Raw genomic sequence first — 53,296 nt, 5'->3', positions numbered from 1 at the left:
CGCTCTTCCGATCTACAAAACGCAAACCCACTAAGCCCTCACGCAGCGCTCAAACCCGACGTGTTGACGATAAAACCAAGCGTGGTGCAATCAAGGCTTTAAGGGGAAATATTACCGAGTAAATGGATAAAGTTAATTGTCTAAATCACTTGCCTATCGTTGAAACTTTCCATTCTGTGCAAGGAGAAGGTGCATGGATGGGAACGAATGCTTTCTTTATTCGCTTAGCGGGTTGTGATGTCGGCTGTCCTTGGTGTGACACCAAAATCTCTTGGAATTTGAAAAGACATCCTGAAATAGCGATCGCTGATCTGGTAGATGAAGCTGTAAATGCTAAACCTGCAATGGTTGTAATTACTGGCGGTGAGCCATTGATGCATGATTTGAATGATTTGACGCGCGAGCTAAAAGCTCAAGGGCTGCAAATCCATCTAGAGACATCGGGTTCACATCCCTTTAGTGGTATTTTTGACTGGGTAACCTTTTCACCCAAGCAATTTAAGCATCCCCATGCCAGTATTTATGAACATGTCAGCGAACTCAAGGTTGTGGTCAAAGATGCATCGGATTTATTATGGGCTGAACAGAATGCGGCAAGAGTTCCTTCGCATATGGTGAAATATTTACAGGCTGAGTGGGAAACTGCTAGCAGTAAGGATTTAGTATTGCAATATGTATTGAGTCATCCAGATTGGCGTGTGAGTATCCAAACTCATAAGTTGTTGGGAGTTAGGTAAACAAAATGGTAGATATAGGGACTTCCCCAAAAAAGGCAATAATTTTATTGTCTGGTGGATTAGATTCGTCAACGGTGGCAGCTCAGGCGATCGCCGATGGCTATAAAGCGATCGCTTTATCCTTTCGCTATGGTCAACGCCATGAACGTGAGTTATTAGCCGCGCGGCAAGTTGCGGCTGCTTTGAATATTCGCGAGCATTTTGTCGTCGATGTAAATTTAGCGCAGTGGGGTGGCTCGGCTCTAACTGATGATAATATTGCTGTGCCAACGGAAGGTGTGCAATTAGGTGAAATTCCGATTACCTATGTGCCTGGGCGGAATACGGTATTTATTGCGATTGCCTTGTCACTCGCTGAATCAAAGGGAGCCGAAGCTATCTATTTGGGAATTAATGCGGTGGACTATTCAGGTTATCCCGACTGTCGTCCTGACTATTTGGAAGCCTTTCAAAATTTAGCTGCGCTCTCGTCGAAAGTGGGTATAGAAGGAAATGCACCGAAATTAATTGCTCCTTTAGTCATGGATTCTAAAACTGATATTGTCCGACGCGCTAGACTTTTAGGTGTGCCAATTGAGCTTACATGGTCATGCTATCAAGGTGGTGAAGTGCCTTGTGGTGTTTGTGATTCATGTCGGATTCGAGATAAAGCTATACTTGAAGCCAATGGAATCATCGCCACGTAAAGCTAAACTAGCACAAAAATTAACTGAGTTTCGACAGCGATCGCAGCTAAAAGAAGCTCAAAAATTGTTGATTAAGCTAGATATTCCATTAGATCTGTGTCAAATATTTTTACCAAATACTGCCGAATCTCATCATCTTGAACAGTGGCTCAGGCAATCATTCCCTTGGCAATCTGGACAGATTGATTGGGATAGAATGTCTGCAAGTACATGTGTGAAGTGGCATGAACCATCTGCTCCTATGTTCCATGAGCTTTGCCAAACCCAGCAACTTCTTAATTCTATTGTTAATGTTGTCTGGTTCTCTGCTGCTCAACCAATTCTAGCAATGCCGTTGGATGTGGTTAAACTTTCGCTAGAAGCAATAGTGGCTGAGGATTGGGATACATGGATTTTTGATCCATGTGCGGGTTGGTGTGTGGAGTTCTATCACGAAGGTACTATGTGCTATGGCAGAATCTAAAAAAAGTGAGATGCATTGCAGTGCAATGCATCTCACTTTTTTTAGCAAAATTAACAAGCTAACATTGCAAAATATTTACATCATTTATGCTATATTAAGAAACGCACGGCAGCTTGGCTCAGGTGGTTAGAGCGACGGTCTCATAATCCGTAGGTCCCGGGTTCAAATCCCGGAGCTGCTATAAAATAAAGTACAGGCGGCGCTAAGCGCCGCCTGTACTTTTATGGGGTTCATGATAGTATGTAAACAATTTACTCCCTAAGGCAAAGGACAAGATTATGGGATTACTCGATCGCATTGGTATGGTGGTCAAGTCCAATGTAAATGCAATGGTTACGGCGGCTGAAGATCCAGAAAAAATTCTGGAGCAATCAATCATTGATATGCAAGAGGATTTGGTGCAATTGCGCCAAGCCGTCGCGCAATCGATGGCTGCTCTCAAGCGCCAAGAGCAACAATATAATCAAAGTGCTTCTCAAGCACAAGAGTGGGAAAAACGGGCGATGCTAGCTCTCCAGAAAGGAGATGAAAACCTAGCAAGGGAAGCACTTAGTCGGAAGAAAACCCATGGTGATTCCGCAGCAACCTTGAAAGCTGGTTTAGATCAGCAGTCAGGGCAGGTAGATCTGCTGAAGAAGAATCTGATTGCGATCGAAGGCAAGATCTCTGAGGCGAAAACCAAGAAAGAGATGCTCAAGGCGCGTATGCAATCGGCTAAGGCTCAAGAGAACCTTAACAATATGCTCGGTAAGGTTAATACTAACTCTGCTGCTGCAACGTTTGAGCGTATGGAAGAGCGTGTATTAATGGCTGAAGCTAAGGCAAGTGCTAGCTCTGAGCTTGGCATGGACAATCTGGAATCTCAGTTTGCTCAGTTAGAGGCTGGTAGTGGGGTTGACGATGAACTAGCCGCACTCAAAGCAAAAATGATGACAGGTAGCCCTGCACCTCAAGGTGCTTTGCCCCCATCGGATGCTGCTAAGCCAACAGTTGGTGCGGCGATCGATGCTGAGCTAGAAGCTCTACGTCGCCAAATGGGTTAATTGACCTTCTAGGCAAAATCCATCAGAAAAAGGGGAACGTAAAAAGTTGCCCCTTTTTTGTTTTTAAAACCCTGACTGGGTTCAGTTTTTAATTCACAAAAGTGTGATGACAATTTTGTGAATTAGTATATAGCTATAGCCATCAATGTTAAGACAAAGCCAAAACCCAAAAGAGAGTTGCGGCGCTTCGCGCCGCAACTCTCTTTTGGGTCTTATGTCCTGACTTGGCTGGCTATAGCTATAAAAGCAATTTATCGATCAATCGAACCACAATAATTTTTATAAAAGTAATGCTTTGCAACACTTTTATAAAAATTATTGGTTCAGGTTTGAGTGTAAAGCACATTATCTAAGGGTTTGCTGCGATAAAAACTTGAGGACGCGAATAAATCGTGACATTTACGATAGGTAAACTACTGAGACTTTAGACTGTTCATAATACTTTAGTAATCAAGAGTTGAGGATGAGCAACACTTCTCGCTGCCCATCTTAATACCTAAATTCTAATAACTACCCATAACACAAGGATTATGACAATTGAGATAATTAAGGCAGATCTGAGTAATCATGATCATGCAGAAGCAGTAATCCAATTGATGAGTGAATATGCTCTTGATGCAATGGGAGGTGGTCAAGATCTGTCAAAATTTGTTAAACAAAATCTAGTTGCAGAATTATCTAAACGAAGTTCTGCTCATGTAGTTCTTGCTTTTGTTAATCATATTCCTGCGGGATTAGCTATTTGTTTGGAAGGGTTCTCTACTTTCGCTTGTAAGCCTCTGCTCAATATTCATGATCTGATTGTTTCTTTTCCTTACCGAGGTCAAGGTTTGTCGAAACTTATCCTACAGATGGCAGAGACAATCGCTTGGGATTTAGGCTGTTGTAAACTAACCCTAGAAGTCTTAGATGGTAACCATGCAGCTAAAGCAGCATATAAATCCTTCGGTTTTAGTGGCTATGAGTTAAACCCACAAATGGGTCATGCATTATTTTGGGAGAAGAAGTTATCGATAGCAATATGTCCCTAACTCGTTGGCATATTTTAGAAGCAGTTGAACCACCGACTTGGTTAATCAAAAAAGTTGGTAAGTTTGCAGCAGCGTTACTTTTACAGAGAGGAATAGTTGAGCCTGAGCAAATAGCTACATTCTTAGATACAGAAGCCTATCAACCGACGAGTGCTTTTGAGTTTCCTGAAATGCAGCAGGCGATCGCGCGCATTCAACAAGCCTATGAACAAGGAGAAACAATCGCGATTTGGGGAGATTTTGATGCCGATGGCATTACGGCAACATCAGTGTTGTGGGAAGGATTAGGACAATTTTTTACTCAAGGCGATCGCTTAGTTTTTTATATCCCCGATCGCCTCAAGGAGTCCCATGGTATATCGATTCGTGGTTTAGAAGAGTTGCGATCGCAATGCCATTCTGAAGGAAAATCACTAAGCTTAATTATTACTTGTGATACAGGTAGTACTTGTTTGGCTGCACTAACCCATGCTCAGGATTTAGGAATTGATGTGATCGTTACTGATCATCACACTTTGCCCGATGCGCGTCCACCTGTCACAGCCATTATCAATCCGCGTTATTTACCAAACCAGCATCCATTATTTAACTTGTCGGGTGTGGCGGTCGCCTATAAGTTAATGGAAGCACTTTATGAAACCTTGCCAGAAGTACCTCAGCAGCCTCTAGAGGATTTATTAGATTTAGTGGCGATCGGGCTAGTTGCAGATTTGGTTCAGCTTACGGGAGACTGTCGCTATCTTGCTCAAAAGGGCATCGAAGTATTGCGGCAAAAAAAACGCCTTGGTGTGCGAATGCTCTTGGAGCAATGTAAACGAGTCGGCGATCGCCCGATCGATATTAGCTTTGGGATTGCGCCGCGCATTAATGCTGTTAGTCGCATCTGGGGCGATGTGCGGAAATGTGTGGAATTGTTGACCACCCGTGATGAGAAGATTTGCAAGTCTCTGATCGATCAAACGGAACTGGCGAATACACAGCGCAAAGCTTTACAGAAAAAGGTGTTCAAACAGGTTCAAGAAAAAATTAAACAACTCGATTTATCAACAACGGGAATTATTATCCTTGCTGATCCGCAATGGTCAGTGGGAGTTTTGGGCTTGGTGGCTGGTCAAGTAGTCGCCGAATATGCTCGCCCGACGATTCTCTGTACGATTGAGGATGGAATTGTGAAGGGTAGTGCGCGATCAATTGAGGGAATTAATCTTTATGATCTTCTCAAAGATCAAGAACATTTGTTACTAAGCTTTGGTGGACATCCTCTAGCAGGTGGTTTGAGCTTCCGCTTGGAGAATTTACAGATACTAGCCGAGTCAATTGATCGGAAGTTTTGGAGCCAATATGGACAATTGCAAAGTAAGACGATCAAGATTGATTTAGAAGTAGCGATCGCGGATCTTACAAAGGACTTATTTAATGAGTTCAAGCAACTAGAACCCTTCGGCATGGGGAATCCTTATCCTAAGTTATTAGTCCGCGATTGTCTTTTCTCAGACATATCAAATGCGAATATTCGTACGGCTAAGGGACAGAAAGTTGAATATATTAAAACCGAATTTACCCTCAGCGATCGCCAAGGCAATCAAATTCATGGCGATTGGTGGGGGCATTACAGCTATGAGTTGCCTGATACAGCTTGTGATGTCGTCATCGAACTAGTCGATAATGCCTTTCGCCGCCGCTATGATGTGCGTCTGCTGGATTTTCATGCTCAGAGTGCGCCCCTCCATGCTGAGTTGCCAGCCCTTGCGACATCAATCAAAAATCCTCATGTCAATCTCAAGATCATTGATTGGTATGGACGTGATCCAATTCAACTGGATCAGCAACTTGAGCAACCTTTATCGGCAACTATCTGCGATCGCTGTCCGCAAAGTTGGCAAGATTTGAACACAATCATCGATCAAGCTAATCAAGCTAATCAGGCTCTTGCTTTAGTTTATCCAAATCCTGAGCAAATAAATGGGGCGATCGCATGGCAAACTCTCGTAGGAATAGCTAAATATCTGAGCCGAACAGGCAAGGAAATCAAGCGATCGCAGTTAATTGCCAAATTGGGAATTGCAGATCAAGATGTGTTGCAAATTGGATTTGATGAGCTTCAACAATATGGCTATGCTGTGCAAGCGATCGCTGATCGATCTGATGCTCTTGATTTAACTATCCGCATCAGTGCGATGCCATCAGCCGATGATGGAGCTACACCAGCAAAGCAATTTATCCAAGCTGCGAATGAGTTAGCCTTTCAGCAACAGTTTTTCGATCACCAGTTAAAAAAGATCGCAACATACAGCGCAAAGCACCGTATTCCCTACAATCCATTACCGATCGCAAAAAATGCTGACCAGTAATTAGGATGATTGAAATTAGATGATTTAATCAGAGAAACTTGCGCTCGGCGTAAAGCTTCTGTAACCGTGATATCGCCTTTTTGGAACTCGCGATAAAAGGCTGCCATCAGAGCTTGTGTACCAGAATCGTCAACTTTCCAGAGCGAGGCGATCGCCTGTTTTGCTCCTGCTTTCTGAACTTGATAACCAAAACCTAAGATTTCTACACCATCACCAAGTTTACCTATGCCTGTCTGACAGGCACTCAGCACGATCAAATCGATATTCGGAATCTGCCAGTTGGTGATTTCATTAAGACGGATTTTGTCGCCATTACCGAAAATGATGAAGGAGTTTTCTGGTACACCAATGTTAAATTCCGCGTGGGTGGCAAGATGGAGAATATTATGATTTTGGAAATTTGACTCAATCGCTTGGCGACTAAAGTTTTCTTCGGCTAACGTGACTGAGTTTTGAAAAGAATTGGCGATCGCTTGGATTTCTGTGAGCGTTGCTGGCAAAGCATTTTGTCCAAATTTTTTCTCTCCTGCTTTACCACCAAAGGCTCCTGCGAGGATGTTGAGTGTATTTTTGGGTTGTGGTGAAAAGTCGAAAAGGGTGTAGGCGATCAGATTACTAATGCGATATTTCTCAGCTAACCATTGTTTACCGTCATAGAGTGCGGTAAGGGGAACATAGCGCAAGATACCATCAGGTGCATAGAGAATTTTTGTGGCTTTAGCTTGGGTGAGTTCGGCTTCGATGGGTTTAATCAGCAATTTGTAGAGTTGAGCCGCAGGCTCTTTGTAGTCTTCGGAGCCAGTATCAAGAAGGGTAGCTCTAAAATCAGTCACTAGGGTTTCTATTTCTTTTGGCGAGATTTTGACGGTGCGGCTGATGGGGAGGGTGTTGGGTGAGAAGAGGATAATTTCGAGTCTGTCACCTAAAATTAAGGGATAAAGTAGAGCCGTTCCTTGAGGAATTTTTTGGAGATAGTCGGGTACTTTGTTGATTTCAGATTTAGGAAGTTGTTGGATCTGCTTAGCAAGTTGGTTGTTAATTTCAGGACTATTCTCAAAGCTAACCGCTAATAGCTTATCGCTAATTACTTTCTCTGGTTCTAAAAGTCTGACACCTTGCGCCGATCTGTCACTGCCCTTGATATTTTTGAGATAGTCTTCGAGTTCTTGAAATTTGAGCAAATCGATGACCTGTAGAGCCTCCATAACTCGCCCTTGTTTGAGGAGTAGATCGGCAAGGCGCTTGTAACCATCAGCAACAGTTTCTAAATAGGATTGCTGTACTGTTTTTGGGAGTCCACGAATATCTTGGCGAATAGATTCACTGACATTGATCGATTGTTTATAAAAAATAATTGCCAGTTCGGGTTGTTGTTGGGTAGTAAATAAATAGCCCAAGTTTTTGAGTGTAGCGGTTTCACCGTGGCGATCGCCTATTTGTTGGACGGTGGCTAGAGCTTGATAGTAATAATCAAATGCTTTGGGATACTGCCTTGAAATTGTGTAGGCGCTGCCCAGATTTGTCAGAGCGCTACCTAGTCCATCAAGATCGCCGATTTCCTGATAAATACTTAACGATTGCTGGTAAAACTCAATAGCTTTTAAATATTGTTTTTGGTAGTGATGAGCAACTCCCAAATTATTCAGCCACGCTCCTTCACTTTGGCGATCACCTATTTGTTTGGCATTTGCGAGGGACTGCTGATAAAACTGAATTGCTTTGGGATATTGTTGGAGATAGTAATAAGTGTTACCTAAATTTCCTAGCAATTTCCCTTCACCGTTGCGATCACTCATTTGCTGAGCGATTGCAAGGGACTGCTGATAAAATTCAAGCGCTTTTTGGTATAGCCCTAGAGAATTGTGGACATTGCCCAGATTATTGAGCCAAATTGCGGTGCTATGCCGATTATTCGTTTGCTGAGCGATCGCTAAGGACTGTTGATAAAATTCAAGCGCTTTTTGGGACTTTCCAAAATAATAGTAAGCATTCCCCAAATTCCCCAGAGTAATTCCTTCCCCTTGGAGATCGCCCAGCTTTTGATCAATGACAAGGGATTGATGGAATAATTCAATTGCTTTTTGATACTGTCCCAAAGAGTTATAAGTACTTCCCAAGTTCCCAAGCGCACTTCCTATACTTTTTTGATCGCGAAGTTGCTTAGCAATGACTAAAGATTGTTGATAAAAATTAATAGCTTCTTGGTACTTCCCAAGGGAATTATAAACATTGCCCAGACTCAAAAACATCGTTCCTTCCCCCTCGCGATCGCCCAGTTGCTTGGCAATAGCTAAGGATTGCTGGAAAAGTTCGATGGCTTTTTGGGGCTGACCGATGGAGTCGTAGATATTGCCTAAATTACCAAGTACAAGCCCTTCACCTTGGCGATTACCCATTTGTTTAGCAATTGCTAAAGACTGTTGATAAAACTCAATTGCTTTTTGATGCTGTCCGAGAGAATTATGGATATTCCCTAAACCATTAAGAGAACTTCTTTGGATGTCACGAATCACAATACAGCTTTTATCTTTTGGTGATTTCGCACAGACACTTTCGCTGGTTTGCTCAGTGATCGCTAGAGATTGCTGATAAAACTCAATCGCTTTTTGCTTCTGTCCTAGTGCGTTATACACATTGCCTAAACTATTTAATACATTGCTTTGCAATTGGAGATCGGCAATTTGGATAGTGATGTCCAAGGCTTGCTGGTAATATGCGATCGCTTTTGAGGAATCTCTTAAGCTGCGATAGATTTGTCCCAAGTTAGTGAGAGTTTTTGCTTCATTGCTGCGATCTTTGAGACTACGATAAATTTGTAAAGCTTGCTCCAAAGATTTTAATGCTTCTGAATATTGTTTTGCCTGAGATTGTTGTCGGGCTTGTTCTCGCAATCGATCTGCTTCTGCTTTTGAGGTTGTGGCTTTGGGATTTTGAGTGATAGTGACTGAGCTTTCTGCTTGCGATAATACGCGATCACCGTTACTTGTGGGGATGGCGATGCAAGCTAAACAGGTTGTTAAAATAATTCTTGGTAGGATTTTTCTTGATGTGATTCTATTCATTTTCATGGTAGAAATTTGCCTCCTCAATCTAAGAAACCATTTAAGAATTGTCTAGACCACCACCCAGATCCCCTTTTTAAGAGGATTGAGGGGGATCTCTTTAGAGCTTTTGACCGCAAGAAGTAATTTTTAAATGCTTTCTAAAAATTTACACTTAATCTCTATGACCCATTACCGATCGCAAAGAATGCTGACCAGTAATTAGGATGATTGAAATTAGAAGACTTAATCATAGAAACTTGCGCTCGGCGCAAAGCTTCTGTAACCGTAATATTACCTTTTTGGAACTCGCGATAAAAGGCTGCCATCAGAGCTTGTGTACCAGCATCATCGACTTTCCAGAGAGAAGCGATCGCCTGTTTTGCACCTGCCTTTTGAACTTGATAGCCAAAGCCCAGAATCTCTATCCCATTGTCTAACTTACCTGTCCCAGTCTGGCAAGCACTGAGGACGATTAACTCGACATTGGGAATTTGCCAATCGGTAATTTCACTCAAACCAATTTTATCGCCATTGCCAAAAATAATGAATGAATTTTCTGGCGTACCAATATTAAATTCGGCATGGGTGGCAAGGTGCAGAATATTGTAATTTTTGAGTCGAGATTCGATCGCTTGGCGGCTAAATTGTTCTTCGGTAAGTGTGGTTGAATTTTGGAAAGAATTGGCGATCGCTTGGACTTCTTTGAGGGTAGCTGGCAATCCAGATTGCCCAAATTTGCGCTCATCGCCTTTGCCGCCAAATGCTCCAGCTAGAATACTGGGTGGAAGTTGGGGCTTAGCTACAAAGTCACTGAGACTGTAGGAGATGAGATTGCTAATACGATACTTCTCCACTAGCCATTGTTTGCCATCATAGAGCGCGGCAAGGGGAACATAACGTAATTGTCCATCGGGAGCATAGAGAATAGTTTGCGTGTTGGCTTGGATGAGTTCCTTCTCGATTGGTTTAATTAACAAGTTATATAGTTCTGTCGCAGGTTCTAGCACATCCTCAGAACCTGCATCTAACAATCCCGCTTTAAAATCAATGATTAATTCTTCGAGTTTAGCTTTGGATATTTTGCTAGTACGACTAATCGGTAGTTTGTTAGGAGAAAAGAGAATTAATTCTAGGCGATCGCTCAGAATTAAAGGATAGATTAATACAACTCCTTGGGGCAGCTTTTGCAAATAATCAGGAACTTTGTTGATTTCTGACTTAGGCAATTGTTGGATTTGCTTAGCAAGCTGGCGATTAAGTTCAGGCATTTTCTCAAAGTCCATTGCTAATAGCTGTGAGCTAATCTCCTGCTCTGGTGCTAATAGCCTGATGCCCTCCGCAGTTCGCTCATTCCCTTTGACATTTTTAAGATAGTCTTCTAGCTCCTGAATTTTGAGTAAATCAATAATTTGTAAGGCTTCCATTACTCTTCCTTGCTGGAGCAGTAAATCAGCGAGACGACGATAGGTTTGGGCAACGGTATTTAAATAAGTCTTTTGTTCTTCTTTACCTAAGCCCTTGATATCTTTGCGAATGGACTCCGTAACATTGATTGATTGCTTATAAAAGACGATCGCTGCTTCGGGCTGCGCTTGATAGGCTAGCAAGGCTCCCAGATTATTGAGAATCTCTCTTTCTCCTTCACGATTACCAATTTTCCTAGAAACTTCCAAAGCTTTTTGGTAGAAGCTAAGGGATTCTTGAGGCTTTTTGAGCGCACCGTAGGCAACTCCTAGATAGCTGAGGGCATTGCCTTCATCTTTACGATTACTAATTTGTTGAGCAATTTCTAGAGCTTTGACAAAGAAGTTGATGCTTTCTTGATGCTGACCAAGATCGTTGTAAATCAGTCCCAAATTATTGAGGGCATTACCTTCGCCGTTGCGATTACCAATTTGCCTAGCAATTACCAAAGCTTGCTGATAGGATTCTGTTGCTTTTTGATACTGCTTTAAGCTGCGATAGGCAATACCAAGATTGTTGAGAGTATTACCTTCGCCACTACGATCGCCAATGGTTTGAACAATCGCTAAGGCGGGCTGAAAGAAGTCGATCGCTTTTTGGTACTGCCCTAAATTACTGTAGACCAATCCCAAATTGCCTAACATATTGGCTTCACCGTTGCGATCGCCGATTTGTTTTAAGACGGTTAGAGATTGCTGGTAAAAATTAATTGCTTTTTGGTACTGTCCTAAATAGTAGTAATTTCCGCCAAGGTTGCCCAATAAAGTTCCTTCGCCATTGCGATCGCCGATCTCTTTAGCAATTGCTAAAGATTTTTCATGGAAGTCGATTGCTTTGGCATAGTCACCGAGGCTACTATAGACATTCCCCAAATTCCCTAATGTCCCGCTTTCACTACGGCGATCGCCAATGCGTTTCGCAATGACTAGAGCCTGTTGATGAAACTCAATTGACTTTTGGTATTGACCAAGATTGCTATAGACCAAACCAATATTAGTTAGAGAATTACCAACACCTTGAAAATCTCCGATGCGCTTAGAAATTTCTACCGCCTGCTGATGAAATTCTAAGGCTTTTTGATACTGCCCTAGTGAACCATAGGCAAGCCCCAAATTTCCCAAAGCATTACCTTCTGCAAGCATATTCTTAAATTGTTTGGCGATCGCTAAGGCTTGTTCAAATAGACCAATGGACTTTTGGTACTGCCCTAAAAAATAATAGGCATTACCCATATTATTCAGGGTTGCGCTTTCACCATTGCGATCGCCGAGTTGTTTTCTAATCATCAAATCCTGTTGAAAAAATTCAATCGCTTTTGGATATTGACCGAGATTGACATAGGCATTGCCTAAATTAGTGAGTGCAGAGGCTTGATTGTAGAGATTGCCAATTTGCTTAGAGAGCGCTAAGCCTTCCTGTAATGCGGTAATCGCCGACTGATATTGTCCCAAATTTTTGTAAGCTACCGCCAAATTAATGATGGTTGTGCTTTCGCCAATTTGATCTTTAATCTGCCTAAAAATTACTAAAGACTGTTGATAGAATTCAATCGCCTGTGGATATTTCTGTAACGAATAATAAGTAAGCCCTAGATTTGATAAAGCATTGGCTTCATTTTGCCGATCGCCTAATTCTTTAGAAACGGTAACGACCCGTTCATATAGGGAGATATTTTCTTGGTATTTGCCTAGAGCTTGATAAATCCCAATTAATCCCCCTAGAGTAGTTCTCTCATTAGTGCGATCGCCAATTTGCTGCCGCAGAGTTAAGGCTTGTTTGTAAAAGTCAATCGCCTTGTCGTACTGTCTTAAGGCGGCATAGGCAAGTCCCAGATTGTTATAGGAATTACTTTGTCCTTGACGGTCGTTAATTTGCGTTCTGATTGCTAGAGACTGCTCATGAAAGGCGATCGCTTGGGGGTACTGTCCGAGATAGTTATGGGCTAGCCCGATATTACCGAGGAGCCGCGCTTCATCTATGGGGCTTTTGAGCGCTCGAAATAACTCTAATGACTTTTGCCAAGTGGCGATCGCTTCAGGATATTTCTTTTGGATATAAAGCTGAGTTCCCTGTTCTAGTAACTGTGTTGCTTGAGCTTTGCGGTCGATGGTGGCTTGGGCAAAGCTGCGATCGCTAAGGACGATCTGAACAGGAAGGCAAGCTAAAAAAGTGATCAAGGCGATTTGTCCTGCCGAACCCAGATGTTTATCCATAGCCGCCACTTTGTCCTGAATTACAAAACTCTATCCAGCTTAACAACAGATGTCCTAAACCGTATCCGTCAAATCTACAATCCATTACCGATCGCAAAGAATGCTGACCAGTAGAAGGGGTGATTGTAATCCTTTGATTTGATCAGTGACATCTGAGCGCGTCGCAATGCTTCGGTGACAGTGACATCACCTTTTCGTAGTTCTGCATAAAAAGCTGACATCAGCACACCTGTTTCATCATCTTTTACTGACCAGAGAGAAGCGATCGCTTGTTTTGCGCCAGCCTTTTGGACTTGATAGCCAAAGCCTAAGATTTCTACACCACTGCCGAGTTTTCCTACTCCTGTCTGACAGGCACTCAAGATAATCAAATCGATGTTCGGAATCTGCCAGTCGGTGATTTCATTGAGGCGGATTTTGTCGCCATTACCGAAGATGATGAAGGACTGATCGGGAGAGCCAACATTAAATTCGGCATGGGTGGCAAGGTGGAGAATATTATGGTTTTTAAATTTAGACTCGATCGCTTTACGGCTAAATTGCTCTTCGATGAGGGTGACTGAGTTTTGGAATGAGTTGGCGATCTCTTGGACTTCTCTAACGGTTGCGGGTAAGGCTGTTTGTCCAAACTTGCGATCGCCTGCTTTACCACCAAAGGCTCCTGCGAGGATGTTGGGTGCGTTTTGGGGTTGTGGTGTAAAGTCGGAGAGGGTATAGGCGATGAGGTTACTAATCTGGTATTTCTCAACTAACAATTGTTTACCGTCATAGAGTGCGGCGATGGGAATGTAGCGCAGTTGTCCATCGGGTGCATAGAGAATCGTTTTGGTGTTGAATTGAACGAGTTCGGCTTCGATGGGTTTAATCAGGAGGTTATAGAGTTGGATAGCTGGCTCTTTGAAGTCTTCGGAACTAGAATCAAGGAGTCCTACTCTATAATCACTAATTAAGGTTTCTAGTTGGTCTTTGGAGATTGTGGTGGTGCGGCGGATGGGTGGGTTGTTGGGGGCAAAGAGTATGATTTCGAGGCGATCGCCTAAAATAAATGGATAGAGTAATACGGTTCCCTGCGGGATTTGGTTGAGATAGTAGGGAACTTTGTTGATTTCGGTTTTGGAAAGTTGTTGGATTTGATTGGCAAGCTGATTGTTTATGTCTTGGATATTGTCTGGGCTAACCGCCAACAGCTTATCGCTAAGAGCTTGTTCTGGTGCTAATAGTCTGACTCCCTGTGCGGATCTATCGTTGCCTTTGATGTTTTTGAGATAGTCTTCGAGTTCTTGGACTTTAAGGAGGTCGAGGACTTGCAGGGCTTCGATGATGCGGTTTTGTTGGAGGAGGAGGTCTGCGAGGTCGCGATAGGTCTTTTCGACTGTGGTCAAATACGACTTTTGGATATCTCTGTCAAGTTTTTTGATGTCTTTGCGGATCTCTTCACGGACATTGATTGATTGTTTGTAAAAGAGAATCGCTAGTTCGGATTGCTTTGCTTTAGACAACATATTTCCCAGATTAGCAAGTGCTAAACCTTCACTACTGCGATCACTCACCTCCTTGGCGATAATTAATGCTTCCTGCAAATAAATTATTGCTTCTTGTTCTGGATTTAGTCTTTCGTATGCAACACCAAAATTATTAAGAGAATTTTTTCTAATCAGACGATCTCTAGTTTCCTTTGCGATCGCCGAAGATTGCAGGTTATGGGCAATCGCTTTATCATATTTACCTATGGCATAGTAAGCTAAATTACTTAAAGCCTGTCCCTCCCCCCGTCGGTCTTTAACTTCCCTTGCAATTTCTAGGCTTTGCAGTTGATAATTGATTGCTTTGCCATAATCGCCAAGGGCATCGTAAGCAGTTCCCAAGTTACTCAGCGCGTTTCCCTCACCAAAACGATCTTTAAGTTCTCGGAAAATGCTCAAGCTTTGCAAATAGAATTCGATTGCTTTGTCATATCTGCCAATAGCATAGTAAGCAATCCCCAGATTGCTCAGGGCGTTGCCCTCACCACGCTGATCTTTAATTTCTCGCTTGATTGTCAAACTTTGCAATTGGAACTCAATCACCTTATCGTATTTGCCGAGTCGATAGTAAGAGATTCCTAAGTTTCCCAACGATTGTCCCTCGCCGAGTCGGTTTTTGATTTCTCGCTCAATTTCTAAACTTTGCAGTTGATATTCGATCGCCTTGCCATAGTTGCCGAGAGAATCATAAGTATTCCCAAGATTTCCCAGTGCTGCTGCCTCTCCCTGCCGATCTTTTATCTCCCTGTAGATAGTCAGTGCTTGCTGCCATGACTGAAATGCGGCTTCAAACTGGCTGAATTGAAATTGCTGAATCCCTTGATTAAGCAGTCGATTTGCTTCTGTTTTGCGTGTTTGTGCCTGAACTGTCAACAAAGCTAAATCAGGAGGTGACACCATGCCCAGTATTCCAGTCAAAGCTACAAACACCAACACATAAAACCGCGAAGCCATAACCGATCCTCAAGGAAAAAGTAGAAAGGCAAAAGGAAAAAGTGGGGGGGGCTTTCGAGCGCGATTACATCCCAAACCCTACGATCCGCACAGTCAATATATCACTAAATTTTCTTGTATCTCCATCTCCCTGAATTTTTTAAACATTCACCAAATCAAGGAAAAAGGAAAAAGTAGAAAGTAAAAATTATCGTAGGGGCGTAGCATTACCGCCACCATTTATGCATTTCACCACAACCTCAAAACGGTAATGCTGCGCCCAAACCTCACAACGCAGAGACAAGCGATCGGCAAGAGCAAATAGGGTTAAGCATTTGCGTACATGGATTTTTTGTGAGGAGTTTGAATATTGTGGCGCAAATGCTTAACCCCTACAGGTTATGGTTGCTGTTGGCTATCTCATGCAATTGTCTCTACCCCCGAATAATTCAAAATCTTTGTATCCGCAGTAACCAACGGACATCCTAAAACCTTAGCCGTTGCAGTGATAATCTGATCCGCAGGATCTCGATGAAAACCGACTAACTGAGTTGAAGCAATAGCAATCTGCGGCGTGAGATCTAATAATTGAATCGCTGGGTAAGACAGAGCCTTTTCAAACCATTCCGCAAGTTCGCAGGGAAGAGTCAAGCGATTATACTCAACTAATTTTGCAATCTCCCAACAAGATATGACACTAACCCCGATCGCTGAAGACTCTTGACTCTGAATCGCTGCCGCCGCAGTTTGACTAAGCTTGGAGTCTCCATGTACCCACCAGATCCAAATATGCGTATCTAACACAATCATCCCAGCACATCCCAATCAGCAACCGCCACAGGTTCCATAGGATCGATATACTCAATTGGTAAACCACGCAAAGGATAACTTTTACTTTGAGAAGATGTACGATCAGCTAAGCCAAAAACCTGTAATAGCTTGAGTACCTTTTCCAATTCATTCTCAGACATCAAATCAAGTTTATTAATTAAGAGTTCTTTGACAGACATTTAGTACTTACCTCACTATTCAACATATTGCAAAATTCTTCTCGCTCATCTTCAGTTAACAAATCCCAATCTAAACCACGATCGCTAGCTGCAATTGCTTCTCATTAGAAAGCTGATTTACGAGTTCTATCACTTGCTCATCATCAATTTGTAAAACAACTATTTTTTCTGAGGATTCTATAATGCTGATTCTATATCAGCATTATATCATTTCTTTTACAGTCGATCTATTTCTGCAAGAAACCACAAAATTCTGTAGGGGCGCAGCATTACCGCAACTGTTTACCCATATTACCGCGATCGCTAAACGGTAAAGCTATACCTAAACGAGCAAATGTAGCTACTAAAAACTTAGCCACTCAAAAATCTGGGAAACCGTTAAACTTAAATCAATTCCACTGAGGACAGGTACAGTTTGAGAACCTTCCAAAATTTGAATACGATGCTCAGGTAAAACTAACAAAATATTTTCATCTTCAGGATCGAGCAACCAACCTAACTCTGTGCCATGGTCTACACAATGCAACAAATTAGCTATCACTTTATTTTGTCTCTGATCGGGAGAAAGTATCTCGATCGCCCAATCAGGATATATTTCAAAACGGTTAGCCACTCGTCCTGATGATTTGCGAGGAATTCTCTCCCAACGAAATACGGAAACATCAGGAACGATTGAGGCTCCTCCAAAAGTGCAGCGTAATTCCGAAAAAGCATAGGCAATCTTTGGAGTTTCAACAACTTGATTAATGTTTGTACATAACTTAACTTGTAACCGACTGTGTTCTCCTTGCGGCATAACTTTTTGAGTGACTTGTCCGTTAATAAATTCTGAGGCGGGTTTGGTCTCAGGTAGTTCTAGAAATGTTTCTAATGTTTTCTTGAGATCGCTTAACGTAAACATCGCCTCAACTTCCTCTCGACTCATTTGGGAAAACTTATACAGCAAAACTGTCTCAATAAATTCTATCATCCTCTCGCGATCGCCTTGCCCCACTCGATCAGCTAATACTGATTCACAAAAGTGTGGTCACACTTTTGTGAATTAAAAAACAAACCCAGTAAGAGTTTTAAAAACAAAAAATGGCGTAGCCATTTTTTGTTTTGGCATAACTGATGGGCTAAAACTACCGTTTCCTTCTTCGGCTCAACGATCAACTTCACAAGTTCCAAACTCAGTTGTTAATTCAGATCTTTCCTGCAATTTGGAGGAGAGTTACTTCCCAAACTAGACGTGGTTGCACATAACGCGCAATTAACTCCCTTGCTTTATCGAGATGTTGCAAAACTGACTTCGATCTTTGCTGCTCCCAAAAATAATTTTGCAAATAATCAATCAGCCATAATTGCAAATCCACCTCTAGCTCCTTGGTGATTTGTTTGGCGATCGCCATGGCACTTTTGGCATCCTGAGGAATTTGGCGCACTGAAGTTAATAACTCGATGGGAATACTCTTAAAGCGATCAAAGGACTCGATCGCCTGTCCTGCCGATCCTTGCGCTAAGGCGACCACTTCGGGCGGAATATCGGTGTGACCTTCGCGGGTGAGAACTTCCTGCATTTGCGCTTGATTCAGCCTTGTGAAGGGGATACGTTGGCAGCGCGAAACTAGGGTGGGCAAAATCGAACCAGCATCGGGAACGATCAAAATTATGGTGGCATACAGAGGTTCTTCGAGGGTCTTGAGCAGACTATTGGCGGCGGACTCCGCCATCGATTGCGCTTCTTCGAGAATCACTACCGATCGCTGACATTCGAGGGGCGATCGACTCACAAATTCGCTGATTTCGCGTACTTGCTCGATCCGAATTTGGGGCAAAGCGCGGCGCTTGAGTCCTGCTGCATCAGCTTCCTTTGCCGTGAGCATTTTGCCCTTGTCTAAATAGGTTGGTTCTACCCAGAGCAAATCGGGATGATTGCGATCGCTTAGTCGGTTAGCCGATTTGCGATCACCTAATAAAATTTCGGCAAACGCAGATGCAGTTTTGCTACGTCCCACGCCACTCGTACCCGCAAATAAGTAAGCAGGAGCAATGCGATCTCTTTGAATTGCTGCCTTTAGTAAGGTGATCGCTTGACTTTGACCAACGACAGCATCAAAGGGCGAATTTATGGGTAGAGGCAAATTTGGAGCTGACACCTCTAGTCATTCCACTGATTTTGTAATGATCTTGGGGCGCTGATGCCCACTGGATAGCGACGATGACGCTGCCCCGAATCCAGCGAGTCAACATTGCGTCGTCTCAGCCACCATCGGATCGCTTCATCAACGATCGCCGCAGGGTTGTCAGATATTTCCAATAGCTCAGTTAGTAATTCTGGGGCAATGTCCACTTTATAGGTGAGATCGATTTCAGGCGGATTGGCTTGATTAGGATCGGTTATGGCTTCTGGTGGAGATGGCAAAGGTTGATTAATGGGATCGGGCAAAGTCGGTTTAAGAGCTATTTCATTGTTGACTGAAGTATCTGCTACATCTGTTACGGCTTCAGGTGTATTGAGGCTATTTTTATTTACTTTGCCTTTGTGCTTATTTTTGTTTTTGCGGTTGCCCATACTGAGGATCATGAACATCATGAGGATAAGTCCGAACTGAAAAAGTCCAATCATCAAGAGCAGCTTGTCTGGTGACCAAAATTTATACATATATTTTTGGGATCAGCTTATTCGGCTTTTTCCTAATCATTCCACTCGCCGCGAGGTGGCACAACAGGATTCATCGTCAAGGGCCGGGAGCGATCTGCTTCTTTAATTGCCCGACGCTGTAGCCATTGACGGATTGCCGTGTCGATCGCCTGTTCAGGATCATTGGTGACTTCACCAAGTTCAGCAAGTAAAGCAGGGTCGATGTCTATACTCTTTAGCACCTCATTAAATACTGCTTCATTAGCCGATTGGGTTATTTGCGGTTCGTTAGCGTTATCTTCTGGCATATGAGTTTTTAGATTAACTGGCACTAAATTTACTTGACACTATCCAGATTTTACCCAGATTTGTTACCGTCTGAATGTGCAGAGCGATCGCATTCGTAGTTTTACAGTGATCAAAACCCCCTCACTGATTGGCGGTGCTTCGCGTTGCTACTTATTGCTTGGGTTTTAGATCAGCAAGACTTTCCATAGAATATGGGGTTTTGATGACCAAAAACTATGTATTCTGGAATAACATTACAGTCTCCTGTTCATCACCCGTTAGTATCCATGTCTTCACTTCAGGTCACACGCGGCACTCGCGATATCCTTGCTCCCGAAATTTATTACTGGCAGCAATTAGAGACAACTGCGCGTCAAATCCTTAGTCAAGCCGCCTATACCGAGATTCGCACGCCCATTTTTGAAGCAACTGAGCTATTTGCGCGGGGCATCGGTGAAGCTACAGATATTGTTGGTAAAGAAATGTACACCTTTAGCGATCGCGGCGATCGCTCTTTGACTTTACGCCCTGAAGGCACGGCTGGCGTGGCGCGATCCTATATCGAAAATAAGTTATTTGCTCAAGGTGGCGTACAGCGTCTCTGGTACATGGGCGCAATGTTTCGCTATGAACGTCCCCAAGCAGGTCGTCAGCGTCAATTTCACCAATTAGGTGTCGAAGTATTAGGCAGTGCCGATCCGCGTGCTGATGCGGAAGCGATCGCGATCGCCAGTGACTTTTTGCAAGCTGTTGGTTTAACGGATCTTGTGGTGGATCTCAACTCGGTGGGCAGTGCGGAAGATCGGGTAGCCTATCGTCAGGCTTTGGTGGATTATTTCACGCCTTTTGTGGAAGAAATTGATGCCGATTCTCGCGATCGCCTCACGCGCAATCCTTTACGCATTCTCGATAGCAAAGACAAACGCACTCAAGAAATTTCCCAAGAAGCGCCGAGCATTCTCGATTATTTAAGCCCTGAGTCCCAACAGCATTTCGAGAAAGTCCAAAATCTGTTAACGGATTTGAATATCGCCTATCGCATCAATCCACGTCTAGTGCGTGGTTTGGACTACTACACTCGTACTGCCTTTGAAATCCAATCCAATCAACTGGGCGCACAGTCGGCAGTCTGTGGTGGTGGTCGTTACGATCGCCTAATTGCGGAACTTGGCGGCGCGGATGTGCCTGCGGTGGGTTGGGCGATCGGCTTAGAGCGTTTGGTCATTCTCATGCAACAGGTTGCTGAACAAAAACAAGCAGCGATCAATTTCTATGTGATTTCGCGAGGCGAACAAGCGGAAGCAAAGTCTCTATCCATTGCTCAAATTCTCCGTAAGGCAGGATTTACAGTGGAACTTGATGTCACTGGTGCAAAGTTTGATAAACAATTCAAACGGGCTAGTAATGCCAATGCTAAAGCCGCCGTTGTCATCGGTGACAGCGAAATCGAAGCGGGACAAGTCCAAATCAAATGGCTTGAGTCTGGTGAACAGGAAGCGATCGCGATCGCTGATCTCAGTGACAGTTTTGAGGTGCTGAGACAAAAGTTGTAGTTAGAGATGAACGGCTTGCAAACCGTTCATCAGTCAGCATTTGCTATACTTACGGTAAGATTTGCCTAAAGATTATGACTGCTGCTTTAACTAATCCATTTCAGGCTGCTACTCATAGCAAATTGTATGAGCAGGACTATGCTCTGTGGTTAGAACAAGCAGTTGATTTGTTGCGATCGCAAAATTTTGCAGAAATAGATATTGAGAATTTAGTTGCAGAACTTGAAGGCTTGGGTGGCAGTCAAAAACAAGCGATCGAAAGTAACTTAGAAGTTTTGCTGATGCATCTTCTCAAATATAAATATCAACCCGATAAGCGTTCTAATAGTTGGCGCTATACGATCATTGAACATCGCCTCAGATTGCACAAAGCTTTTAAACATAGTCCTAGCTTGAAGCGGTATTTTTTGCAGGAGTTTGCTGATTGCTATCTAAATGCAAGGAAGTTAGCCAGTGCCGAGATAGGATTAGCGATCGCCACTTTCCCAGTAGAGTCTCCCTTTACTTCTGAGCAAACGCTAGATGAGGATTTTTTGCCTGAAGATTAGTTGTTTTTGTAATAGCGATCGCTGATCTCAGTGATTGGTATCGATTACTAATCATTGCATAAGATAAATTTCTACGTTTTGGCTGTTCCATGTGGCGATGCCAATTCCAAAAAAGTCTTTGTCTTCTGTCCAAATTGGACAATCAAAGTGCATGGCTAAGGCAACCACTTCCCAATCGTTAGGATCTCTTACTTTAATGCGTCTTTGAGCTTCGTTTTTATATTGAAGGTAATCTTCTTCTGTTATTGGGATTACGATTTTGGCTAAATCAGCGATCGCCTGTGAAGATATGTCTGATTGAAATTTACGTTTTTGTAAAATTTGGGGTAAGTGACGCTCTAGTTCCTGATAGCAATTATTTGGTGTGAGAAATTGGCAATTGTTATTGTATTTTTCTAAGAGGTTGGAAACTTTGTCACCTAGTACAGCCCGTACCAAGATGTTTGTATCTAAGGCAAGTGTCTTTGACATTATTTGGTTGCGTTTTTCCTTGCCTGTTTACGCATAGCGTTAAATTCGGCAATGATTTCATCTTCGCTAATACCGTGAGCTTTTAATAATTCAGCCATTTTTTGAGAAGAACGGCGGAAAGCAAGGAGGTCTTCTTTGCTAGGTTTTTTGATCTTGATTAAAGATGTTTTCATGGTGGGTTGATGTTTTTAGTAATGGTAAGGGGCAATTCTTGAACTGCTGTTATGGTGAATTATAGCAAAATTTTATATCTCTCATTCAATGATAGTAAGCTATTCACAATTTTAACTGATTCGACACTTACGCGCACGATCGCACTTAACGAGGTCGAGGATGTAGCGCGATGTAGGCGCTCATGCAACTATCCTTTGCTCTTCTAATCTGGGTTGTAAGAGGTTAAGGGTGTATCTGGCGCGAGTTTTTAGGATAGTGAGATGATCCACTTTCTCTAGAAGGTCATCTAAATCATCAAGTTCTCCTTCAGAGAGTGAATTTTCGGTGTTTCTATCGATTAGTTTATCTAGGTGATTTTGATCGGTTAGGGCTAATTTGCAACTAGCAAGGGCTTTTAGTTCTTCTGTGGTTAAGTCAATGAGGTATTCAGGATCTAAAGCGGGAGTGAGCCGAGAATAGGTATCTAAATCTAATACAACGCCGATGCGATCGCCTTGTTCGTTGGTTATGTACTGTACTGTTTCAGACATAATTTAGTTCCCATTTTCATCAGTAAATTCTTCAAATATGGATTCAAGATCGCGTTTTCCAGATATCACTCGAATGATATCAATACCATCGGTACGAGGATAGTAAAAGACGATGTAATCATCTATTGTGAAACCGCGCAAATTAGAAGCAATCCAAGTGTAGTTTTTGCCCATGTTGGGGAAACTAGCAACGAGCTTACATTTTTGGCGAATAGTATCAAATAGATTACTGGCAGCTTTTGGGTTAATCTGTCCAATAAATGTGCAGATATCGTCTAGATCTTTGATGGCTATTTTTGAGAAGGAGTAGCTAGACATAATGAATCTTTTTTATTTTTGACTCATTTGCTCTAGTTTGACCTGTAATTGTTGAAATACTAATTCACCATCAACGACATCGCCTTGTTTGATTTGCTCCGTTCCTTCAGCAATTTTTTTTCTTAGTTCGCTCAACTTTTGTTGTTTGGCTTCATGTTCTTCTAGCAGTTGAAATGCAAAAGCTAGGAGAGAGTCAACACTCTGATACTTGCCATCTTGAAGTTTGGCGCGGATAAAGTTTTCCTGTTCTGGCTTTAAGGCAATGTTCATTTTCCCAATCCTGCGAAAGTTGGAATCATTGGCTAGTATAGCGTAACTATAAGTTTGCACTATATCATGGCGATTATATGCGTTCATTCAATGGTGGCAAGCTATTCACAATTTTAACTGATTCGACGCTGATGCGGACGATCGCACTTAATGAGGTCAAGGATGTAGCGAGATCGCCGTTAAAAAACTAGCGGCTTTAATAATAGAAATATTTTGAAATGGATGTAAATCTAAAAGATCGGCATCGCCTGTAATGATGTAGTTAGCTTCACCGCAGACGGCTAAATCTAAGAACTTGTCATCTTTGGGATCACGACAGGCTCGAATTTGCTGATTGATTGTGACTCTCTCGACCTGCTTGCTTAACTCACTTAAAAAATTTAGTACGTCTTTCTAAGGTGATGTATTTTTGGAGTTTGGGGCGACTGATGACGTTTTCTATTTCTGATTGAACTTCATCTGACATCAGCAGTATTGCTTGAGATGTGGCATAGTCGAAAACTTGCTGGGGTAACGAATTTACAGACATTAAGCCACTGATCAAGATGTTGGTATCGATTACTAATCTTAGTTTAGTCATCCTTGAGAATTTCCTCTAAGATTTCGGGAGTAAGACCTTTTTGTTGTGCTTCTAAACGAATTTCTTGAACTACCTTTTGTAGTGGGGTTGGTTGGGAAACACATTGTAAAAAGATGCTGACAAGCGTTTGCAATGCTTGGCGATTTTCAGGGGTTGTATTTTGATATGCCTCGGCGATGGGGGCTTCGACTTGAAGGGTGATCGGTTTAAGCATGGTATGTCTATTTCTCCTGTAATGGTGGCAAGCTATTCACGATTTTAACTGACACAACACTTACTCGCACGATCGCACTTAACGAGGTCGAGGATGTAGCGCGATCGCTTGATTGTTCGTTGGGATTGTTGGTAATTCCTCTATCTTTGTCACGGGTAAGGCGATCGCGTTCCATGATCGATTCTAGGGCTGGTTTGCTATTGAATCATAAGGTAGAAATTGCATCGCCACTTTTCCAATAGAGTCTCCCTTTATTCCTGAGCAAACGCTAGATGAGGATTTTTTGCCTGAAAGTTAGTGATGGTGATTTGTTTGGTGGCGATCTTTGATCGCAAAAGCCAAAAGTGCAGATGTATAAATTTAGTAATTAATAACTTGAACAGCCTACCGATATAAAAATAAGCAATAGCTCAAGAACTTGGTAGATTTGGTACTTCCCATCCAACAAATCGTAAGACTAATTTTCCAAAATCTTCAATTTCTTTCTTGTTTTTCCTGATAAACTCAACAAATTTACCCACTTGCTCAGCGCGTTTTTGAGTTAGCAGGTTTCCCCAAATTTTGCGGCGTTCTTCTAGTTGATTTTGGTCTTCAGACTCGATCTCTTTTAGAATCCACCATTTAAAAATGGGTGAAAAGAGATCCCATAAAGGCGGAGATGCCTGTACACGCTTCAACAATCCCCGTTCTGTTAGATCATTGATTTCCCTCTCTTTTTCACTAAAAACTTTTGGTAAATCATTAATGTCATAGTTTACATCTGTTACTTTTCCATTCAGAGATTGTAGAGCAACTAACATTAGCAAAACCCTCTCAATTTCACTAGCTCCCCAAAATAAACTCTCAAAAATTGGACGGGCTTCATTTTTGAATTTTTCTCCCACAGGACTCAAATCATTTAAGGGCGCACCTACTTCTATACGATAATCAAAAGTTTGGGCTGCGGCTATTTGGGCTAATTGAGGATGAAATCCAGATAGGTAAGCAACATAGTTTCGTTCTAATGAATTAAATAATGGCTGACCTGTCTGTGCTACTCGGTCAAGTAAGCTTAAAAGCTCTTTCTCTTGAAAAAACCTAAGACGACATAGACTAAAACCGTTATCAAAAGCAGAGTAGTTAGGCAAAGCTAGAGGCTTGCAAGATTCATAGAGAGAGTAACGAGTAGAGACAACGAGATTAGCTTTGTTTGAGTCTCTTGTAGTGAGAGAACGCAATCCTTGCAGAAAAGCCCGATTGCTACTAAGATTCTCTGGGTCAGTTCTGATTAATACATTAAAATCATCTAGGACTAGTACAATTTTCCTGTGGGCTTCCCCTGAGACATCTAGAACCTCATGGAAATCATTATGATCTATTTCTAAGCCTTCTTTAGATCTTGCTATTAGTGCAAGACATTTTTCTTTAATGGGACTTGTTTCTAGTTTTCGTTCTAATTGTTTAGTAATCTGCACCCAAAATTGATTTGCAGTAGCAGGAATCACGGTATCCTGACAGTTTAGAAAAACAAAAATATGGTTTTTGAAATATTCCATCCACTCGTCAGGAGGATTAATAATATAACTGAGAATCGTACTTTTCCCCATTCCACGTTCTCCATAAACTTCAACTGCACCTCCATCACGGCTTAAAGGGCTAAATAGGCTTCTAACAACACTTGTAGGAACAATTGCTTGTTCAGGAAATACACCATTTTGGATAAAAGGATTAATAATAGTATTCATATGTTTAAATCTGAGTTTGCAAGGTTTAAAATACGCACTCTAAACTGTTTCATTATTCTTAGTAAGCCTCTTCTTAAAAGAAAAAATATTCCCTCTGTAAATCCCCATAGAATAAGAGGAACAATTAGAGCAGCAATAATTAGACCTCCAGTAATGAGCGCGACAAAAGCTTGTTTATACCAATCTTTTACAATAGAGTTTAGAAAGACAAGATAAACTGTAACACATAGCAACACAAACATTGCTTTAAATGAATTTCCTATCTTTTGAAATCGATTTAGTACAGCTAGTAACAGCACCTCTTCATCTTCTTCTTCAAGCTTTTCACCTGCCTTATCCAACTCTCGAATGATTAAAGCAGCTTTTTGAGGATCGTTTTTAAGCTTAGCAAACTCAATTTGAACACGCTTTGATAGAAGCCATGATTTATGTCTTAGAAAATCGAAGGAATTTTTGTTTACAAGAAGATATTCCATGTCTTCTTGTAAAATATCTTTAATTTGTTGCTCTATTATATTTAACTCTATAAACAACTTATCAAGATTATTCAATTCTAATTTCAATCGCCTTTCTGATATCTCAATAGTGTTTCTTAATAACCGTTGCCTACGATTATTGATATAGACAATCTCCTTTTCCGTATACCGCTCATCTACTTTGTTATGTTGATCTACATTCTCTGTTGGAGAGAGAGAAATACTATTTGTAGCAGATTTAACAAGAGAAAGATTGCTTTCTGAATCCTCTAGTGCACTCTCATATCTAACCGCATCAGAAAAATCGCTATTATCAATTTCTGAATTCCTAGAATGTTCTTTTTTACTTTTGTATAATACTAGAAACGTCTCTGCATCTGTGACTTTTTTTTCAAAGCTATTCATTAGTGCAATCAGCTTTCTTTTTAGCCAATAATCACATTTTTGAAAGCCAAGAATAAAATCATACTGTTGAACTGCTTCAGAAAAGTTATCTTCTTGCTCACATCTTGCCGCAAATTTTTCTAATGCCTCTATTAATTCATTCAAATTATTTTGATCGTGAAGATATAGCTTTTTTAGAGTTTCTACTCTATTAACCAAATCATCACTTAATCGATATGCCTCTGCCAATCCACGTAAAGCTTTAACATTACTTGGGATGTAATCTAAAGATTCTCTATAATCTTTAATTGCCAAGGGATACTGACCTGCTTGAAGTGCCTGTTGAGCAAAGTCAAATCGGCTTTTAGCAAGAGCATATTGAATGTCTAGATTCTCTTGTTGAGTAGGCTCTATTAATCGGTTTTGCAGTAGCCAAAGCTGAACAAATTTAACACTGATTTGCAAAGATTCAGCGCTTCCTTTTAACAACTCCCATTTTAATAAGTTTTCTATAGCGTTACTCAGATCGTCACGGTTAAGACGGACACCATTATTAACTAACAAATCGATAACTTGATTACGAGTGGTGAATGATTCTGAACTTGTCAGTTTAGCTATTGCAATTAGAACCTTTTCTTCAATTGGAGAAGTAGAAGCAATACTTGAGATCGCACTTCCATAAGAATCTAATGTTTGTGGAATTGCTACATCTACGGATTTGTGAGTTACTATGCTTTGGTTTTCATCTAAAAGAAATTCAAATATTTTTGAACAAACAGCTTGAGTTAGATGTGGTTGACCATTAGTTAGTTTATAGATATACTCGATAGATTCTGGAAGATAAGTTAACACTTCTTTTGCTGGTTCTACAATCAACTTACTGGTTTCTTCTAGCGAGAAGAAGGTAAGACGAAATTCTTCTCCCGAACTTAAAATCGGATCGTATTCTAATGAAATCTTGCCGCTAAGTCGCCCTATTGTAAATACCCATTTCAACCAACTTTCCCCAGACACTAGTTGCCCAATGAAAGATACTAAAGATTTAATGGCTTGTGACGAAATTTGCTCATCAAAATTGTCAAACTCATCAACAAGAATTACTAATTCTTGATTGTTCAGATGGTTATATATTTGAGGCAGCCATTTATCCCGAAATAATGTTGAATCAGTTTCTAATTCTGCTAGAGATGGTATTAATAAATCTTTATCGTGCGTTAATCCCAATGCACGAGTAATTGATCCTGCCAAATGCATCTGAAACTGAGGTAATGTATCTTGTACATACCTTTGAATGTCAAATATAACTGGTATTCTTAATGGAAGTTTAGAAACTTCTAATTTTTCATGCGAGAGGGAATATGCTAATTGTCTAAGAAAAGAAGTTTTCCCAATTCGTCGTTGCCCTTGTAGTAAAACTACATTGGTACTTTGGAGAGATCTTTCTACCTGATTCAGTAACTTATCTCTTCCATAAAAGCTATCTCCCATTACTGGTGAGCCAACAATATAAGGATTAATTAACAGTTTATTCATTACTTAAATAGTTTCTAGATAAATGTCTCAGTTTGTGAAATTGTTATGCGCCTCTCAAATTCATGATTTACTTGTCTAGTACTACGATTTTTTAGTTTTATTCTTAGTTATCCTATAGAGCAAATTATACAGGATTGTTGAGTTAGCATGTATCTGAGGATGTTTAACTAAATATCGAATAACTGACCAGTTTATAAGCTAACTATCTATAAACAATAGCTTGCTTATTACACAACACATATAGCGGATGACGTGGATAAACTACTTTTGTAATTCCTAAACAGTGAGGTTGAATATTGTGTTTAGATAGCAACTCTAAAACAAGGCGATCGCACTGCATTAACAATCTATACTCAGCTAATGGTAGTTGAGCACAACCGAAACCTACTCCTCTAAAGGAATAGACTGTTTAAGCAGAAATTCACGAATAGCAGAATCTTCAGTAAGCCCGATCGCTCTAGCATAAGCTTGCTTTGCCTCTGACTTAGCCACCAACTGCTTGAATAAATGCGCTTTTAGCGCCCAGTAAGGTTGATAATTTTTCACAGACTCCAAAGGGATTGCATTGAGGTGCATTAAACCCTCTTCTATTCCCTGCGCTTCCGCGATCGCTGCCGCATGACTGACTAAAGCCCCTAAAGTCGGCGAAATCCGAATCAATCCTGCGTACAGTAATGCCAATGCTTGCCAATTGACTTTCTGGCCGATCGCTCTTTGAGCATGAATTGATTGAATCGCCGCTTCCAATTGAAATCTTCCCAATTGTTTAAAAGTTGCCGCCTGTGCTAGTTCCTTCTCGGCTTCCGCGATCGCAATTTGCGACCACAGATTTGTATCCTGCTGCAATAGCGGCACATAGGAACCATCGCTAGTGCGACGAGCATCCCGCCGAGATTCACAATAGAGCATGAGTGCAAGTAACCCCCTTGCTTCTGGTTCTGTAGGCATTAACTGAACACAGAGCCGCGCTAACCAGATCGCCTCTTCTGCTAATCCACGATGACGTGGATCACTACCATCTACAGTTTCCCAAGCATTAGTATAAGCAGCATAGATCGCTTCTAATACAACAGCTAATCGAATTGGTAAATCCTTCTCTTCTGGCAACTCAAAAGCAATACCTGCATCACGAATTTTTGTTTTTGCCCTCACTAGTCGCTGACTCATCGTTGCAGGAGCAACTAGAAATGCCGAAGCAATCTGTGCAGCATTCAGCCCCAGAACCGTTTGCAACATCAAGGGCGTGTGAATTGTGGAATCGATCGCAGGGTGGGCGCAAATAAATAATAATTTCAAGCGATCGTCGGGAAATGTAACCGACTCTAAAGACGGCTCAGTGGCAAATTCCAGTTCATTGAGTTTGAACGTATGGAGAACTTTGTCATGCACCTGCGAACGTCGTCCCGCATCAATCAAGCGATTCCGCGCTGTTACCAATAACCATGCTTCAGGATTTTTGGGAACACCGCTTTCTGTCCAAGTTTTTAAAGCCGAGAGGAAAGCATCGCCGAGGGCATCTTCGGCAGCGACAACATCCCTAGTTTGGGCGGCTAAGTAAGCGACTAGCCGCCCATAGGAGTTGCGTGCAGCTAATTCTGCGGCTCGACGTGCTTCCATTTGCGGTTAACCTCGCGGTGCAGTTTGTTGCCAAGCGGGTAATTGCTCAATCCGCGCATACCAAGCTTGAATATGCTGATAGTTCTCTAAGGGAAATCGCGCAGGTATGGCATAGGTGAGGTCACTTGCCACGGAGAAATCAGCCAAGGTTAAGGTGTTACTGGCTAGGTATTCTCGATTTGCAAGATGATTATTCAAGACGCTTGCTTCTTTATGAAAGCGATCAGTTGCCTGCTGCACTACTTGCTGATCAGGTTCGTCTAATTGCAAGAGGGACTTCACAAAGTTCTCAAACTGCAAGGGCTGACAGACTGGATACCAATGGGCAAGTTGCCAACTTTGCCAGCGCATAATATCCGCCCGAATTTGGGGATCTTCGCTCCAGAGAGAATTAGGAACTTGACTAGCCAAGTATTGCATGATGGCTGTGGATTCCCAAAGGATAAAGTCACCATCTTGGAGGACGGGTACACGCCCTGTGGGATTTAACTGGACAAATTCGGGATGATGTTGTTCGCCTTTCTGTAGGTCTACCAATCGCAAGTCAATAGGAAGTTGCAGATGAATGGCTACAGCATGAACTTTACGGGTATTGGGAGAAGGTGGAAAGTAATAGAGCTTCATGGGATTTTCCTCGCTAAACTTTGATATTCCTAGTTCATGGGCAACAGAGGACGGACTTCGACTGCACAGTTACTGGCGGCTGGACAACGTGCTGCCCAGTCCATTGCGGTATCCAAATCGGGAACGTCAATAATAAACAGCCCGCCCAGTTGCTCTTTGGTGTCGGCATAGGGACCATCTTGAACGTTGCGTTGTCCATTTTGGATGCGAATGGTGGTGGCTGTATGACTAGGATGAAGTGCTGCACCACCTGCGGCTACTCCCGCTTCGGCTAGGGCTTGGGAGTAAGCGCTATAGGCTGGCATGGTTTGAGGGCGATCGCGGAAGTCTTGCTCGGTTTCATAGACCAGAATTGCGTATTTCATCGGTGTCTATCCGTTTTGGGGTTGATTAAAGCACAGATTTTTTATGCTTTATATCTCTATGACGAGCGAGACTTAACGATTTCGACAGGAATTTAAAAATTTATTACAGCGCAAAGCACCAAAACCTGTAGCGCACGCTGCGCGTGCGCTACAGGTTTTGGTGCTTTGCGCCTCGCTACTTATTAAGCTCTAAATCTGCTTGCAAAAAATTGACAAATTGCTGAGCCGTCCGCCCCGATTGTCCATTATGGCGAGTAGCCCATTGCAAAGCTCGAAAATTGAGATCATCATCCAGTAATTTAATACCTGCACGTTTAGCGAGGTGATGCACGATTTTGAGATAGATTTCTTGATCGGCTTGCAGAAAGGTGAGAGTCAAACCAAAGCGATCGCTTAGAGATAACTTTTCCTGCATTGTGTCCCAAGGATTAACCTCTTTGCTATTACTGAGATCCCTTAAAGTGGGGCGATCGCTAAAATATTCGCGCAATAGATGACGACGGTTAGAAGTGGCATACACCAAGAGATTATCAGGCTGTGCCGACAGATTTCCTTCCAGAACTACCTTCAGCGCTTTATAGTCTTCGCTTTCTTCCTCAAAGGACAAGTCATCGACAAAAATGATAAATTTTTGTGGAACTTGGCGCAACAGATCGGCAATGATGGGCAAGTCTTTAAGATCATTTTTGGCAACCTCGACCAAACGTAAACCGCGATCGCCATAGGCATACATCAATGACTTGACCATCGAAGATTTGCCCGTGCCACGACTGCCATAGAGCAAAGTGTGCAACCCATGATAGCCAGCCAAAAAAGCTTCCGTATTCTTATACAAAGTTTGGCGTTGTGACTCGTAACCAATCAGATCGGATAGTTGTACCAGATCAGGATAGGCAATTCCCTCCAAATGTCCGTTGTGCCAACGGAATGCACTGTAATCGGTAAATATCCCCGTACCTGAGTGCTTGTAATAATTGGCTAGTTCGGGTAAAAGTTGCGTCCAGTCATCGGTTGCTTGAAATTTGAGAATCAGCGATCGCTTGGCTTCGGACATTTGCGACAGGTTACTTTCTGTCAATTGCCAAGCCACAGGGCGATCGCCAAAAGCCTCGATGCAATCAACTAACTTGTTTCCACCCCAAAGGCTAATTTCTTCTAAAACTTGCAGATCATGCTTGGCGGCTCCAACCAATGACACAGGTAAATAATCAAGGTCGGTGGTTTGGGCTTGCTGACTAAAGGGATTATCAGAGGTCAGAATCTGCGAAATTACATAATCTCGCCAGTTGAAACCCGTCGCAGCGATCGCTCTAAACCATTTACCATAGGCGAATAAATAATAAAGTCGCCGCGAGCTATTTTCATGCCCGTCTAAGGCATAGTTAGCAAGGCTACGCAATAGTTTCACATAGGCTTCCCATGCTCCTTGCTTTAATACATTTTGATACAGATGTAGTGAAGCGATTCTCACTTGTCTGTCATAAATTGATTGCCGCGTTTCGTCAAGCATGTTTACTAATCTGTAATTAGACTTAAACCTGTAGAGTTGCGCCCCGCAGGGGTGCAACTCTGGAAGAAAGTATTTGATAGCGTGGCGGAGCCGCGCTATCAAATACTTTCTTAACCTAAGTTAAACTTGTGAGAATACCTCACAAATAATCTTGGAACTCTTCCCATTTTATCCCTTGTTGGAGATAGTTAGGCTGATTTGGTTTATAGGGTGCTGCAAGGCGATCGATATTTAAAATTTCCGCGCGATCGCTAATTACGGGTACATCAGGATCAAAGGCAGTTGCTCGCATCAAGGAGCTAGAAAACCCCTTAAAAATCATCACTTCGTCAAGTTCACCATCAATTTGTAGCTTGACCAGTAGAACTTCTTGAGGATGTTGATTACTATACGTTTCTAGTTGTTGACCTTGATTTGCCGACATGTTTTTTGCTTTAAGGTTGGGGTGGTGGATGATCACCCTAGAGTCAATTCCTCAATTGTCCCTAGGCTACAATATGGTTCTTGAGGTATTTTTGCGTAAGCCTTACTAGTTTATAGCGGTTTTCCAATGAGTAAGGACTTCGCCGTAAAATAATGAATAGATTTTTGATGGCGCGGCTTCGCTTCGCCATCAAAAATCTATTCATTATCAAAACGAAAAATTAATCTCAGTAAGGGTTTTGGGTTTTAATTTTGCCTACGGCAAAATTAAAACTGCTATGTCTAGGTTTTCTAATTTTGGATTTTGATGGGCATGACAGCTAATTTTTGGGACATCGCACGTTACTTTAAACGCTATCGAACAAAGGCGATCTGGAGCATCACCGCTTCTAGTTTATTTGAAATTATTGATCTCACTGTTCCCTATGCAGTTGGGCAAATCCTGAATGTGTTATCGGGGCGATCGCTTGATTATGAAATCAACAACTTCGTCATGGCAACGGTGTCACTATTTGGACAATCGATAAATCAGACGAATTCATTAATCACGCTATCGGGTTTGATCTTTGTAGTTACAGTTATCCGTGCGCCCATACAGGTATGGTTTGCCAATAACTTCCATTGGGAAATCGCGCTCAAAACTCGCCGTGATCAGACTCAAAAAGCGATCGCTAAGATTTTGACTTTGCCGATTGAGTTTTATGATGAGAACAACGCAGGACGAATTGCAGGGAGAGTGGCGCGAGGATTAGCCAATCACATGTGGTCATATCCTGAAATCGCAGGGCAATTGATTCCGAAAGTGGTGCGAATCATTGGTATTTTTGTGATTATCTGTGCGATCGCATGGTGGATTTCGGTCTTCTTTTTAGTGTCATTTATTTTGGTGCTATGGGGTAGTTTAGGAAAGCTGAAGGATCTCACGAAGTTGGAAGAAACCCTTGATATATATCAAGAAAATACCGAAAGCCGTACTTCGGAAATTATTACCAATATCAAAACCGTCAAGGCTTTTGCCAACGAAGCCAAGGAATATAAACGCCAAAGCGATCGCCTCGAACGGGAAGCGAAAGTATCCCTCTGGGGCATCCATATTGGCTATGTGAAACTGGGGATGGTGCGCGATACGGTTTTAGAAGCCTGTCAATTTGTGGTGTTTGGAGCCGCTCTCTTTGCAACTTTTGGGGGCAAGATGTCGATCGGGCATTTCATTACCATTTCCACATTGGCAAGTATGGCTTATTCGGAAATTAGACCTATTTGCTTGCTAGCCGAAGTCTTTGCAAGGCGCTATTCTTCGATGTTGCGCTTCCATGAGTTCATGAAACAGGCGAATGGACAGGATGCGGCGATCACTCTACATCCCAACACAAAATATCCTCAATATCGCTTTGATGGCAAAATTGAATTTCGCAATCTTACCTTTGGCTACGATCGCGATCGCCATGTTTTAGAAAAAATCCAATTTACGATTGAGCCGTATGAGACTGTTGCCCTAGTCGGACGATCTGGCTCAGGCAAATCCACCTTGGTGAAACTGCTGTTCCGTTACTTTGAGCCAACGAATGGTGGGATTTTGATCGATGGTCAATGGATTACGGAACTAGATATCACTGGCTATCGCAAACGTCTAGCGATCGTGCATCAGGAGGTCGATATCTTCAATGGAACCCTGATGGATAATCTCATGTATGGAAATCCTACGGCGACCTTTGCCGAAGTTCAAGAAGCCTGTGCGATCGCTAGCGTTGATGAATTTCTCCATTTATTACCACGAGGCTATAACACGATCGTCGGTGAGCGTGGTGTGCGGCTTTCTGGTGGTCAACGTCAGCGATTAGGGATTGCGCGAGCGTTGCTAGTTAATCCTGACATTCTCATATTTGACGAAGCGACTTCTAGTCTTGATTATGAATCCGAGCGATCGATTCAATTGGCGATGCGTCGAATTCAGGGAACGCGCACCACAATTGTGATTGCTCACCGTCTTAGTACTGTGCGCGAAGCCGATAAGATTGTGGTTTTAGATCAAGGTCAAATTGTGGAAATTGGTTCCCATCAGCAGCTTTTATCTCAAGGCGGTATTTATCATCGCTTACATTCGCTACAAGAAACAGGAGAGTTGTTATGAGGCAAAATTAAAACAGCATTTTAAATTCGCTATTCCAGTTAATTCCGACTAATTGTGGGATCAATCTTTTTTTGATTACCCTAAGATTATTCTCTAATCCGCTAAGACAGTTTATCTATCTTGTCCATTGTTTCTGCTCCCTTGCTTTGACGATAAATTCGAGTTTGGTGCGATCGCGCTCCATTTCACCAACTGCCGAACCTTTATCAAAAATGGCTCCCGTCGGACAAGCATCAACGCATTTACCGCAGGAGGTACAGGCTTCTACTTCACCCCAAGGCTGATCGAGTCCCGTAATCAAGCGTGATTGTGCGCCGCGATTTGCCACATCCCACACATGCGCCCCTTCGATTTCATCGCAGACTCGCACACAGCGCGTACAGAAAATGCAACGATTGCGATCAATGCCAAATAAATCATGGGACAAGTCCACATCTCGTTGCGGAAACTGATAGGGAAAGCGCGAATGTTCCATACCAGTAGCGATCGCCATATTTTGCAGTTCGCAGTTGCCATTGGCTACACAGACCGCACAAACGTGATTGCCTTCCGCAAAGAGCATTTCCACAACCATTTTACGATAGTTATTTAACTGATCGGTATGGGTATGTACTTCCATTCCTTCAGCAACTTGGGTGACACAGGCGGCGAGTAATTTATTGCTACCCTTGACTTCTACCATACAGAGGCGACAAGCTCCGACATCGTCAACACCTTCTAAGTGGCAGAGGGTGGGGATGGTAATTCCTGCTTCTTTTGCCGTGGCGAGAATGCTTTTACCCTGCTCAGCAGCAACTTCGATATCATTAATTTTGAGGGTGACGACTGACATTTTTGTTTACCATCATGACATTAAGCATCAGGATTACTCGTAAATTCCCAGCCATTGGCTTCTGAATAGCGCTCCATAAATCGCATAAATCGATCCCAATGTTCCGTAGAGCTAACATCAAAGACAATCTCGATTTTGGCTAATTCTTCATCATCACCTTTATCTTTCCAAAACAGTTTGGAACTTTTCGGCTCAATGGAAATTGTGCCTTCGCTATCGACGAGGCGAATATCATTAAAGGAAGCCTTGGCAAAACTGTTCGCGCCTTGTACCGCTTTGATATTCACAAAAGTCATCTTCACCGAATTTTCACCCGTCGAGCGATCGCGCCTTAACCGCACATCACTCAACTCTTCGGGAATACCAGCAAAAAATTCAATTGATGGGGTTATGGAGTTCATGGTTTTACCTCTTTAATTAACTTCAAATAATCATCACGAAAATGTCTTAACGTACTCACAATCGGATTGGGAGCCGATTGTCCTAACCCGCAAAGACTCATCGACTTGACCATGCCACAGAGTTCTTCGAGGCTAGCAAGATCTTCTTCTGTCGCTTGGCGATCGACAAACTTACTCAATAACTGATGCAGTTGCACCGTACCAGCCCGACAGGGAACACATTTACCGCAGGATTCATCCATACAGAACTGAATGAAAAAACGCGCCATATCGACCATGTTTGTGTTTTCATCCATCACCACCATGCCACCCGACCCGATGATTGAGCCAAGGGCTTGCATGGCTTCATAATCGACGGGTGTATCAAAGGCTGAGGCAGGAATACATCCTCCCGAAGGGCCGCCTGTTTGCACCGCTTTGACTTTGCCGCCGCTTGATGTCCCACCGCCCATATCTTCAACAATTTGGCGTAAGGGAATGCCCATTGGCACTTCCACTAGTCCTGTATTGGCGATATTGCCAGCGAGAGAGAATACCTTTGTACCTTTGCTCTTTTCTGTGCCGATACTGGCATACCATGCGCCACGATTGCGAATGATCGGGACGATGTTGGCAAAGGTTTCCACATTGTTGATCAGGGTCGGTGCGCCCCAAAGTCCCGACTCGGCAGGATAGGGAGGGCGAGGGTGAGGAATACCCCGACCACCCTCAATGGAGGCAATTAGCGCTGTCTCTTCACCGCAAACGTAGGCTCCTGCACCAACACGCACATCGATCTTAAAGTCAAAGGTGGATTCAAAAATTTGACTACCGAGAATGCCCTGCTGTTTGGCTTGTTGGATGGCGAGGCGGATATGCTCGATCGCAGGGGGATACTCAGCACGCACATAGACATAGCCATGAGTTGCCCCAACAGCATAAGCTGCGATCGCCATCCCTTCAAGCACACGATGCGGATCGCTCTCTAAAATACTGCGATCCATAAATGCCCCAGGGTCTCCCTCATCAGCGTTGCAGATCACATACTTTTGCTGCGGTTGATTTTGGGGTTGGCTGCGCCGCCGATCCTGCATTTTGGCAACCGTCGCCCATTTCAATCCTGTGGGATAGCCTGCACCACCACGACCTCGTAAGCCACTGCGAGTAACTTCATCAATTACCTGTTGCGGACTCATCTCATGCACAGTTCGATAAAGTTGGCGATATCCACCGACAGCGATATAGGACTCAATCCGAGTGGGATCAATTTTACCGATATGTTCTAGTACAATCCGCAATTGATTAGTAAAGAAAGGATGTTCGAGATCGCCGACGGTTGCAGTCACATTACCGCCTTTCAGTCCGTTAATAATGGAAGCAGCTTGTTCTGGTTCAACCCTTTCATAGAGGACGCTAGATGGATCGATGGCAACTAATGGACCACGACCACAAAACCCCATACAACCAACACTGACTACTTCCGCAGTGTCCGCTAGTCCTTCGGCATGGATAGCAGCATCAAGGCGATCGCGTACCTCTAGAGAACCCGAAGCTTGACATCCGCCCGAAGTACAACAGCGAATGCGAATACTCTTTTGGCGATCGCGCTCTTCTTTGGCAATTTCCAGTAATCTTTCAATATCCATGGTTACGGTTCCTCCATCCAGCCTTTGACCGTTGCTAAAACCTGTGCAGGGCTTTGTTGTCGGGATACATGTCCGTCATAGATAGCCGCAGGTGCAACACCGCAGTTACCAATACAGCGCTCGACTCGCAGGAACACTTTGCCGTTAGGCGATCGCTTTCCAGCCTCAAGCTTCAATTCTTTCATGAGGATATCTAATAACGCCTTGCCACCTTTGGTATAGCAAGCCGTTCCCAAGCAGATTGAGCAGGTATGTTTACACTTAGGTTGGACAGAAAACAGATGATAGAAAGTAGCAACACCATAGACTCGACTAAGGGGCAGTTTTAGTTCTCTCGCAATGTAAGTCAGTACATCTTTTTCGAGATAACCAAACTGCTCTTGAGCCTTGTGCAATACTTCGATCAAAGCATCTTGGCGATGGCGATTTTGGCGAATTGTCAAGTCTAAGACATGGTATTGAGAATCAAGCGAACTATCTTCTATCTTGATTACTTGTTTAAGTTCTTGAAGTGGTAGCGACTGCATAAACAATACCTTAGTTGTTAAAGTATAGGTATTTCGCACTATGTATATTCCATTTTCTAATTTCTAATAAAAATTAGCGCGAAAAACATAAAACTTAAATACTTACAGCGCTTTGCGCTCAAGCCCAAACCAAGAAAAATCTTGAAAGTGTTGCAAAGCAATGCTTTCAAGATTTTTCTTGTGGTTCATTTGATCGGAAATTGCTATAAGTCCATACCGAGGACTCTAGTTGTGAACTTGTGTTGCAAGATTTGAGAGATTTTCTTAAGTTTTGTCGAAGTAGAGAATTTGGCACGCTAAACGCGAGAATATTAGATATAAGCAATTTCTCATTCGTTAAAGCTGAATCGATGAGATTATCCGTAGGTGGGAAAATTAAATGGTAAGTAACCACAAGCCCAAACGCATTGGTATTTTGACTAGTGGGGGAGATTGTCCTGGACTTAACGCTGTTATTCGTGCCGTGGTGAAAGTGGCAACGTATAAATATGGCTGGGAAGTCTATGGTATTCCCTATGGAACTGATGGATTTATCGAGCTTTTAATCGGCAATCGCCAACCTGAAGAGTTACGCATCAAAGAGCATGGTTATGATATCCCCGGCTTGGTACAGGGATTGGACATTCTCTACTTTCTTAGTGGTAGCGTGTTGGGTTCGATTAGTAAAGGCGATCCAGAGCGACATGCCGACGATATTATTAAGGGCTACGAGAAATTAGGTTTGACTGCCTTAATTGTCATGGGTGGAGATGGAAGTATTGAGATTTTAGATGGATTAGCGCAAAAAGCTGCCGAGCAAGGATCACCGTGGAATTGGGTGGCTATTCCTAAAACTATCGACAACGATATTCCTTTTACCGAAGCATCCGTAGGTTTTGACACGGCTGTTAATCGAGTTACTCAAGCTCTCTACGATCTCACCTTTACCGCCGCAAGTCACGATCGCGTAATGATCGTCCAAGTGATGGGTCGAGATTCTGGATATCTGGCTATGGAAGCGGGGATTGCTGGTGGTGCAGATGCAATCTTAATACCCGAACTAACTCCGATTTTGAATGATGATGTAATCATGGGAGTCTGTGGTCATATCGCTCAATTGCAGCAGAATGGTAGAAGGTTTGCCCTAGTAGTAGTTGCTGAAGGCGTGAAAAATCAGCTTGGGCAGAAGGAGCATTACATCGGTGATTATGTCGCTCGTCAAATTCAAGAATGTAGTAATAGGCTTTGCAGTATCGACTCACCAGAAACTAATATCCATCCTTTTGATACTCGCGTTACGGTGTTGGGACATGTGCAGAGAGGCGGCACACCAACTTCTAGCGATCGCCTTTTAGCAACTGCCTTCGGGCGGGAAGCCGTAGATTTAATCGCGAATGGAAACTATAACCAGATGGTGATTTGGGAAAATGGCAGAGTTAACAGTGTTCCCATCAGTCGGGTGATCGAGCAAATTAAAAAAGCTCGCAGAGAGAAGAAGGCTCCCTCACGGGTTGATCCTCAAGGTTTCTTAGTGAGAACAGCACGGGATATTGGTATTTATGTGGGAGAGACTAGTAGTGATGATTAGTAGTGAGTAGAGGGGCATAACTAATTACAAACCCAAACCCGTAAAGTTGCGCCCCTGTAGGTCGCAACTTTACGGGTTTGGGAATTTATTTTGCACAAGTACTTATTTGTTAACTTTGATATTTGATTATTAACTTTACTGAAAGAAACCGACTAGTTGTAGTTAGTAGAGAGAAGATAAATATATTCATGTTTGCATATTACAAAGATTAAAAAATTGGCTACTTCTAATTTTGGATCGATTTTGGTGATTGGCTATGGCAATTCCCTTAGAAGTGATGACGGGGCAGGATGTCAAGTGTCAGATATTGTGGCTAGCTGGGAACTGCCCTATGTGCGATCGCTAACTGTGCATCAACTGACTCCCGAACTTGCGGAACCGATCGCTCAGTCGGAGTTGGCGATCTTTATTGATGCCTGTGTGAATGGTGATCATGTGGCAACTAAGCGCAAGAAACCCCAACCAATAGTCCAAGTTCAACGGATTGCGGTTTCCCAAAACTTTGGCGCGGCTCAGTCAACTTTGGCAGGAGGTGGACATCTCTGCGATCCGCGATCGCTACTTTTATTAGCACAGCAAGTATATGGTGAAACTCCTGTCGCCTATTCTCTATTATTGCCTGCGGTGAATTGGGAATTTGGTGAACAATTATCTGCGGTGACTCGAAAAAGCATTGAACAAGCTGTCGATTTCCTCCGAAACCTATGCACGAAGTTAGTATCATCCAATCAATGCTAGACATTGCTTTTGACAAGGCACAATCTCAAGGGGCAAATCAGATCCATCGACTCAGTTTGCGGGTGGGGGCGATTTCAGGCGTTGTACCTGAAGCTTTGCAATTTGCGTTTGATTCCTGCACAGAAGGAACGATCGCCTCAGATGCTAAATTGGAGATAGAATGGATAAAGGCAGTCTGCTACTGCCCTCAATGCCATGCAGAATTTACTCCCCATGACTGGGTTTATATCTGCCCTCGCTGCGATCGCCTTACCCATGAGATTCGCCAAGGTCGGGAATTGCAATTAGTCTCTTTGGAGGTTTCCTAATATGTGTCAAGACTGCGGTTGTAGTGATATTCCTGAAGGAATGGTCGAGATTCATTCCCATGATCACGATCATTCTCACGAGCATGAGCATCCCCATTCCCACGAGCATCATCACGAGCATATTGCTTTAGAGAGCGCTCATCGTACAATTTCAATTACTCAATCCATTCTTTCGCAGAATGATCGCCTCGCGGAGCGCAATCGTGGGTACTTTATGGCAAAGGGGCTAAGTGTCCTCAATGTGCTTTCTTCCCCAGGAGCAGGCAAAACTGCTTTACTAGAACGCACGATGACGGAACTCCGCGATCGCTTATCTTCAGCCGTAATTGTGGGAGATTTGGCAACCGATAATGATGCTCAAAGATTAAGGAGATCGGGAGCAGAGGTAGTTCAAATTACCACAGGTTCAGTATGTCATCTGGAAGCAGATATGATTGCTCAAGCCTTGCAACAAATGCACCTTGATAGCGTGAAATTATTAGCGATCGAGAATGTTGGCAATCTAGTTTGTCCTGCGGCTTATGACCTTGGCGAAAATTTGCGTGTTATTCTCTTTTCTGTGACGGAAGGCGAAGACAAGCCTCTAAAATATCCTGTCATGTTCAAGACTGCGGATATTGTTTTAATCAGCAAAATTGATCTCGCTGAAGCCGTAGAGTTTAATCGTGAATTAGCTTTACATAACATCCATCAAATTGCGCCCCAAGCCAAAATCCTAGAAGTTTCGGCAAAAACAGGTGTAGGTATGGAAGATTGGTGTGAACTTCTCCAAACAAAGTTATGTCTCAGCAATGTCTCTGTTTAAAAATTCAGGGAGCAGTTCAAGGGATTGGATTTCGTCCTTTTGTCTATCGCCTTGCAACAGAATTAAAGCTTACAGGTTGGGTAAATAATAATGCTCAAGGTGTGGTGATCGCAGTTGAAGGCAATCAACAACAGCTAGATTTATTTTTAGAACGTTTGCAAGCCGAAAAACCTGCGCGATCGCAAATTCATAATATCATCAGTGAATGCTGTGAACCTGCTAATTATCAAACTTTTGAGATTCACGAATCAACGGATAATTCATCCATCAAAACGGCGGTAATCTTGCCCGATATGGCAACCTGTGATGATTGTTTACGAGATATATTTAACGCGAAAAATCGGCGATATCGTTATCCATTTACAAACTGCACTAACTGCGGAACTCGCTACAGCATTATCAAGACAGTGCCTTATGATCGCCACAATACGACCATGCACAAATTTCAAATGTGTGCCGCTTGCCAAGCTGAATATGATCATCCTCTAGACCGACGCTTTCATGCTCAGCCCAATGCTTGTCCGAAGTGTGGTCCCCATGTGGAATTATGGGATCGTGACGGTAGCTTATTCTCCATAGCCAATCAAGCTTTATTGGACAGTACCCAAGCGATTAGAAGGGGTAAAGTTTTAGCCATCAAGGGCTTAGGGGGATTTCATCTAGTGGTGGATGCGGATAATGAGGAGGCGATCGCAAAACTCCGAGAGCGCAAACATCGTCCTCATAAACCTTTTGCCTTAATGTATCCAAATTTGGAGAGTATTCGCCAAGATTGCCAAGTATCAGAGTTGGAAGCACAGTTACTAACATCGCCAGAAGCTCCAATTGTTCTCTTACAGAAGTTGAACAAAGAGCTTAAGCCCCTTGTCTCAGATAATGCCTATATCGGTGTCATGCTGCCCTATACGCCACTTCATCATTTGTTAATGGCAGAATTGCAATTTCCCATCGTGGCAACCAGTGGCAATCTCTCCGATGAGCCGCTCTGTATTGATAATCAAGAAGCGATCGCCAGTTTAGTAAATATTGCAGATTTGTTTTTAGTCCATAATCGGGATATTGCTCAGCCTGTGGATGATTCGGTGGTAAGGGTGATCGCTGAGCGCCCTGTGATTTTGCGGCGAGCGAGAGGATATGCACCTGCTCCAATTCCTAACTACAGTTTAGAGTTTAGATCCCCCCCAGCCCCCCTTAAAAAGGGGGGAGAATTAATTCAAGTCCCCCTTTTTAAGGGGGATGCCAAAGGCAGGGGGATCAAATCTTTGCTTGTAGCAGATCGGAGGATTTTGGCTTTAGGCGGACATTTAAAAAATGTGATCGCCCTATCCATCAATAACTCGATTATTCTCAGTCAACATATTGGTGATTTGGAGATGGCAAAGTCTTTTGAACATTTTCAGCGCATTATTCATCGATTAAGCGATACCTATGAATTTCAACCTGAGGCGATCGCCTGTGATGCTCATCCAGATTATCTATCTAGCCAATTTGCCAGAAAATTATCTCAATCTTTGCAAGTTCCTTTAATCACCGTACAGCATCATTATGCCCATGTTCTCGCTTGCCTCGTAGACAATCAGATTTCTCCACCTGTGTTGGGAATTGCTTGGGATGGCACAGGCTATGGAACCGATGGTAAGATCTGGGGCGGCGAGTTTCTCAAGATTACCGATTCAGGATTTGAGAGAGTTGCTCATTTACGCGAATTCCCTTTGCTAGGTGGAGACAAAGCGACTAAAGAACCGCGTCGTGTAGCTTTAGGCATACTCTGGGAAATATTTGGCGATCGCCTCTGGGCTTTAGATTTATGCATTTTAAAATCCTTCACAAGTTCCGAATTAGCAATCTTAAAAACTTTATTAGCGAAACAGAGTCATGTCTCACAAACTTCAAGTATGGGTAGATTATTTGATGCCGTTGCTTCACTTTTAGGAATCTGTCAAGTTACTAGTTTTGAAGGTCAAGCGGCGATCTCCTTAGAACAAATGTGTGACGAGACTACCGATGATTTTTATCCAATGGTTAAGAATGACCTTGAAATTGACTGGTCAAGCCTAATTAAATTTATCTTAGAAGATATGAAAAACCAGACAGCGATCGCTACTATTGCTACTAAGTTTCATAATTCCTTAGTAGAAGCAATCGCCCTTGTCGTAAACCATGTGGGTATAGAAAAAATCGTCTTAACAGGTGGCTGCTTTCAAAATCGATATTTAACGGAAAGAGCGATGACTAAATTACAGCAATTAGGATTCCAAACCTATATTCATCATCAAATTCCTCCGAACGATGGTGGGCTTGCTGTAGGACAGATTATGGCAGCATTACGAGAATTATCCGTATAAATCAAGGAGATAAAAACAATGTGTTTAGCTGTACCAGGGAAAATTCTGTCAATTCAAGGGGAAGACTTGATGCGATCGGGAAAAGTTAGTTTTAGTGGAGTTATGAAGGAAGTTAATCTGGCATACCTTCCCGAAGCCCAGATCGGTGATTACGCGATTATTCATGTGGGGGTGGCGATTTCGCTCGTTGATCCTGAGGAAGCCGAACAAACATTACTAGATTTGCAACATATCTAAGAGATCCCCCTCAATCCCCCTTAAAAAGGGGGAAGAATTTAATTCTCCCCCCTTTTTAAGGGGGGCTGGGGGGATCTAGACAATTCTTAAATGGTTTCTAAACCACTCTTAAACTTGCCTTGATCATGGATAAACTGCGATGAAATATATTGACGAATACCGCGATCGCCAAGTTGCTAATGAATATATCGAGGCAATCGCCGCAATTATCACTCGACCTTGGACATTGATGGAAGTCTGCGGCGGACAAACTCACTCGATTGTGAAATATGGAATTGATCGCCTTATTCCCCCAGAAATCACCCTCATTCATGGACCTGGTTGTCCTGTCTGCGTCACGCCGATTCATCTCATCGATCAAGCAATCGAAATTGCCGCTAATCCTGATGTGATTTTTTGTTCCTTCGGTGATATGTTGCGCGTTCCTAGCAGTACCACTGATCTACTAAATGCTAAAGCCTCTGGAGCAGATGTTCGTATGGTTTATTCTCCGCTTGATGCAGTCAAACTTGCTCAACAACATCGCGATTGCCAAGTTGTATTTTTTGCGGTCGGGTTTGAAACTACTGCACCAACAACGGCTCTGGCGATCGCCCAAGCTGCTCAGTTAGGTTTAGATAACTTCTCGATCCTCTGCGCTCATGTACTTGTACCGCCAGCAATGGAGGCAATTCTTAGCAATCCTGATCACACCATGCAAGGTTTTTTGGCGGCGGGTCATGTTTGCACTGTGATGGGATATCAGGAATATGAGGCGATCGCGACGCAGTTTCAAGTTCCAATTATCGTCACAGGATTTGAACCAATAGATATTTTGCAAGGAATTTATCTCTGTGTGAAGCAATTGGAAGCAGGTAAAGCCGAAGTAGAAAATCAATATGCACGTTCTGTCAGGAAAGAGGGCAATCAACACGCGATCGCCATGATGCAAGAAGTATTTGAACCCACTGCGCGGCAATGGCGCGGTCTAGCCGAAATTCCGCAAAGTGGACTGAAACTACGAGAGAAATATGCAAGTTTTGATGCCCAAAAACGCTTTAACTATGCTGACAATTTGCCCGAACTTCCTGAATCGCTACTTTGTATTAGCGGGTTAATCTTGCAAGGAACACGCAAACCCCATGAATGCCCTAGCTTTGGTACAGCCTGTACTCCTGAACATCCCCTCGGCGCACCAATGGTTTCATCGGAAGGTGCATGTGCGGCTTACTATAGCTGTCGTCAGTAAAATGGAAAGTGTTGTAAAGCCACACTTTTAATATGAACTATTGAATATTTTAAAAATATGATTGACTATCGCGTTAAATTAAAGTTATAGTAGTGAGTTCGGAATTCCAAAACTGTAAAGCCATGCCCCTACCGATTGTTGCCGTTGTCGGTCGCCCCAATGTGGGCAAATCTACTCTCGTAAACCGCCTGTCGGGTGAACAATACGCGATCGTCTATGATGAACCGGGTGTGACCCGCGATCGCGTCTACCGTGATTGTTTCTGGGGCGCACATGAATTTCAAGTCGTGGACACAGGCGGCTTAGTATTCGACGATGAGACTGAATTTTTACCAATGATTCGCGAACAGGCGGAAATAGCCATTCGTGAATCGGCGGCGGTGATTTTTGTGGTTGATGGTATGGCAGGGATCACCGATGCTGATGAGCAATTGGGCGGCTGGTTACGACGACAAAATATTCCTGTATTACTAGCGGTTAACAAATGTGAAGGTTCTAAATATGGACTTTCATTAGCAGCAGAATTTTGGAATTTGGGCTTAGGTGAACCGATCCCGATGTCGGGAATTCATGGTAATGGTACGGGCGAATTGCTAGATGAGTTAATTAAGCATTTACCCGCGCCCGAAGAAGTAGTTAAAGAAAGCGACGAAATCAAAGTAGCGATTATCGGTCGCCCGAATGTAGGTAAGTCCAGCTTGCTGAATGCTTTCATCGGCGAAAATCGTAGTATTGTTAGCCCCATTTCTGGCACAACTCGTGATGCGATCGATATGTCGGTGGAGCGCGATGGCAAGAAATACCGTCTGATCGATACTGCGGGTGTGCGTCGTAAAAAGAATATTGATTATGGCATTGAATTTTTTAGCATTAACCGAGCATTTAAGGCGATCGGACGTTCCGATGTAGTTTTACTAGTAATTGATGCCCTAGATGGTGTTACCGATCAAGATCAAAAATTGGCGGGTCGGATTAATGATGAGGGTAAAGCTTGCGTAATTGTGGTCAATAAATGGGATGCGATCGAAAAAGATTCCTACACCATTTACGACTACACGGCTGACGTTAAGAGCCGTCTCATGTTTGTGGAATATGCACCGATTATTTTCGTGAGTGCGCTTACAGGTCAGCGCGTCACCCAAATTCTCGATCGCATCGACATCGCCGCCGAGCAACATAAGCGCCGCGTTCCTACCGCAATCTTAAATGAAGCGCTTAACGAAGCTGTCACATGGCACGCACCACCCACCAGTCGCGGCGGTAAACAGGGCAAGGTCTATTACTGCACCCAAATTTCCGATAGTCCGCCAACGATCATCCTATTTGTGAACGATCCCCATCGTTTCAATGACAACTACAAACGTTACATTGAAAATCAATTCCGCAAAACCCTTGGGTTTGAAGGCACGCCCCTACGATTTATCTGGCGAGGCAAGAAAGATCGCGAAGTCGAAAAGTCGAAAAACTCAGCATTGAGATAAACAAAAGGGACGCTTTGCGTCCCTTTTGTTTTCTTAAGCACTATGACGGTTGCTATGATTCCATTGCTACGATTGAATAAAGCCAGTAGCATGGAGCACTCATGGAAGAGCGATCGCAAGCGCTGCTGAGCTTAGCTAAAGCAAAACTATCAAGACGGATTACCTTTTGGATTTTTATCAGTATTGTCGTCATTGAGGCGATTATTCTGGTTCCGTCCTATTTTCGGCGTGAACAAGAATTGATCAACCAAGTGGAAGAAGTCTCGGCTATTCAAGCGAGATTTTTTTTGCAAACCTCTAAATTGATGAAAACAGAGTCAGAATTTACAGATTTAGCAAAATCGATCAAGCAGGATACGAATATCGCAGGATGGGCGGTAGAAGATGCCAAAGGTCAACGCCTTGCCCAAATGGGCGAAATCGCCCTCCTCTCCGCCGCTGATGTCCGCGATAAGCCGATCGCTCGGATTCGTAGTGCCGATGGCAATCGTTATGATGTTGCATGGAATGGCAACCAAGTTGGTAGCGAGTATGTGCTAATAGTTCGGCACAATGTCGAATTTATTCAGCAAGAGTTAGTTACTTTTGTATGGAGGATTATTGGGTTAGTTGCCATTATTTCCCTATTTGTAACCGCTAGTACCTTAGTGATTTTGGGGGCAATCGTCATTTTGCCAATTTTGAAATTGCGCGAAGATCTTGAACTAGTTGCTGACTCCATTAGTCAAGAACAAATAAATGTGCAATTTCACTCAATGCTTGCCCCACGAACTGATGAATTGGGAGATGTCATGGCAGCCTTTAATCAGATGTATGCCCGAATTATCAAAGAGATATCAGAACGTAAACGCGCTGAAGCTACTATTCAAAAGGAAAAAGATACATCTGAACATTTACTGTTGAACATTCTGCCCTATGCGATCGCCGATCGCCTAAAGCAGGGGGAAAAAATCATTGCCGATGGATTTAATGAAGCCACCGTTTTATTTGCGGATATAGTAAGTTTTACAGAGCTATCCGCAAAAGTTCCGCCAGTTAAATTGGTATGCTTACTGAATGAAATTTTTTCTGAATTTGACGGATTAGCCGAAAAATATGGGCTAGAAAAAATCAAAACTATTGGTGATGCCTATATGGTAGTTGGGGGACTACCCATGTTTCGCCCAGATCATGCCGAGGCGATCGCCGATATGGCGTTAGATATGCAAAAAGTAATAGGTCGCTTTGCTAGCGATCTGGGCGAACCCTTCAAAATTCGGATTGGGATCAATACGGGTCCAGTTGTTGCTGGAGTAATCGGGATTAAGAAATTTATTTATGATTTGTGGGGCGATGCGGTGAATGTTGCTAGCAGAATGGAATCACATGGATTGGCTGATCATATTCAAGTCTCTGGCTCCACCTATGTAATTTTGAAAAATAAATATAATTTTGCTGATCGTGGCAAGATTATGATTAAAGGTAAAGGAGAAATGCAAACTTACTTTTTAATTAATAAGATAATTAACTAAAAACTTGAATTTTAATTGCTCAGACTTCATACAGGAAATGAGCAGATCACTCTCCACAACAACTATGACAACCTTAGAAGAAACTAAATTTGAAGCTTATACCCTAGGAGCCGCAACGTTTGATTTAAGCGGGCTTCCTAAGGAATATTACACTCTTGTAGATGGGAGTAAGAGCATCATTTGGGTACAACCAATTTTTCAAGCGCTAGGGCTAAAGTCATTGTTAGCGGCTTCTTTGCCTGTAGAGAACTTTACCCATGCCATAATCTATGGCAAGGAATATACGGCGGTGGTAATCAAGCAACAGGGAAATTATTTAGCTTTACTGATCGATCCCAACCTTGAACTACCTGATGATCAATTTTTACATTGGGCTTATTATTTTGATGCGACAGCTCTTAAAAATAATCCTAAGTTTCAAGTAATTTAAACTTTTTGAGAGTTGATATTAGAGCATGATTGAGAAAAGATAGGGCTATTGTCCGAGGATGATCGAGAAAAATTATGAATTCTACCTATAAAGCATTTTGGTTAGAAGATGGTGATCTGGTGGTAATTGACCAGACACAACTTCCCTTTTGTTTCGTGACTAAGACTTTAAAAACTAGTGCCGATGCAACGCTTGCGATTCAAGATATGACTGTGCGTGGTGCAGGGGTGATTGGTAATGTTGCGGCGTTTGGCGTGTATTTAGCGGCTAGGGAAAGTAATGGTGATTTAGAAAAAATCAAAACTCTTTCCGCCGTAATTCGTCGCGCTCGTCCGACGGCTGTAAACTTGATGTGGGCTGTCGATCGCATGATTGCAGTACTAGAAAAATCGGCACAACAAAAGCAAGCCCCAAAGCAAGATTTAATAGAAATTGCGCTCAAAGAATCGATCGCCATTGCCGATGAAGATGTCGTTGGCACACGCAATATTGGTAAATATGGTTGTGAATTGATTGAGGCGATCGCCAAGACTAAACCCAAAGGCGAACCTGTAAATATCTTGACCCATTGCAACGCAGGATGGTTAGCGATCGTTGATCGCGGCAGTGCCTTAGCACCAATTTATGAAGCCAGCGATCGCGGTATTAATATTCATGTATGGGTTGACGAAACTCGTCCACGCAATCAAGGAGCAAATCTGACCGCATGGGAACTCGGACAATCCAAGATTCCCCATACACTGATTGCGGACAATACGGGGGGATTATTAATGCAGTATGGCAAGGTCGATCTTTGCATTGTGGGAACCGATCGCACTACCCGTAGTGGTGATGTGGCTAATAAAATTGGTACATATCTCAAAGCTCTAGCTGCCTTTGATAATCATGTTCCATTTTATGTGGCTCTACCAAGTTCCACATTTGATATGCAAATATCGGATGGAGTCAAAGAGATTGCGATCGAGACTCGCAGTGCTGATGAAGTTCTCTATATGCAAGGATTACAGGAGAATGGCGATATTGGCAAAGTAAGAGTCGCTCCATTGGAAACTACAGCATTGAATTATGGATTTGATATTACGCCTGCAAGATTGGTAACTGGCTTGATTACTGAGCGCGGTATTTGTGAAGCTGCGGAAACAGCGATCGCAGGGATGTTTCTTGATCTAATTCCCTAAGATAGAGACGGCTCTGCCGTCTCTATCTTAGATTTTATTGCTTTACAAGTTTTACAGGTTGATCGTCAGCTTGTAGAGTCTTGCCATCTGCTAATAATGTATAGGACTGGGTAGAAGGAAGTGGAGAGGCTTTTTTGCCATTAACCGTTTCTACTTGTGACACTACTTTTCCATTTCTGATGGATACTCTTCCTGTGGTTTTGATGGTTTGCTTTTGACCACTAGTAGAAGTAGCATTGACGAACGCTTCAAATGCGCCATTGGGCTTGATAATCCATTGTCCTGAAATTGATGCTAAACCCTGTTTTTTTGCATCAACTAAGAATTGAGGTGTAAAGACTGTCTTATAGGTTCCTGCAATTTTAACAACCTTGATCTCAGACTGCTTTAGCTTTGTAGAAATAGTTGAATTTTCAGAAGCATAAACTGATTGCCAAGGCTGAAATAGCTCTAAACTGGCGATCGCTGAGAGCGTCATGGTCAATGTGGCGATCGCTCCCAATATTCCCCAACTCCTGTAAGGCTTACTTTGATTGTGATCCTTGATGTGCGACATGGGAACCTCACAAAAACTGTTTATAGGATTAAGTATCTGGGCATAATTAAAAACCAGAGCCAAAACCTGTAGCAATCTCTGTACGTGCGTCACAGGTTTTGAGATCTTATATTTAATTGTGCCTAGCTACTTAGAATAGAGGATCTAAATCTAGATTTATCCTAATCTTTGGAAATCTTCAATTTCTAAGACATCGCCGATCGCTGCCATCGTAAATACATCATCTCGGACTTTAGCCGTAACCTTTACTTTCAACCCCTCTTGCAATATAGCTTCGGGGGCTGGTTGCCAAATCTCATACTGCTCATCAGTATCGGTTACGATCGCCCAAGTTCCTGTGCCAATATCGATATATTCTACGGTTCCGATGATTTGGATATTCATTTATTTTCTGTAGTAATTTTCAAAACCTAAAGTGGGGGTGCAAAGCACCCCCACTTTAGGTTTATATGTTAGAAGTTTCTGATTTAATCGATAGATAGGCAAACCCAAAACAAAGTAGTGAGTTGACACTGAGAAACGCGATCGCAGGCAGTCCATCACCAATCCACATCATCTTTGGTGCAAGCACTGCACTGGTTGCTAAGCAAGCAGAAGTACCAATCGCTGAACCGATCGCAAACCATTTCCATTGGGGATGTCCAAGCAGAATCAGCAATAAGCCTAGGGGCAGTAATACACTTGCCGTAATCGGATTAAGTGCATTGGTATTAGAGAACGCATTCCCTAATTCGGGTAAAGAACTTCCCGCTACACGGAAAGGAAGTTGGGTAATGTCAAATAAATAGAATCCTCGCAAAAAGAATAGCCCTGCACCACCAAAGAAAACTCCATTAGAAAATGACCAATTCCAACGGAAAGGGAACCATCGATTAAGTAGCCACGCTAATAGATAGGAGCCAATCACCATAATTAGTTTAGGAATTAAAGCGATCGCTCCACCATCAACCCAAAAACGTGGACTCAAGTATCCATTGTCTCGCGCCCATCGCAAGAAATCAGGAATTCCTAATTGACCTTGAGAAGCGATATTTACTGCGGCGGACGCGTTCAAATGCCCTGCTCCGTAATAGTTCAAAGTATCATCAGTGACTTTACGCGAAGACTGTTTGAGAACTTGTAAAACCTTTTCAGGATCTTTCACCCCTGATGCTTCGATCAGAGCCACGACACCAGAAACATGAGGGGCTGCCATGCTAGTTCCTTGGAAAGAACTAAATACAGATTGCTTGGTTCTAGGATCAATCGTATTTTGCAAAATGCCGCCAGAAGTATCACCCTTTTCGCCATTTTTACCCCTTGCGATTGCGCCCCCAGGAGCCGCTACATCGATACCTGCACCATAGTTAGAATAGGGGGCTTTTTCGCCAGTAGAACCTGTGGCGGATACCGCAATTACTTTAGGATAGCGGGCTGGGTAAAAAGCGGCATTGCGGTTGGAATTGCCTGCCGCCGCAACGATAACCACACCTTTTTTGTAGGCATAGTCGATCGCTTCCTGCATCAGCTTGCTCTCACCACCACCACCAAGGCTCATATTGATCACATTTGCGCCATTGTCCGCCGCAAAGATAATCGCTTCGGCAATGTCGGAGATCGTGCCACCCCCTGAAGCAGCTAGTACTTTAAGCGGCATGATATTAGCTTCGTAGGCAATGCCAGCTACACCAAAATTATTATTTGTGGATTGGGCGATCGTTCCTGCAACGTGGGTTCCATGTCCATTGTCATCGCTAGCATCTTCGCGATCGTTTACAAAGTCATAACCCTTGACAAAATTAGTGTTTTTGAGATCATCAACTTTGCTCACACCTGTATCGATGACTGCAACTGTGATGCCTTTGCCTTTGGTCTTCTGCCAAGCCTTTTCTACTTCGATCGCTTTTAAGTTCCATTGATCCTTGTACATCGGATCATTGGGAGTTGTGCCACCACCAATAAAGTCCATCGAATAGACATAATTAGCTTCGACATATTCAGTCAAGCTGCGGAGTTCTTCTGACTGTTTGAGCTTCTCAAGGACTTGAGCATCACCTTTAACGATGTAAAGATTGTTTGACTTGGAGAAGGGACTATTGAATTTTGGCTCAATTCCATATTTTGAGGCGATCGCCTTCAGTTCGAGATCTACTTGTTCCGATGACAAGTCATTGCGAAAATTCAATACCATCGAGTCATACTTGCCTTGGACTGCTAAACCCTGATAGGTCGAGAGCGCCCAAAATAAGCCTGCAAAAAACAAGCATGTGAGCAGAAATTTTTTCATAATCCTAAGCCATTAATCTCCAGTCCTCGATAGCTTTTCAGATATCAGGACAGGTGACGCTTTGCGTCGCCTGTCCTGATATTTATTTTAACTATTCCCTTTTTGCTTACGACAGCGATCGCTACAATATTTAACCTCATCCCAGCATCTCTCCCATTTTTTGCGCCATGTAAAGGGCTTGCCGCAAACTACACAGTCTTTGCTAGGTAAAAAAGATTTATTGCCTTTATGAGCCATATTAGTGAAAATTTTTATGGGTGTTAGTTTTGACTTACTCCCTTCCCGCTGTAAGGCATGGTAAAATATGAAATAAAAAGACAGTAAAAAAATGAACCAAAACGAAGCGCTTCTGAACAAGCCGTTAGATCTCAAAGATTGGCAGAAGCAGTTCAATCGACATCAACAAG

The 53,296-nt window shown here is 42.8% G+C and carries 52 protein-coding genes, 1 tRNA gene and 1 pseudogene; 22 read left to right on the top strand and 32 right to left on the bottom strand.

Annotated elements, in window-relative coordinates:
- Positions 1 to 122: 122 nt before the first annotated feature.
- The 7 genes from B9G53_RS05355 to recJ all read left to right on the top strand — a co-directional run bounded on the left by B9G53_RS05355 (position 123) and on the right by recJ (position 6,311).
- On the top strand, positions 123 to 737 hold the full coding sequence (locus tag B9G53_RS05355) for a 7-carboxy-7-deazaguanine synthase QueE (protein ID WP_094529945.1): 615 nt from the start codon (positions 123 to 125) through the stop codon (positions 735 to 737).
- Between the two features lie 5 nt (positions 738 to 742).
- Entirely contained in the window at positions 743 to 1,423 is a 681-nt protein-coding gene (gene queC / locus B9G53_RS05350) for a 7-cyano-7-deazaguanine synthase QueC (RefSeq protein WP_094529943.1), read from the top strand.
- The gene (locus B9G53_RS05345; RefSeq protein WP_094529941.1) at positions 1,404 to 1,886 is read left to right on the top strand and encodes a hypothetical protein; all 483 of its coding nucleotides are present in this window, start codon (positions 1,404 to 1,406) and stop codon (positions 1,884 to 1,886) included. Before queC ends, B9G53_RS05345 begins: the two co-directional genes overlap by 20 nt.
- A 107-nt stretch (positions 1,887 to 1,993) precedes the next feature.
- A tRNA-Met gene (locus B9G53_RS05340) sits at positions 1,994 to 2,067 on the top strand.
- 97 nt (positions 2,068 to 2,164) lie between these two features.
- Entirely contained in the window at positions 2,165 to 2,929 is a 765-nt protein-coding gene (locus B9G53_RS05335; protein ID WP_094529939.1) for a PspA/IM30 family protein, read from the top strand.
- A 530-nt stretch (positions 2,930 to 3,459) separates the two neighbouring features.
- Positions 3,460 to 3,960, top strand: coding sequence for a GNAT family N-acetyltransferase (locus tag B9G53_RS05330; RefSeq protein WP_094529937.1), 501 nt, complete (start codon positions 3,460 to 3,462; stop codon positions 3,958 to 3,960).
- Positions 3,951 to 6,311, top strand: a complete 2,361-nt coding sequence (gene recJ / locus B9G53_RS05325) for a single-stranded-DNA-specific exonuclease RecJ (RefSeq protein ID WP_094529935.1) — start codon at positions 3,951 to 3,953, stop codon at positions 6,309 to 6,311. Before B9G53_RS05330 ends, recJ begins: the two co-directional genes overlap by 10 nt.
- Here the strand turns inward: recJ and B9G53_RS05320 are convergent.
- From B9G53_RS05320 to B9G53_RS05300, 5 genes are all read right to left on the bottom strand, one after another.
- Positions 6,272 to 9,373: a tetratricopeptide repeat protein gene (locus tag B9G53_RS05320; protein ID WP_176453100.1), complete on the bottom strand. Its 3,102-nt coding sequence runs from the start codon at positions 9,371 to 9,373 to the stop codon at positions 6,272 to 6,274. The two genes, recJ and B9G53_RS05320, sit on opposite strands and share 40 nt — an antisense overlap.
- A gap of 161 nt (positions 9,374 to 9,534) precedes the next feature.
- On the bottom strand, positions 9,535 to 13,032 hold the full coding sequence (locus B9G53_RS05315) for a tetratricopeptide repeat protein (protein WP_094529931.1): 3,498 nt from the start codon (positions 13,030 to 13,032) through the stop codon (positions 9,535 to 9,537).
- Positions 13,033 to 13,106: 74 nt separating this feature from the next.
- Entirely contained in the window at positions 13,107 to 15,509 is a 2,403-nt protein-coding gene (locus B9G53_RS05310; protein ID WP_094529929.1) for a CHAT domain-containing protein, read from the bottom strand.
- Between the two features lie 399 nt (positions 15,510 to 15,908).
- Positions 15,909 to 16,298, bottom strand: a complete 390-nt coding sequence (locus B9G53_RS05305) for a type II toxin-antitoxin system VapC family toxin (protein ID WP_094529927.1) — start codon at positions 16,296 to 16,298, stop codon at positions 15,909 to 15,911.
- Complete coding sequence (locus B9G53_RS05300; RefSeq protein WP_094529925.1) at positions 16,295 to 16,498, bottom strand: hypothetical protein; 204 nt, start codon at positions 16,496 to 16,498, stop codon at positions 16,295 to 16,297. The genes B9G53_RS05305 and B9G53_RS05300 overlap by 4 nt, the downstream gene beginning before the upstream one ends.
- Before the next feature lie 182 nt (positions 16,499 to 16,680).
- Between B9G53_RS05300 and B9G53_RS28395 the strand changes: the two genes are divergently transcribed.
- A complete protein-coding gene (locus tag B9G53_RS28395) occupies positions 16,681 to 16,812 on the top strand; it encodes a hypothetical protein (protein ID WP_254923568.1) in 132 nt (43 codons plus the stop codon).
- 29 nt (positions 16,813 to 16,841) lie between these two features.
- Here B9G53_RS28395 and B9G53_RS27925 read toward each other — a convergent pair whose 3' ends face one another.
- From B9G53_RS27925 to B9G53_RS05280, 4 genes are all read right to left on the bottom strand, one after another.
- Complete coding sequence (locus B9G53_RS27925) at positions 16,842 to 17,492, bottom strand: Uma2 family endonuclease (protein ID WP_254923567.1); 651 nt, start codon at positions 17,490 to 17,492, stop codon at positions 16,842 to 16,844.
- A 190-nt stretch (positions 17,493 to 17,682) separates the two neighbouring features.
- Positions 17,683 to 18,636 carry a DNA polymerase III subunit delta' gene (locus B9G53_RS05290; protein ID WP_254923566.1) on the bottom strand — a complete coding sequence of 318 codons (954 nt, stop codon included), beginning with the start codon at positions 18,634 to 18,636 and terminating at the stop codon, positions 17,683 to 17,685.
- A gap of 2 nt (positions 18,637 to 18,638) precedes the next feature.
- On the bottom strand, positions 18,639 to 19,142 hold the full coding sequence (locus B9G53_RS05285) for a hypothetical protein (RefSeq protein WP_094529923.1): 504 nt from the start codon (positions 19,140 to 19,142) through the stop codon (positions 18,639 to 18,641).
- A 32-nt stretch (positions 19,143 to 19,174) separates the two neighbouring features.
- Positions 19,175 to 19,429 (bottom strand): hypothetical protein, encoded by a 255-nt coding sequence (locus B9G53_RS05280; protein ID WP_094529921.1) that lies wholly within the window; start codon positions 19,427 to 19,429, stop codon positions 19,175 to 19,177.
- Between the two features lie 267 nt (positions 19,430 to 19,696).
- On the opposite strand from B9G53_RS05280, the gene hisS reads away from it, so the two are divergent.
- Both hisS and B9G53_RS05270 read left to right on the top strand, forming a co-directional pair.
- Positions 19,697 to 20,962, top strand: a complete 1,266-nt coding sequence (hisS, locus tag B9G53_RS05275) for a histidine--tRNA ligase (protein ID WP_094529919.1) — start codon at positions 19,697 to 19,699, stop codon at positions 20,960 to 20,962.
- A 74-nt stretch (positions 20,963 to 21,036) separates the two neighbouring features.
- A complete protein-coding gene (locus tag B9G53_RS05270; protein WP_094529917.1) occupies positions 21,037 to 21,510 on the top strand; it encodes a DUF29 domain-containing protein in 474 nt (157 codons plus the stop codon).
- Positions 21,511 to 21,561: 51 nt separating this feature from the next.
- On the opposite strand, the gene B9G53_RS05265 is transcribed toward B9G53_RS05270, so the two are convergent.
- From B9G53_RS05265 to B9G53_RS05205, 15 genes and pseudogenes are all read right to left on the bottom strand, one after another.
- Positions 21,562 to 21,981, bottom strand: a complete 420-nt coding sequence (locus tag B9G53_RS05265) for a PIN domain-containing protein (RefSeq protein ID WP_094529915.1) — start codon at positions 21,979 to 21,981, stop codon at positions 21,562 to 21,564.
- On the bottom strand, positions 21,981 to 22,154 hold the full coding sequence (locus B9G53_RS27200; protein ID WP_176453099.1) for a hypothetical protein: 174 nt from the start codon (positions 22,152 to 22,154) through the stop codon (positions 21,981 to 21,983). Before B9G53_RS27200 ends, B9G53_RS05265 begins: the two co-directional genes overlap by 1 nt.
- Before the next feature lie 180 nt (positions 22,155 to 22,334).
- Positions 22,335 to 22,685, bottom strand: a complete 351-nt coding sequence (locus B9G53_RS05260) for a hypothetical protein (RefSeq protein WP_094529913.1) — start codon at positions 22,683 to 22,685, stop codon at positions 22,335 to 22,337.
- 3 nt (positions 22,686 to 22,688) lie between these two features.
- Positions 22,689 to 23,003 carry a type II toxin-antitoxin system RelE/ParE family toxin gene (locus tag B9G53_RS05255; RefSeq protein ID WP_094529911.1) on the bottom strand — a complete coding sequence of 105 codons (315 nt, stop codon included), beginning with the start codon at positions 23,001 to 23,003 and terminating at the stop codon, positions 22,689 to 22,691.
- Between the two features lie 12 nt (positions 23,004 to 23,015).
- A complete protein-coding gene (locus tag B9G53_RS05250; protein WP_094529909.1) occupies positions 23,016 to 23,273 on the bottom strand; it encodes a type II toxin-antitoxin system ParD family antitoxin in 258 nt (85 codons plus the stop codon).
- Positions 23,274 to 23,429: 156 nt separating this feature from the next.
- Positions 23,430 to 23,802 (bottom strand): annotated as a pseudogene (locus tag B9G53_RS28955) (putative toxin-antitoxin system toxin component, PIN family).
- Between the two features lie 43 nt (positions 23,803 to 23,845).
- Positions 23,846 to 24,067 (bottom strand): hypothetical protein, encoded by a 222-nt coding sequence (locus tag B9G53_RS05240; RefSeq protein WP_094529907.1) that lies wholly within the window; start codon positions 24,065 to 24,067, stop codon positions 23,846 to 23,848.
- A 7-nt stretch (positions 24,068 to 24,074) separates the two neighbouring features.
- On the bottom strand, positions 24,075 to 24,242 hold the full coding sequence (locus B9G53_RS27195; RefSeq protein WP_176453098.1) for a hypothetical protein: 168 nt from the start codon (positions 24,240 to 24,242) through the stop codon (positions 24,075 to 24,077).
- Positions 24,243 to 24,477: 235 nt separating this feature from the next.
- Entirely contained in the window at positions 24,478 to 25,791 is a 1,314-nt protein-coding gene (locus B9G53_RS05235) for an ATP-binding protein (RefSeq protein ID WP_094529905.1), read from the bottom strand.
- Positions 25,788 to 28,184, bottom strand: a complete 2,397-nt coding sequence (locus tag B9G53_RS05230) for an ATP-binding protein (RefSeq protein WP_094529902.1) — start codon at positions 28,182 to 28,184, stop codon at positions 25,788 to 25,790. Before B9G53_RS05230 ends, B9G53_RS05235 begins: the two co-directional genes overlap by 4 nt.
- A 384-nt stretch (positions 28,185 to 28,568) precedes the next feature.
- Positions 28,569 to 29,801, bottom strand: a complete 1,233-nt coding sequence (locus B9G53_RS05225) for an RNA polymerase sigma factor (RefSeq protein WP_094529900.1) — start codon at positions 29,799 to 29,801, stop codon at positions 28,569 to 28,571.
- Positions 29,802 to 29,807: 6 nt separating this feature from the next.
- Positions 29,808 to 30,425, bottom strand: coding sequence for a glutathione S-transferase family protein (locus B9G53_RS05220; protein WP_094529898.1), 618 nt, complete (start codon positions 30,423 to 30,425; stop codon positions 29,808 to 29,810).
- 29 nt (positions 30,426 to 30,454) lie between these two features.
- Complete coding sequence (locus B9G53_RS05215; protein ID WP_094529896.1) at positions 30,455 to 30,790, bottom strand: YciI family protein; 336 nt, start codon at positions 30,788 to 30,790, stop codon at positions 30,455 to 30,457.
- Positions 30,791 to 30,965: 175 nt separating this feature from the next.
- The gene (locus B9G53_RS05210; RefSeq protein WP_094529894.1) at positions 30,966 to 32,300 is read right to left on the bottom strand and encodes an ATP-binding protein; all 1,335 of its coding nucleotides are present in this window, start codon (positions 32,298 to 32,300) and stop codon (positions 30,966 to 30,968) included.
- 139 nt (positions 32,301 to 32,439) lie between these two features.
- Entirely contained in the window at positions 32,440 to 32,724 is a 285-nt protein-coding gene (locus B9G53_RS05205) for a hypothetical protein (RefSeq protein WP_094529892.1), read from the bottom strand.
- Between the two features lie 312 nt (positions 32,725 to 33,036).
- Between B9G53_RS05205 and B9G53_RS05200 the strand changes: the two genes are divergently transcribed.
- Entirely contained in the window at positions 33,037 to 34,854 is a 1,818-nt protein-coding gene (locus tag B9G53_RS05200; RefSeq protein ID WP_094529949.1) for an ABC transporter ATP-binding protein, read from the top strand.
- 115 nt (positions 34,855 to 34,969) lie between these two features.
- Here B9G53_RS05200 and hoxU read toward each other — a convergent pair whose 3' ends face one another.
- The 4 genes from hoxU to hoxE are packed head-to-tail and all read right to left on the bottom strand — an operon-like array spanning position 34,970 to position 38,239.
- Entirely contained in the window at positions 34,970 to 35,686 is a 717-nt protein-coding gene (hoxU, locus tag B9G53_RS05195; protein ID WP_094529890.1) for a bidirectional hydrogenase complex protein HoxU, read from the bottom strand.
- Between the two features lie 20 nt (positions 35,687 to 35,706).
- Entirely contained in the window at positions 35,707 to 36,087 is a 381-nt protein-coding gene (gene psb28, locus B9G53_RS05190) for a photosystem II reaction center protein Psb28 (protein ID WP_094529887.1), read from the bottom strand.
- Positions 36,084 to 37,712, bottom strand: a complete 1,629-nt coding sequence (locus tag B9G53_RS05185) for a NuoF family protein (RefSeq protein WP_094529885.1) — start codon at positions 37,710 to 37,712, stop codon at positions 36,084 to 36,086. The genes psb28 and B9G53_RS05185 overlap by 4 nt, the downstream gene beginning before the upstream one ends.
- A 2-nt stretch (positions 37,713 to 37,714) precedes the next feature.
- Positions 37,715 to 38,239 (bottom strand): bidirectional hydrogenase complex protein HoxE, encoded by a 525-nt coding sequence (gene hoxE / locus B9G53_RS05180; RefSeq protein ID WP_094529883.1) that lies wholly within the window; start codon positions 38,237 to 38,239, stop codon positions 37,715 to 37,717.
- 379 nt (positions 38,240 to 38,618) lie between these two features.
- On the opposite strand from hoxE, the gene B9G53_RS05175 reads away from it, so the two are divergent.
- From B9G53_RS05175 to mtnA, 11 genes are all read left to right on the top strand, one after another.
- On the top strand, positions 38,619 to 39,806 hold the full coding sequence (locus tag B9G53_RS05175) for an ATP-dependent 6-phosphofructokinase (RefSeq protein WP_094529881.1): 1,188 nt from the start codon (positions 38,619 to 38,621) through the stop codon (positions 39,804 to 39,806).
- 216 nt (positions 39,807 to 40,022) lie between these two features.
- Positions 40,023 to 40,544, top strand: a complete 522-nt coding sequence (locus B9G53_RS05170) for a hypothetical protein (RefSeq protein WP_094529947.1) — start codon at positions 40,023 to 40,025, stop codon at positions 40,542 to 40,544.
- Positions 40,511 to 40,852: a hydrogenase maturation nickel metallochaperone HypA gene (gene hypA, locus B9G53_RS05165; protein ID WP_094529879.1), complete on the top strand. Its 342-nt coding sequence runs from the start codon at positions 40,511 to 40,513 to the stop codon at positions 40,850 to 40,852. The genes B9G53_RS05170 and hypA overlap by 34 nt, the downstream gene beginning before the upstream one ends.
- Position 40,853: 1 nt before the next feature.
- Positions 40,854 to 41,657 carry a hydrogenase nickel incorporation protein HypB gene (hypB, locus tag B9G53_RS05160; RefSeq protein ID WP_094529877.1) on the top strand — a complete coding sequence of 268 codons (804 nt, stop codon included), beginning with the start codon at positions 40,854 to 40,856 and terminating at the stop codon, positions 41,655 to 41,657.
- A complete protein-coding gene (gene hypF, locus B9G53_RS05155) occupies positions 41,633 to 44,002 on the top strand; it encodes a carbamoyltransferase HypF (protein WP_094529875.1) in 2,370 nt (789 codons plus the stop codon). The genes hypB and hypF overlap by 25 nt, the downstream gene beginning before the upstream one ends.
- Positions 44,003 to 44,020: 18 nt before the next feature.
- Positions 44,021 to 44,239, top strand: coding sequence for a HypC/HybG/HupF family hydrogenase formation chaperone (locus B9G53_RS05150; RefSeq protein WP_094529873.1), 219 nt, complete (start codon positions 44,021 to 44,023; stop codon positions 44,237 to 44,239).
- A gap of 139 nt (positions 44,240 to 44,378) precedes the next feature.
- Positions 44,379 to 45,467 (top strand): hydrogenase formation protein HypD, encoded by a 1,089-nt coding sequence (hypD, locus tag B9G53_RS05145; protein WP_094529871.1) that lies wholly within the window; start codon positions 44,379 to 44,381, stop codon positions 45,465 to 45,467.
- A 122-nt stretch (positions 45,468 to 45,589) separates the two neighbouring features.
- The gene (der, locus tag B9G53_RS05140) at positions 45,590 to 46,948 is read left to right on the top strand and encodes a ribosome biogenesis GTPase Der (protein ID WP_094529869.1); all 1,359 of its coding nucleotides are present in this window, start codon (positions 45,590 to 45,592) and stop codon (positions 46,946 to 46,948) included.
- A 101-nt stretch (positions 46,949 to 47,049) separates the two neighbouring features.
- Entirely contained in the window at positions 47,050 to 48,459 is a 1,410-nt protein-coding gene (locus tag B9G53_RS05135; protein ID WP_094529867.1) for an adenylate/guanylate cyclase domain-containing protein, read from the top strand.
- A gap of 64 nt (positions 48,460 to 48,523) precedes the next feature.
- Positions 48,524 to 48,889, top strand: a complete 366-nt coding sequence (locus tag B9G53_RS05130; protein WP_254923564.1) for a hypothetical protein — start codon at positions 48,524 to 48,526, stop codon at positions 48,887 to 48,889.
- A 74-nt stretch (positions 48,890 to 48,963) separates the two neighbouring features.
- Positions 48,964 to 50,067, top strand: a complete 1,104-nt coding sequence (gene mtnA / locus B9G53_RS05125) for an S-methyl-5-thioribose-1-phosphate isomerase (protein WP_094529863.1) — start codon at positions 48,964 to 48,966, stop codon at positions 50,065 to 50,067.
- Between the two features lie 34 nt (positions 50,068 to 50,101).
- On the opposite strand, the gene B9G53_RS05120 is transcribed toward mtnA, so the two are convergent.
- From B9G53_RS05120 to B9G53_RS05105, 4 genes are all read right to left on the bottom strand, one after another.
- Positions 50,102 to 50,623 carry a hypothetical protein gene (locus B9G53_RS05120; RefSeq protein WP_141211713.1) on the bottom strand — a complete coding sequence of 174 codons (522 nt, stop codon included), beginning with the start codon at positions 50,621 to 50,623 and terminating at the stop codon, positions 50,102 to 50,104.
- Between the two features lie 156 nt (positions 50,624 to 50,779).
- Positions 50,780 to 51,007, bottom strand: coding sequence for a hypothetical protein (locus B9G53_RS05115; RefSeq protein WP_094529858.1), 228 nt, complete (start codon positions 51,005 to 51,007; stop codon positions 50,780 to 50,782).
- Between the two features lie 61 nt (positions 51,008 to 51,068).
- Positions 51,069 to 52,889, bottom strand: coding sequence for a S8 family peptidase (locus B9G53_RS05110; RefSeq protein ID WP_094529856.1), 1,821 nt, complete (start codon positions 52,887 to 52,889; stop codon positions 51,069 to 51,071).
- An 87-nt stretch (positions 52,890 to 52,976) separates the two neighbouring features.
- On the bottom strand, positions 52,977 to 53,126 hold the full coding sequence (locus tag B9G53_RS05105; RefSeq protein WP_094529854.1) for a DUF2256 domain-containing protein: 150 nt from the start codon (positions 53,124 to 53,126) through the stop codon (positions 52,977 to 52,979).
- Positions 53,127 to 53,296: the final 170 nt, after the last annotated feature.

Origin of the sequence: Pseudanabaena sp. SR411, assembly GCF_002251945.1 — a bacterium.
GTDB lineage: Bacteria > Cyanobacteriota > Cyanobacteriia > Pseudanabaenales > Pseudanabaenaceae > Pseudanabaena.
Note: the sequence above shows the minus strand (reverse complement) of the source record. Positions and strands in the feature narration are given on the sequence as shown.

Coding starts and splice junctions, on each gene's coding strand:
- B9G53_RS05270 (WP_094529917.1), top strand. CDS start 21,037: ATGACTGCTGCTTTAACTAATCCATTTCAGGCTGCTACTCATAGCAAA.
- B9G53_RS05260 (WP_094529913.1), bottom strand. CDS start 22,685: ATGTCTGAAACAGTACAGTACATAACCAACGAACAAGGCGATCGCATC.
- B9G53_RS05205 (WP_094529892.1), bottom strand. CDS start 32,724: ATGTCGGCAAATCAAGGTCAACAACTAGAAACGTATAGTAATCAACAT.
- B9G53_RS05250 (WP_094529909.1), bottom strand. CDS start 23,273: ATGAACATTGCCTTAAAGCCAGAACAGGAAAACTTTATCCGCGCCAAA.
- hypF (WP_094529875.1), top strand. CDS start 41,633: ATGTCTCAGCAATGTCTCTGTTTAAAAATTCAGGGAGCAGTTCAAGGG.
- B9G53_RS27195 (WP_176453098.1), bottom strand. CDS start 24,242: ATGGAACGCGATCGCCTTACCCGTGACAAAGATAGAGGAATTACCAAC.
- B9G53_RS05105 (WP_094529854.1), bottom strand. CDS start 53,126: ATGGCTCATAAAGGCAATAAATCTTTTTTACCTAGCAAAGACTGTGTA.
- psb28 (WP_094529887.1), bottom strand. CDS start 36,087: ATGAACTCCATAACCCCATCAATTGAATTTTTTGCTGGTATTCCCGAA.
- B9G53_RS05150 (WP_094529873.1), top strand. CDS start 44,021: ATGTGTTTAGCTGTACCAGGGAAAATTCTGTCAATTCAAGGGGAAGAC.
- mtnA (WP_094529863.1), top strand. CDS start 48,964: ATGAATTCTACCTATAAAGCATTTTGGTTAGAAGATGGTGATCTGGTG.
- B9G53_RS05355 (WP_094529945.1), top strand. CDS start 123: ATGGATAAAGTTAATTGTCTAAATCACTTGCCTATCGTTGAAACTTTC.
- B9G53_RS05185 (WP_094529885.1), bottom strand. CDS start 37,712: ATGGATATTGAAAGATTACTGGAAATTGCCAAAGAAGAGCGCGATCGC.
- hypA (WP_094529879.1), top strand. CDS start 40,511: ATGCACGAAGTTAGTATCATCCAATCAATGCTAGACATTGCTTTTGAC.
- B9G53_RS05345 (WP_094529941.1), top strand. CDS start 1,404: ATGGAATCATCGCCACGTAAAGCTAAACTAGCACAAAAATTAACTGAG.
- B9G53_RS05220 (WP_094529898.1), bottom strand. CDS start 30,425: ATGAAGCTCTATTACTTTCCACCTTCTCCCAATACCCGTAAAGTTCAT.
- B9G53_RS05230 (WP_094529902.1), bottom strand. CDS start 28,184: ATGAATAAACTGTTAATTAATCCTTATATTGTTGGCTCACCAGTAATG.
- B9G53_RS27200 (WP_176453099.1), bottom strand. CDS start 22,154: ATGAAAACATCTTTAATCAAGATCAAAAAACCTAGCAAAGAAGACCTC.
- hoxE (WP_094529883.1), bottom strand. CDS start 38,239: ATGCAGTCGCTACCACTTCAAGAACTTAAACAAGTAATCAAGATAGAA.
- queC (WP_094529943.1), top strand. CDS start 743: ATGGTAGATATAGGGACTTCCCCAAAAAAGGCAATAATTTTATTGTCT.
- B9G53_RS05110 (WP_094529856.1), bottom strand. CDS start 52,889: ATGAAAAAATTTCTGCTCACATGCTTGTTTTTTGCAGGCTTATTTTGG.
- B9G53_RS05280 (WP_094529921.1), bottom strand. CDS start 19,429: ATGCCAGAAGATAACGCTAACGAACCGCAAATAACCCAATCGGCTAAT.
- B9G53_RS05240 (WP_094529907.1), bottom strand. CDS start 24,067: ATGCTTAAACCGATCACCCTTCAAGTCGAAGCCCCCATCGCCGAGGCA.
- B9G53_RS05200 (WP_094529949.1), top strand. CDS start 33,037: ATGACAGCTAATTTTTGGGACATCGCACGTTACTTTAAACGCTATCGA.
- B9G53_RS05115 (WP_094529858.1), bottom strand. CDS start 51,007: ATGAATATCCAAATCATCGGAACCGTAGAATATATCGATATTGGCACA.
- B9G53_RS05215 (WP_094529896.1), bottom strand. CDS start 30,790: ATGAAATACGCAATTCTGGTCTATGAAACCGAGCAAGACTTCCGCGAT.
- recJ (WP_094529935.1), top strand. CDS start 3,951: ATGTCCCTAACTCGTTGGCATATTTTAGAAGCAGTTGAACCACCGACT.
- B9G53_RS05130 (WP_254923564.1), top strand. CDS start 48,524: ATGACAACCTTAGAAGAAACTAAATTTGAAGCTTATACCCTAGGAGCC.
- B9G53_RS05285 (WP_094529923.1), bottom strand. CDS start 19,142: ATGTATAAATTTTGGTCACCAGACAAGCTGCTCTTGATGATTGGACTT.
- B9G53_RS05310 (WP_094529929.1), bottom strand. CDS start 15,509: ATGGCTTCGCGGTTTTATGTGTTGGTGTTTGTAGCTTTGACTGGAATA.
- B9G53_RS05120 (WP_141211713.1), bottom strand. CDS start 50,623: ATGTCGCACATCAAGGATCACAATCAAAGTAAGCCTTACAGGAGTTGG.
- B9G53_RS05320 (WP_176453100.1), bottom strand. CDS start 9,373: ATGAATAGAATCACATCAAGAAAAATCCTACCAAGAATTATTTTAACA.
- B9G53_RS05315 (WP_094529931.1), bottom strand. CDS start 13,032: ATGGATAAACATCTGGGTTCGGCAGGACAAATCGCCTTGATCACTTTT.
- hypB (WP_094529877.1), top strand. CDS start 40,854: ATGTGTCAAGACTGCGGTTGTAGTGATATTCCTGAAGGAATGGTCGAG.
- B9G53_RS05210 (WP_094529894.1), bottom strand. CDS start 32,300: ATGCTTGACGAAACGCGGCAATCAATTTATGACAGACAAGTGAGAATC.
- B9G53_RS05255 (WP_094529911.1), bottom strand. CDS start 23,003: ATGTCTAGCTACTCCTTCTCAAAAATAGCCATCAAAGATCTAGACGAT.
- B9G53_RS05235 (WP_094529905.1), bottom strand. CDS start 25,791: ATGAATACTATTATTAATCCTTTTATCCAAAATGGTGTATTTCCTGAA.
- B9G53_RS05135 (WP_094529867.1), top strand. CDS start 47,050: ATGGAAGAGCGATCGCAAGCGCTGCTGAGCTTAGCTAAAGCAAAACTA.
- B9G53_RS05305 (WP_094529927.1), bottom strand. CDS start 16,298: ATGATTGTGTTAGATACGCATATTTGGATCTGGTGGGTACATGGAGAC.
- B9G53_RS05265 (WP_094529915.1), bottom strand. CDS start 21,981: ATGTCAAAGACACTTGCCTTAGATACAAACATCTTGGTACGGGCTGTA.
- B9G53_RS05300 (WP_094529925.1), bottom strand. CDS start 16,498: ATGTCTGTCAAAGAACTCTTAATTAATAAACTTGATTTGATGTCTGAG.
- B9G53_RS05175 (WP_094529881.1), top strand. CDS start 38,619: ATGGTAAGTAACCACAAGCCCAAACGCATTGGTATTTTGACTAGTGGG.
- hisS (WP_094529919.1), top strand. CDS start 19,697: ATGTCTTCACTTCAGGTCACACGCGGCACTCGCGATATCCTTGCTCCC.
- B9G53_RS05225 (WP_094529900.1), bottom strand. CDS start 29,801: ATGGAAGCACGTCGAGCCGCAGAATTAGCTGCACGCAACTCCTATGGG.
- hypD (WP_094529871.1), top strand. CDS start 44,379: ATGAAATATATTGACGAATACCGCGATCGCCAAGTTGCTAATGAATAT.
- der (WP_094529869.1), top strand. CDS start 45,590: ATGCCCCTACCGATTGTTGCCGTTGTCGGTCGCCCCAATGTGGGCAAA.
- B9G53_RS05335 (WP_094529939.1), top strand. CDS start 2,165: ATGGGATTACTCGATCGCATTGGTATGGTGGTCAAGTCCAATGTAAAT.
- B9G53_RS05330 (WP_094529937.1), top strand. CDS start 3,460: ATGACAATTGAGATAATTAAGGCAGATCTGAGTAATCATGATCATGCA.
- B9G53_RS28395 (WP_254923568.1), top strand. CDS start 16,681: ATGCTGATTCTATATCAGCATTATATCATTTCTTTTACAGTCGATCTA.
- hoxU (WP_094529890.1), bottom strand. CDS start 35,686: ATGTCAGTCGTCACCCTCAAAATTAATGATATCGAAGTTGCTGCTGAG.